At 33.3% G+C, this 57,671-nt stretch carries 49 protein-coding genes and 2 pseudogenes (2 of these 51 cut by a window edge); 21 read left to right on the forward strand and 30 right to left on the reverse strand.

Annotated elements, in window-relative coordinates; genetic code table 11:
- Nucleotides 1-1,734 carry the 5' portion of a heavy metal translocating P-type ATPase gene (locus tag KMW28_RS16110; RefSeq protein WP_169662717.1) on the reverse strand. The gene continues 705 nt to the left of window position 1, outside the view, so only the first 1,734 of its 2,439 coding nucleotides appear in the window; the start codon lies at nucleotides 1,732-1,734; its stop codon lies beyond the left edge, outside the window.
- Nucleotides 1,735-1,872: 138 nt separating this feature from the next.
- Here KMW28_RS16110 and KMW28_RS16115 point away from each other — a divergent pair, with 138 nt between their 5' ends.
- A complete protein-coding gene (locus tag KMW28_RS16115) occupies nucleotides 1,873-2,745 on the forward strand; it encodes a DMT family transporter (RefSeq protein WP_084005706.1) in 873 nt (290 codons plus the stop codon).
- 487 nt (nucleotides 2,746-3,232) lie between these two features.
- On the opposite strand, the gene ftsZ is transcribed toward KMW28_RS16115, so the two are convergent.
- From ftsZ to KMW28_RS16150, 7 genes are all read right to left on the reverse strand, one after another.
- Nucleotides 3,233-4,639 (reverse strand): cell division protein FtsZ, encoded by a 1,407-nt coding sequence (ftsZ, locus tag KMW28_RS16120; RefSeq protein WP_066204575.1) that lies wholly within the window; start codon nucleotides 4,637-4,639, stop codon nucleotides 3,233-3,235.
- Nucleotides 4,640-4,830: 191 nt separating this feature from the next.
- Nucleotides 4,831-6,183 carry a cell division protein FtsA gene (gene ftsA / locus KMW28_RS16125; RefSeq protein WP_066204573.1) on the reverse strand — a complete coding sequence of 451 codons (1,353 nt, stop codon included), beginning with the start codon at nucleotides 6,181-6,183 and terminating at the stop codon, nucleotides 4,831-4,833.
- 138 nt (nucleotides 6,184-6,321) lie between these two features.
- On the reverse strand, nucleotides 6,322-7,098 hold the full coding sequence (locus tag KMW28_RS16130; RefSeq protein ID WP_169662718.1) for a cell division protein FtsQ/DivIB: 777 nt from the start codon (nucleotides 7,096-7,098) through the stop codon (nucleotides 6,322-6,324).
- A complete protein-coding gene (murC, locus tag KMW28_RS16135; RefSeq protein WP_169662719.1) occupies nucleotides 7,095-8,474 on the reverse strand; it encodes a UDP-N-acetylmuramate--L-alanine ligase in 1,380 nt (459 codons plus the stop codon). Before murC ends, KMW28_RS16130 begins: the two co-directional genes overlap by 4 nt.
- Before the next feature lies 1 nt (nucleotide 8,475).
- The gene (gene murG, locus KMW28_RS16140; protein WP_169662720.1) at nucleotides 8,476-9,594 is read right to left on the reverse strand and encodes an undecaprenyldiphospho-muramoylpentapeptide beta-N-acetylglucosaminyltransferase; all 1,119 of its coding nucleotides are present in this window, start codon (nucleotides 9,592-9,594) and stop codon (nucleotides 8,476-8,478) included.
- A gap of 254 nt (nucleotides 9,595-9,848) precedes the next feature.
- Nucleotides 9,849-12,794 carry a T9SS type B sorting domain-containing protein gene (locus tag KMW28_RS16145; RefSeq protein ID WP_169662721.1) on the reverse strand — a complete coding sequence of 982 codons (2,946 nt, stop codon included), beginning with the start codon at nucleotides 12,792-12,794 and terminating at the stop codon, nucleotides 9,849-9,851.
- Nucleotides 12,795-12,929: 135 nt separating this feature from the next.
- The gene (locus KMW28_RS16150) at nucleotides 12,930-13,439 is read right to left on the reverse strand and encodes a DUF6702 family protein (protein WP_169662722.1); all 510 of its coding nucleotides are present in this window, start codon (nucleotides 13,437-13,439) and stop codon (nucleotides 12,930-12,932) included.
- A 205-nt stretch (nucleotides 13,440-13,644) separates the two neighbouring features.
- Between KMW28_RS16150 and KMW28_RS16155 the strand changes: the two genes are divergently transcribed.
- The 3 genes from KMW28_RS16155 (at nucleotide 13,645) to KMW28_RS16165 (ending at nucleotide 15,156) form a co-directional block, all read left to right on the forward strand.
- The gene (locus KMW28_RS16155; protein WP_066204556.1) at nucleotides 13,645-14,019 is read left to right on the forward strand and encodes a response regulator; all 375 of its coding nucleotides are present in this window, start codon (nucleotides 13,645-13,647) and stop codon (nucleotides 14,017-14,019) included.
- A gap of 71 nt (nucleotides 14,020-14,090) precedes the next feature.
- The gene (locus KMW28_RS16160) at nucleotides 14,091-14,381 is read left to right on the forward strand and encodes a hypothetical protein (protein ID WP_066204554.1); all 291 of its coding nucleotides are present in this window, start codon (nucleotides 14,091-14,093) and stop codon (nucleotides 14,379-14,381) included.
- 4 nt (nucleotides 14,382-14,385) lie between these two features.
- Nucleotides 14,386-15,156 carry an MBL fold metallo-hydrolase gene (locus KMW28_RS16165; RefSeq protein ID WP_066204551.1) on the forward strand — a complete coding sequence of 257 codons (771 nt, stop codon included), beginning with the start codon at nucleotides 14,386-14,388 and terminating at the stop codon, nucleotides 15,154-15,156.
- 47 nt (nucleotides 15,157-15,203) lie between these two features.
- On the opposite strand, the gene KMW28_RS16170 is transcribed toward KMW28_RS16165, so the two are convergent.
- From KMW28_RS16170 to KMW28_RS16190, 5 genes are all read right to left on the reverse strand, one after another.
- Nucleotides 15,204-15,860: a phosphatidylserine decarboxylase family protein gene (locus tag KMW28_RS16170; RefSeq protein WP_066204548.1), complete on the reverse strand. Its 657-nt coding sequence runs from the start codon at nucleotides 15,858-15,860 to the stop codon at nucleotides 15,204-15,206.
- A 141-nt stretch (nucleotides 15,861-16,001) separates the two neighbouring features.
- Complete coding sequence (locus tag KMW28_RS16175) at nucleotides 16,002-16,988, reverse strand: outer membrane beta-barrel protein (RefSeq protein WP_169662723.1); 987 nt, start codon at nucleotides 16,986-16,988, stop codon at nucleotides 16,002-16,004.
- 219 nt (nucleotides 16,989-17,207) lie between these two features.
- Nucleotides 17,208-17,537 (reverse strand): hypothetical protein, encoded by a 330-nt coding sequence (locus KMW28_RS16180; protein WP_066204541.1) that lies wholly within the window; start codon nucleotides 17,535-17,537, stop codon nucleotides 17,208-17,210.
- 373 nt (nucleotides 17,538-17,910) lie between these two features.
- On the reverse strand, nucleotides 17,911-18,264 hold the full coding sequence (locus tag KMW28_RS16185; protein WP_066204537.1) for a hypothetical protein: 354 nt from the start codon (nucleotides 18,262-18,264) through the stop codon (nucleotides 17,911-17,913).
- An 891-nt stretch (nucleotides 18,265-19,155) separates the two neighbouring features.
- Complete coding sequence (locus KMW28_RS16190) at nucleotides 19,156-20,040, reverse strand: DUF5675 family protein (RefSeq protein WP_169662724.1); 885 nt, start codon at nucleotides 20,038-20,040, stop codon at nucleotides 19,156-19,158.
- Between the two features lie 145 nt (nucleotides 20,041-20,185).
- Between KMW28_RS16190 and purD the strand changes: the two genes are divergently transcribed.
- The 3 genes from purD (at nucleotide 20,186) to KMW28_RS16205 (ending at nucleotide 26,002) form a co-directional block, all read left to right on the forward strand.
- The gene (gene purD, locus KMW28_RS16195; protein WP_169662725.1) at nucleotides 20,186-21,457 is read left to right on the forward strand and encodes a phosphoribosylamine--glycine ligase; all 1,272 of its coding nucleotides are present in this window, start codon (nucleotides 20,186-20,188) and stop codon (nucleotides 21,455-21,457) included.
- A 64-nt stretch (nucleotides 21,458-21,521) separates the two neighbouring features.
- Nucleotides 21,522-22,640 (forward strand): 5-(carboxyamino)imidazole ribonucleotide synthase, encoded by a 1,119-nt coding sequence (locus KMW28_RS16200; RefSeq protein WP_169662726.1) that lies wholly within the window; start codon nucleotides 21,522-21,524, stop codon nucleotides 22,638-22,640.
- A 125-nt stretch (nucleotides 22,641-22,765) separates the two neighbouring features.
- Nucleotides 22,766-26,002 carry a WG repeat-containing protein gene (locus tag KMW28_RS16205; RefSeq protein ID WP_169662727.1) on the forward strand — a complete coding sequence of 1,079 codons (3,237 nt, stop codon included), beginning with the start codon at nucleotides 22,766-22,768 and terminating at the stop codon, nucleotides 26,000-26,002.
- A gap of 118 nt (nucleotides 26,003-26,120) precedes the next feature.
- Here KMW28_RS16205 and KMW28_RS16210 read toward each other — a convergent pair whose 3' ends face one another.
- Nucleotides 26,121-26,366, reverse strand: coding sequence for a hypothetical protein (locus tag KMW28_RS16210; RefSeq protein ID WP_066204515.1), 246 nt, complete (start codon nucleotides 26,364-26,366; stop codon nucleotides 26,121-26,123).
- Between the two features lie 102 nt (nucleotides 26,367-26,468).
- A complete protein-coding gene (locus KMW28_RS16215; protein ID WP_066204512.1) occupies nucleotides 26,469-26,714 on the reverse strand; it encodes a hypothetical protein in 246 nt (81 codons plus the stop codon).
- Between the two features lie 265 nt (nucleotides 26,715-26,979).
- On the opposite strand from KMW28_RS16215, the gene typA reads away from it, so the two are divergent.
- On the forward strand, nucleotides 26,980-28,749 hold the full coding sequence (typA, locus tag KMW28_RS16220) for a translational GTPase TypA (protein ID WP_169662728.1): 1,770 nt from the start codon (nucleotides 26,980-26,982) through the stop codon (nucleotides 28,747-28,749).
- A 165-nt stretch (nucleotides 28,750-28,914) separates the two neighbouring features.
- On the opposite strand, the gene KMW28_RS16225 is transcribed toward typA, so the two are convergent.
- The gene (locus KMW28_RS16225) at nucleotides 28,915-29,529 is read right to left on the reverse strand and encodes a DUF3244 domain-containing protein (RefSeq protein WP_066204506.1); all 615 of its coding nucleotides are present in this window, start codon (nucleotides 29,527-29,529) and stop codon (nucleotides 28,915-28,917) included.
- Nucleotides 29,530-29,817: 288 nt separating this feature from the next.
- Between KMW28_RS16225 and KMW28_RS16230 the strand changes: the two genes are divergently transcribed.
- Nucleotides 29,818-31,431 (forward strand): hypothetical protein, encoded by a 1,614-nt coding sequence (locus tag KMW28_RS16230; protein ID WP_169662729.1) that lies wholly within the window; start codon nucleotides 29,818-29,820, stop codon nucleotides 31,429-31,431.
- A 44-nt stretch (nucleotides 31,432-31,475) separates the two neighbouring features.
- Here the strand turns inward: KMW28_RS16230 and KMW28_RS16235 are convergent, their stop codons facing one another.
- From KMW28_RS16235 to rplU, 13 genes and pseudogenes are all read right to left on the reverse strand, one after another.
- On the reverse strand, nucleotides 31,476-32,327 hold the full coding sequence (locus KMW28_RS16235) for a hypothetical protein (protein WP_169662730.1): 852 nt from the start codon (nucleotides 32,325-32,327) through the stop codon (nucleotides 31,476-31,478).
- Nucleotide 32,328: 1 nt separating this feature from the next.
- The gene (locus tag KMW28_RS16240) at nucleotides 32,329-32,904 is read right to left on the reverse strand and encodes an RNA polymerase sigma factor (RefSeq protein WP_169662731.1); all 576 of its coding nucleotides are present in this window, start codon (nucleotides 32,902-32,904) and stop codon (nucleotides 32,329-32,331) included.
- A gap of 201 nt (nucleotides 32,905-33,105) precedes the next feature.
- Nucleotides 33,106-34,626 (reverse strand): nicotinate-nucleotide adenylyltransferase, encoded by a 1,521-nt coding sequence (locus KMW28_RS16245; protein WP_066204494.1) that lies wholly within the window; start codon nucleotides 34,624-34,626, stop codon nucleotides 33,106-33,108.
- A 335-nt stretch (nucleotides 34,627-34,961) separates the two neighbouring features.
- Nucleotides 34,962-37,058 (reverse strand): VWA domain-containing protein, encoded by a 2,097-nt coding sequence (locus KMW28_RS16250; RefSeq protein WP_169662732.1) that lies wholly within the window; start codon nucleotides 37,056-37,058, stop codon nucleotides 34,962-34,964.
- A gap of 197 nt (nucleotides 37,059-37,255) precedes the next feature.
- Nucleotides 37,256-38,026, reverse strand: coding sequence for a hypothetical protein (locus KMW28_RS16255; RefSeq protein WP_169662733.1), 771 nt, complete (start codon nucleotides 38,024-38,026; stop codon nucleotides 37,256-37,258).
- Between the two features lies 1 nt (nucleotide 38,027).
- Nucleotides 38,028-38,225 (reverse strand): hypothetical protein, encoded by a 198-nt coding sequence (locus KMW28_RS16260; protein ID WP_066204482.1) that lies wholly within the window; start codon nucleotides 38,223-38,225, stop codon nucleotides 38,028-38,030.
- Nucleotides 38,222-38,446, reverse strand: coding sequence for a hypothetical protein (locus KMW28_RS16265; RefSeq protein ID WP_158297492.1), 225 nt, complete (start codon nucleotides 38,444-38,446; stop codon nucleotides 38,222-38,224). Before KMW28_RS16265 ends, KMW28_RS16260 begins: the two co-directional genes overlap by 4 nt.
- A gap of 10 nt (nucleotides 38,447-38,456) precedes the next feature.
- The gene (lptC, locus tag KMW28_RS16270) at nucleotides 38,457-39,002 is read right to left on the reverse strand and encodes an LPS export ABC transporter periplasmic protein LptC (RefSeq protein WP_169662734.1); all 546 of its coding nucleotides are present in this window, start codon (nucleotides 39,000-39,002) and stop codon (nucleotides 38,457-38,459) included.
- 97 nt (nucleotides 39,003-39,099) lie between these two features.
- Entirely contained in the window at nucleotides 39,100-41,880 is a 2,781-nt protein-coding gene (locus tag KMW28_RS16275) for a hypothetical protein (protein ID WP_169662735.1), read from the reverse strand.
- A 15-nt stretch (nucleotides 41,881-41,895) separates the two neighbouring features.
- A pseudogene (dnaA, locus tag KMW28_RS28700) lies at nucleotides 41,896-43,014 on the reverse strand (chromosomal replication initiator protein DnaA); the annotation flags it as partial.
- A 756-nt stretch (nucleotides 43,015-43,770) separates the two neighbouring features.
- Nucleotides 43,771-43,962: pseudogene (locus KMW28_RS28520) on the reverse strand (DnaA N-terminal domain-containing protein); the annotation flags it as partial.
- 232 nt (nucleotides 43,963-44,194) lie between these two features.
- Nucleotides 44,195-44,455 carry a 50S ribosomal protein L27 gene (gene rpmA, locus KMW28_RS16290; protein ID WP_066212902.1) on the reverse strand — a complete coding sequence of 87 codons (261 nt, stop codon included), beginning with the start codon at nucleotides 44,453-44,455 and terminating at the stop codon, nucleotides 44,195-44,197.
- A gap of 36 nt (nucleotides 44,456-44,491) precedes the next feature.
- Nucleotides 44,492-44,803 (reverse strand): 50S ribosomal protein L21, encoded by a 312-nt coding sequence (gene rplU, locus KMW28_RS16295; protein ID WP_066212899.1) that lies wholly within the window; start codon nucleotides 44,801-44,803, stop codon nucleotides 44,492-44,494.
- Nucleotides 44,804-45,215: 412 nt separating this feature from the next.
- Between rplU and KMW28_RS16300 the strand changes: the two genes are divergently transcribed.
- The 12 genes from KMW28_RS16300 (at nucleotide 45,216) to KMW28_RS16355 (ending at nucleotide 57,170) form a co-directional block, all read left to right on the forward strand.
- The gene (locus KMW28_RS16300) at nucleotides 45,216-46,055 is read left to right on the forward strand and encodes a lysophospholipid acyltransferase family protein (RefSeq protein ID WP_084005994.1); all 840 of its coding nucleotides are present in this window, start codon (nucleotides 45,216-45,218) and stop codon (nucleotides 46,053-46,055) included.
- 214 nt (nucleotides 46,056-46,269) lie between these two features.
- Nucleotides 46,270-47,460: a hypothetical protein gene (locus KMW28_RS16305; protein WP_169662736.1), complete on the forward strand. Its 1,191-nt coding sequence runs from the start codon at nucleotides 46,270-46,272 to the stop codon at nucleotides 47,458-47,460.
- Nucleotides 47,461-47,580: 120 nt separating this feature from the next.
- Complete coding sequence (locus KMW28_RS16310) at nucleotides 47,581-48,690, forward strand: hypothetical protein (RefSeq protein ID WP_169662737.1); 1,110 nt, start codon at nucleotides 47,581-47,583, stop codon at nucleotides 48,688-48,690.
- A 159-nt stretch (nucleotides 48,691-48,849) separates the two neighbouring features.
- Nucleotides 48,850-49,440 (forward strand): TetR/AcrR family transcriptional regulator, encoded by a 591-nt coding sequence (locus tag KMW28_RS16315; protein ID WP_169662738.1) that lies wholly within the window; start codon nucleotides 48,850-48,852, stop codon nucleotides 49,438-49,440.
- A 1-nt stretch (nucleotide 49,441) separates the two neighbouring features.
- Entirely contained in the window at nucleotides 49,442-50,194 is a 753-nt protein-coding gene (locus KMW28_RS16320) for an outer membrane lipoprotein-sorting protein (protein WP_169662739.1), read from the forward strand.
- An 8-nt stretch (nucleotides 50,195-50,202) separates the two neighbouring features.
- Nucleotides 50,203-51,417: an ABC transporter permease gene (locus tag KMW28_RS16325; protein WP_169662740.1), complete on the forward strand. Its 1,215-nt coding sequence runs from the start codon at nucleotides 50,203-50,205 to the stop codon at nucleotides 51,415-51,417.
- A gap of 12 nt (nucleotides 51,418-51,429) precedes the next feature.
- On the forward strand, nucleotides 51,430-52,644 hold the full coding sequence (locus tag KMW28_RS16330) for an ABC transporter permease (protein ID WP_169662741.1): 1,215 nt from the start codon (nucleotides 51,430-51,432) through the stop codon (nucleotides 52,642-52,644).
- 31 nt (nucleotides 52,645-52,675) lie between these two features.
- Nucleotides 52,676-53,347: an ABC transporter ATP-binding protein gene (locus KMW28_RS16335; RefSeq protein ID WP_169662742.1), complete on the forward strand. Its 672-nt coding sequence runs from the start codon at nucleotides 52,676-52,678 to the stop codon at nucleotides 53,345-53,347.
- 2 nt (nucleotides 53,348-53,349) lie between these two features.
- A complete protein-coding gene (locus KMW28_RS16340) occupies nucleotides 53,350-54,534 on the forward strand; it encodes a hypothetical protein (RefSeq protein ID WP_169662743.1) in 1,185 nt (394 codons plus the stop codon).
- Nucleotides 54,535-54,713: 179 nt separating this feature from the next.
- On the forward strand, nucleotides 54,714-55,760 hold the full coding sequence (locus tag KMW28_RS16345; RefSeq protein ID WP_169662744.1) for a sensor histidine kinase: 1,047 nt from the start codon (nucleotides 54,714-54,716) through the stop codon (nucleotides 55,758-55,760).
- Complete coding sequence (locus KMW28_RS16350; RefSeq protein ID WP_169662745.1) at nucleotides 55,741-56,493, forward strand: LytR/AlgR family response regulator transcription factor; 753 nt, start codon at nucleotides 55,741-55,743, stop codon at nucleotides 56,491-56,493. Before KMW28_RS16345 ends, KMW28_RS16350 begins: the two co-directional genes overlap by 20 nt.
- A 104-nt stretch (nucleotides 56,494-56,597) precedes the next feature.
- Nucleotides 56,598-57,170, forward strand: a complete 573-nt coding sequence (locus KMW28_RS16355; protein ID WP_169662746.1) for an outer membrane beta-barrel protein — start codon at nucleotides 56,598-56,600, stop codon at nucleotides 57,168-57,170.
- Nucleotides 57,171-57,586: 416 nt separating this feature from the next.
- Here KMW28_RS16355 and KMW28_RS16360 read toward each other — a convergent pair whose 3' ends face one another.
- A protein-coding gene (locus KMW28_RS16360; RefSeq protein WP_169662747.1) for a class I SAM-dependent methyltransferase crosses the window boundary here: on the reverse strand, nucleotides 57,587-57,671 show its 3' portion. 623 nt of this gene lie beyond the right edge of the window; only the last 85 of its 708 coding nucleotides appear in the window; its start codon lies beyond the right edge, outside the window; its stop codon occupies nucleotides 57,587-57,589.

The following is a 57,671-nucleotide window of genomic DNA, read 5'->3' on the forward strand; positions in this document are numbered from 1 at the left end:
AATTCCGTTTCCTTCGACCTCTTTAAAATCAGTTACTGATAATTTTTGATCGAATGATTTCATATCGTCTGCAATTCTGCTTGACACCGGGTGAGTCGACTGAGAAGTCAGGGCATAAACCATAGCTTTTTGATGACCGGAAAGTGCATCCCCTTCAAAATTAATTCCTTGCTCTTTAGCCGAAGTAATCGTGCCTGTTTTATCAAATACTAAGTGATTAACACTGGCCATTTTTTCTACTGCACGAACATCTCTCACATAAAGACCGAAACGAGCCATTATTCTCATCGCATTACCTAATGCAAAAGGAGCATTTAAGGCCAATGCACATGGACAAGCAATAATCAACACCGCTGTAAAGGTATTCACCGCATGAGTGGGTCCATCCACATTCCACCAATACACACCAGCAATAGATGCGACTAATAGAATAACTAAAGTGAACCACTTACTAATTACATTGGTCTTGGATTGTAAGAAATCCGCTGTATTTTCTTCCGTAAACGTTTGTTCGTTCCAAAGTCTCGTTAAATACGACTGTGATACTTCTTTAGTTACTTCTACTTGAATGACACCTGCAGTCTGCTTCCCTCCTGCATATAATAAATCACCCGATTTCTTTCCCACAGGTTTAGATTCACCCGTCACGAAACTGTAATCTATTTGTGCATCTCCTCTTTTTAAGATGGCATCAGCGGGTATTAATTCGCCGTTTCTGATTTCCAACGTATCGTTGATCTCCAGCTTACTTAATGGAATATTTTCTTTCTCTCCTTTAACAATTCTAGTGACTGCTATAGGAAAATATGATTTATAATCACGTTCAAAGGAGATATTATCAAATGTCTTTTGTTGGAACCACTTACCAATTAAAAGTAGGAAGATCAAGGCGCCTAAAGAATCTAAGTAACCTGCTCCTGTTTCCATCAAAATTTCAAAAGCACTTCTTAAGAATAAGGCAAAAATACCTAGTGAGATAGGGACATCAATATTTACCCCTTTGTGTTTGATAGCTTGCCAAGCGGATGTCAGATAATCCTTGGCCCCATAGAAAAATACAGGCAAACTTAGAATCAGATTAAGGTAACCGAATAGATCAATAAAATCCTTATCCTCTACGGTAATTCCTAAATACTCTGGGAAACTAAGCATCATGATATTACCAAAGCAAAAACCAACTACACCTAACTTAATGTAAAATGATTTCTCCTGACTCCTTCTTTGTTTCTCTTTTTTGTTCTTTTCAAGGTCATCTAGGTTGATTAATGGTTCATAACCTAAATTAATCAACATCTCTACTAAAGATCTTAAGGTGATTTTATCTTCTTCAAAAGTGATATAGATTTCACGCTTCAAGAAATTGACCTTAGATTCTAATACGCCTCCGTGTAATTCAGGCAGTTTTTCCAAGAGCCAAATACATGATGAACAGTGTATTTGAGGAAGATAGAAAGACAGTTTTGCGATGTTTCCATCTGTAAAATCAATCAGTTTACTGCGGATAACATCATCGTCTAGGTAAGCTAATTTTTCTTTTTGAGAGCGTCCTTTTTGTTGTACTCCAGGTTGATTATTTAATCGATAATAATCGGATAGATTGTTCTCTTGTAATAAGTCATATACCATATGACAACCATTACAACAAAACTTCTTTCCTTCATCATTTGTTATGATTTCATCGACACAGTCTTCCCCGCAGTGGTAACAAGTTTCTTTATGATTATTTGAGTGCATTCAGTTCATATTCAAGTATGAATGGCAATTTACACCCTGAAATCATAAATAGTTATTGATAAATGTCAATGAAATAGAATAATTCACATTTTTTACATTACTTTTGGTCAACCAATTTTTATATGGACAAATAATTACATGAAACTACATTTAGGCAAAGGTTCTCAACAAATGCTTTTATCTGCTTTCGTCATAACGAGTATGCAGGTAATTGTGAAAGTTATTAATCACATTCCTCCTCAAGAAATCGTATTTTTTAGAGCACTGATTGCATTCGTTATCAGTTACGTAACGCTAAAAAGACAAAACGTAAATGTATGGGGTAACAACAAAGGATGGTTACTAACTCGTGGTTTTGTAGGTACTTTAGGTATGGTATTACTTTTTGCAAGTTATCAAAACCTTCCATTAGCCACAGCAGTGGTCTTACAAAATCTAGCTCCTCTTTTTACTGCAGTATTAGCAGTGCTCTTCTTAAACAAAACGTTAAAACCTATTCAATACCTATTCTTCATTTTATCTATTGTAGGTGTTGTGGTCATTAAAGGTTTCGACCCAGATGTTGATATGTTCTACCTTGTTGTTTCTGTACTAGGTGCACTTGCAGCTGCAGGAGCTTATACAGCGATAGGTAAATTAAAAGGCAAAGAACATCCGGTGGTCATCATATTTTACTTCCCATTCATCGCCGTTCCTTTAACGGGAGTTTGGTGCTATTTTACTGAATGGACCACTCCTGCGGGTTGGGATTGGGTGGCCTTATTAGCGATTGGTATCTTATCACAAATTAGTCAGATCCTTTTAACTAAAGCATATCAATCTGATGATGATACAGCAACAGTTGCTAGTATGAACTACAGTAGTGTAATTTATGGTGTTGCCTATGGTATCTTATTATTTGGCGAATTCTTCTCATGGCAAGTACTTATGGGAATGCTATTAGTGGTTGCTGGTTCTATTTTGAATTTGATTTATACGAATAGAAAGGCGGTTACGGAGACGAAAGCGTAGATTATTAGGTAGCAGGTAGCAGGTAGCAGGTAGCAGGTAGCAAAATTGACACTCGTTTTTAATTAGGAATTAGGAGATAGGAATTAGGAGTTTCTAATCTAACGCTCGGTTTTAAGTAATAACTAATAGGGAATAAGTAGAGTTTTTTTTAAAGTGGAGTATCAAAGGCCCATTGATTTATTGCTGGAGATGATTATAAAGTAAGAGGTAAAAGGTAAGGTGATAAAATAAATGCTTTAATATACACCTCTACAATTATTACGAGGTGGTGCAACCCCTCGTAAATAAGATAAAGTATCTAAAACATTGATATTCATTTCGAATAAGGAATATCATTCACCTCTCTTACACAAGGAGGGGTGCAACCCCTCTGAATATGCCAGAGACGAAACATAATATAACCTCTCCTCTACAAGGGTATATAAAACACAAAAAAGGTCGAAGACTTAAATCTTCGACCTTTTTTAATTTATAAAACTATAGTGTTTTATTCTTCTTCTTTTGATGAATTCAATTTCACTCCTCTTCTCAAATAAGCTGGAACATCTCTAAGATCTTTCAGTTCTTCACTTGAGATATCTTTCATCGAGTCAATTTTCTTATAACTAGATAATCGACCTTCAAATGGAGTTTCTAATGCTTCTTCGTTTTCTGATTTTTTAATTTCAGGAGTAGGAGCATCGTAATCATCCTCTAAAGAATAAACTGTTTTTGTTCTTTCTTCTTGAACTTCACTTGTTTGGGGAGCCGCCGAAATTTCTTCCTCAGCTTTCACTTCAGGAGAATCTTCAACAACTTGAGGTGCTTCAACCTCTACTTTTACTGGTTCAGGCTTAGTTACATTAGGTGTATTTATTTTTCTACCTAAGCCAGACTCCCCTTTGTTAAAAAAATCACCCTTAGGTAACTCGTTATCAGTTTCGAAACCTGTCGCAATAACAGTAACGCTGATAGCATCACCTAAAGACTCATCTTTTGCAACACCGAAGATTACTTCAGCTTCTTCACCTGCTCTGTCTTGGATGTAAGTTGTTACTTGCTCCAATTCAGCCATGTCAAGATCGTCATAATCGCTTACTACTAATGATAATAAGATGTATTTAGCATTAGTAATATCAGTGTTATTCAATAATGGAGAGGCGATTGCTTGTTCAGTTGCTCTAATTGCACGGTCTTCGCCCGATTCAATTGATGAGCCCATAACAGCTGTACCTGCTTCTCTCATTACAGTATTAACGTCTTCGAAATCGACGTTGATATATGCATCAACAGTAATGATTTCTGCAATTGATTTTGCAGCTCTTGCTAAAACATTATCTGCTTGAGAGAATGCTTCACGCATAGATGAACGACCGTAAACTTCTTTCAGTTTCTCGTTCAAAATAACCAATACTGTATCACAGTGTTCTTTTAATTCTTCGATACCTGTTAAGGCACGTCTTTCTTTAGGTTTTCCTTCAAACCTGAAAGGCATTGTAACAATACCAACAGTTAGAATACCTAAACTACGAGCAATCTCAGCAATTACCGGAGCAGCACCAGTACCTGTACCACCACCCATACCGGCTGTGATAAATACCATTTTAGTACCATTCGATAAAAATTGCTTGATTTCATCCTTAGTTTCTAATGCAGACTCTCTTCCGATTTCAGGTTTTGCACCTGCACCGAGGCCGTCAGTTAACTCAAGGCCTAATTGTACTTTATTAGGAACAGGACTAGATTCTAAAGCCTGCTTATCAGTATTAGCGATAAAGAAATCCACATCGTGAATTCCAAGTTCGTACATGTGTCGGACAGCATTACCGCCTCCTCCACCAACACCAACCACTTTGATAATTTTGTTAGCAGCAGGGTTGCTAGACATATCAAACTCGTAGCTCGTTTCAGTCATAGACTCAAAAAATTTATTCTTAAAGACCTTACAAAAGGTCGTAAATTCTATTACAAATAATTACTGCTAAATTAATAGCAATAATCGAAAGATTATACTATTCTTAGAACAATCTCTAAAAAATTACAATTCCTTGATATGAAATTACATAATTTTAGTACTTAGTCCTAAGAGTATTGAAAAAATCCAATTTAATCTTTATAATCTTCATCATCATCGTAGTCATCGATCAACAAATCTTTCGCTTTTTGTAAAAAGTCAGAAAAAATGTTCTTTCCACGAGGGCTTGTTGGTTCGACTACTTTTGATTTATCTTGAGAGATTCTCTTCTTTTCTTCTTGTTGAATTGGCTGTTGATAAATGCTTCTTGGACGGTTTTTATCTCTTTCATCAATAGATTTAAAACCAGCCAAAGCCAATCCTAATGCTGTAGCAAACTTTGGATCTTTTACTCTATCAGAACCATGAGATTTACCAAGGAATTCGATAGGATATCCAATACGAGTATCCAATCCAATTTTATATTCAAATAGATGTTGAAGATTTCTTAGTTTGGCTCCTCCACCAGTTAATACTAAACCTCCAGCTAATTTGTCCATATAACCAGAATCTTTCAATTCGGCAGAAATAAGATCAATAATTTCTTCCATTCTCGCTTCGATGATGTAAGCAAGATTTTTAATTGATACCTCTTTTGGTGTCCTATTATTGATTCCAGGAATTTCTACTACATCAGAATCTTTTGTATTGGCAGCCATAGACTGTCCAAATTTCACTTTTAATAATTCTGCTTGGTTTTGCATTACTGCACAACCTTGTTTGATATCAGAAGTGATGATATCTCCTCCAAATGGAATTACCGCTGTGTGTCTGATAATACCATCATAGAATATTGCAATATCAGTTGTTCCTCCTCCAATATCGATAATTGCAACACCTGCTTCTTTTTCCTCCTCAGAAAGTACGGCCATACTTGATGCTAGAGGTTCCAACATCATTTGATCGTTTTCTAAGTTACTTCTCTCAATACATTTTGTAATATTTCGAATAGAATTGCTGTTTGCAGTAACAATATGGAAATCTGCTTCCAATTTTACTCCAGCCATTCCTACAGGATCTTTTATCTTTTCCTCGCTATCTACAGTATAATGTAAAGGAAGAACATGAATAATTTCTGTACCAGGTTCTGTAATCACACGGTACATATCATTCGTTAATCTTTCCACATCTGTTACAGATATTTCATCTTCCTGATGAGGAAGAGTAATACTACCATGTTGTCTAAAACTTTTGATATGCTTACCTGCCACACCGACATTCACAACATTTATTTCAATATTGGAATCATTCTCTGCATCTGTAATTGCCTGATCTATCGCTTCAGTAGTTTTAGCAATATTACTAACCGTTCCATCACGAACTCCTTCAGAAGCTGCATGACCAAGGCCTAATATCTCCAACTGATTATGTTCGTTCATTCTACCAACTACGGCACACACCTTAGTCGTTCCTATATCTAGCCCTACTATAATCTTTTCTTCCATATTCAAAGTGTATTTTGACAAGTAACGTTGCGGGTTTAATCTATATTTTGGAGGAGTTACTCATTAAAAAATTCGTTTTAAGGAACAAAATTTCTAAATATGTTCCTAAAAAAGCAAATATTTCAAATTGTAAATTAATCAATTACAAACAATTTGTCCCTCATATTGCAATTTTATATTCCTATAAACATTCCAACCCTTATTGGCTACAATTGAATTATAGTATAATTTTAGCTTACCCAGTTTTTTGGTATAACCTGTAGGCAAACCAAATTCTATTCTCTCTTTTCCTACTTGTGGGTAAGCTACTATATCCATATTAGGTTGTATCTCTAATTGGGTAATTTGAGCATTCCAAAATCGATCATTACTTAGTGTATTAACAAATTCCAAAAAGCTAGTTCCATAAGCTGTTTCCTTTAAAAACTTTTTATCCAATAGCTTCTCAGCACCTTTTCCAGTGATTAATACAACTCGAGCAGAATATTTTTTTGATAGCCCAATCAGTTTGCCATCTTGATTGATATATGTTGATTTTCCTGATGGAGTAATTACCCTTGCAATAGGTCTATCTTGTTCGATATCAATTACTAAATTATTTTTGATATCCTTAGACACTTGGGCTTCTCTCACAAACTGAATTTCATTCAATTTTTGTTCAATATCTTTTATAGAATTGATCTTCACCCCTGCTTTATCCAAATTCATTTTAGATATAGCATCTTTTACTTCAGTATCTTCCACAAAGCGTGGCGCATTAAAGTTAGAAACGTTAATAATAAGCTCTCCTTCAGATTGTTCTGCAGAATGTGTAAATGCAAAAACAATAGAAACAAGCATCAGTACAATAACTAATAGTAAGCTTACTACTCCTTTTTGATTTAAAAAATGCTTTAATGTATTAATTCTACTCATTTTGAAGTAAGTATGTCTGCAATTTGCGAAGTGAAACGATCGATATTCCCTGCACCAACAGTGGCTATAACTCTACCCTTAAATTCGTGAATTTCGTTGAGTAATTGATCATCTTCCACAATCTTTTTTTGATCATGTAAGATTTTACCCATTAACATTTCGGAATTTACTCCTTCCACAAATTCTTCTCTTGCAGGGTATAATGGCAATAACCATACTTCATCTGCTAATGATAAACTTTTTCCAAAGCCATCTGCAAAATCAGATGTTCTGGAATACAAATGTGGTTGAAAGATAACCGTTACTTTTTCTTCTGGATACAGGGCTTTTAATGACTTTATAAAAGTAGTAATTTCTGTAGGGTGATGTGCATAATCATCTACATATACTTTATTTTCAGTATCTACCCACTTTTCAAATCTTCTCTTTACACCTTTGTAGGTCGTAATACCTTCTTTCACCTCTTCTGGAGTTAAGCTAACTTCAAGAGCTATTGACATCGCTAACAAAGCATTTTCAACATTATGAAAACCCGGAAGAGATAAATTAATTTCTTTAATTTCTACACCATTTTGGAAAGTGGCATCAAAAATAAATTTTCCATCTTTTATCTCTAAATGATGAGCAAAAGTATTTCCAGAAGTTAAACCATAGTTAAATTGAGTAACTCCTTTTTGTCCACTTAATTTATCAATTTTAGCCTCTAAAAATAATTTCCCGTCTTCAGGTAATTTATTGATAAATTCTTGGAAAGATTCAAAAACTGAGGCTTCGTCACCATAAATATCCAAATGATCTGCTTCACAACTTGTCACTCCAATAATGTTTGGTGATAGTTGTAAAAACGAGCGATCAAATTCATCTGCTTCGACAACTACAATATGATCTTCTCGGTTACTATCACCTAAAAGCATATTGGTATTGTAGTTGGTTGATATACCACCTAAAAATGCAGAACAGTTTTTCCCGGCATGAGTAAGGATATGTGATAACATGGATGAAGTAGTCGTCTTACCATGTGTTCCTGCTATACCTACTGTAAAACTAGATTGAGTGATCATACCCAAAACTTCAGCTCTTTTTTTCAAGGTATATCCTTGCTCTATCAAATAGTTTTTAGCTTGATGGGTATTTGGTATTGCAGGTGTGTATACCACTAAAACATCTTTCTTATTGTAGGCTAATAATTCTTGAGGAAGATCCTCTATCGAATCATCATAATGAACAGTGATACCTTCAGAAACCAAACGCTTTGTTAGATCAGTTGCTGTTTTATCATAACCACTCACCTTTATGTTATTTGCATTGAACCATCTTGCCAATGCACTCATTCCTATCCCTCCTATTCCTAAAAAATATATATACGGTGGTAACATTCTAATTAAACTTTTTATAGTGTCTTTCTGCTACATTAATCACTTGAGTAGCGATATCATTAGCTGCATTAGGTTTCCCTAATTTTAAAATAGATTGACTTAATGATGCCTGTTTTTCCTTATCGTTAATTAAAGCCAAAACTTCATCTATTAGTTGCGCTCTCGCATCTACATCTTTTACTAAAATCGCCGCTCCTTCATTTACCAACGCCATAGCATTTTTAGTTTGATGATCTTCTGCGACATTAGGTGATGGAACAAGAATAGTTGGTAACCCTGCCAAACACAATTCAGAAATTGATAAGGCACCTGATCTACCTACTACCACATTTGAAATGGCATATACTTTTTCCATTTCCTTAATGAAAGCAACAACATGTAAACCTTCTTTTTCTCTTCCACCAAATTTTTGATGATATCTTTTGTGATAATATTTACCCGTTTGCCAAATGATTTGAACACCTGCTTCAAGTAATTTATCTACTCCATTTGCCATGGATTCATTTAGTGTTAAAGCACCCAATGATCCTCCAAAAACAAATAAAACTGGCTTATCAGAAGAGAAGCCCCATTGTTTATATCCTTCCTCTTTTTGGGAAGATAGATCTACAATATCTTGACGTACTGGATTACCCGTAAATTCTATCACTCTTTTGGGAAAGTAATATTCCATATTAGGGTAGGCTACACAAATTTTCTCTGCTTTACCTCCTAGAATTTTATTGGTTAATCCTGCATATCCATTTTGCTCTTGAATTACAGTAGGTATTTTTCTATTCTGTGCTATCCACATTATTGGACCACTAGCATAACCACCTACACCAATGACAACATTAGGCTTGAAAGAAGAAATCAACTCACCTGCTTTCCACAAACTTTTGATTAATTTAAAAGGAAATTTCAGGTTTTCTAATGTCAATCTTCTTTGAATACCACTAATAGGTAAACCAACAATTTCGTAACCTGCTTCAGGAACTTTATCCATCTCCATTCTACCTTCAGCACCTACAAACAGAATATCTACATCGCTATTAGAAGCCTTTAAAGCATTCGCTATCGCTATTGCAGGATAAATATGTCCTCCGGTACCTCCACCACTAATAATTACCTTTAGTTTCATGTTGATTAGTTTATAATTCAAGGAAGAACAAAATTAAAAAAAATGATTGTTTATTTATTATAATAATTTGAGTTAAGCGAAAAATATTAGGAGAATCTTTGGTATTAAAGGAGTATTTAAATGAATACCTGTTCAAATTTCAAATTCAAGGGTACTCATCAAGTAATGATAGTTTTTTGAGAACAAAAAATAAAGGTCATCCTAAGAGATATTCTCCCTTAAGATGACCTTCATTTTTATAATTTATATCAATTTTATTGAGATGAATTTCCTTTTATTATCACAAAGCTTCCCTTTATCTCTACCTTTTCATCCTCAGCTTTTAAACGATAAGTTTTCAAGGTTCCCTTATAATAATAATTACCAGGTTCTAATTCGTTACCATTATTATCTTTTCCATCCCAGTTTATCTCAATGTCAGCATCATTTTCTACGGACTTGTAAGAATAAACATTCGCTCCATACCTATTGATAACAGTAAATTCTATACCCTCAACAAATCTAGGACAACGCATTGGAATAAAAGTATCATTATAATTATCGCCATTTGGTGTAAATGCATTTGGCAATTCATAATACACACAATTATCTTGTATGATTACATTACTTAAAATACTTTCATTGCCAGAATCATCGACTGCTGCAACGGCATAAGATCCTTCCACATATTCTCTATTATCAATTAAATAAGATACTGGAGAAGTTAATGGAACTCCAATAGGATGATCAATTGTTGCAATAGGAGCACCAAATTCATTTTTAGAGAAGGAAGCTCTTCTACTATAATAAATATTGTATTTCACTATATCATCATCACAATCAGCACCAATCATATTTCTCCATACTAACTGAACAGAAAAACGATCTTTATTACAGAGTTTATCTCCATCTTTAAATGGCTCTATCAAGCAACTATCCATTCTTATCCCTTCTTCATAATTAGTTAATTGAAGAGTTGGAGGACAAGGAGGTATAGTATCTAGTAGTTCTACCGTTAGTTCTTGAGAACGGTTGATTAGTGGTTCCGCGATTTCTGGAACTTCGAAAGAGCCTATGGTCTCGATGTAATAAGTATATAATTTTTTATCGTCTAAAGGAGCATCTGGTTTTCCATTATCTCTGTAACGTAAACCTTCCGTATGTACAAATACACTATCGTATAAACTGAAATTTGTTTCATCCCCTTCAATTTTACGATATATTTTATGATAAACAGCCACTTTATTAGCTCCTACCTCAACAGTATCAGGTGTTAAATTCCAACCTACATTTGCTTCCCATATCAAATCAATATAATCAAGAGCTGGATTACTTCTTAATCGAGTACTTGATGCCAGTAAAGTAGTATCAAAAGCTACAGCATCAGAGGTATTGGTACCTTCTAAAAGCTCCACTAAATAATGGAATTGCGTTTCATCTGTATTGATAAGAATGTCCATCAAAGTGGTATCCTGCCCTGCAATTAAAGACGAATTAATTTTTTGATATTCACTATCATCTAATCTTTCGTTTCCTTCACCTCTATAAACATTATAGAAAGGCACTTTACCTGGTGTTAAGTCTTGAGGAACTGTCCAACGAAGATTCATCTTTCCATTATCCTCACTAGTTTCTTCAACATCTACTTGGACCATATATGCTCCATCAGGTATAAAAGCACAATCTTCATTGGAAGCAACACTTTCTCCTCCTTGTGGACGACCAAAAGTAGCATAAATTCTATAGCAATAATTCGCTCCTTGTTGAACAGTCCTATCCACAAAGGAAGTCGCATTAGCATCTACCTCATCCACAAATTCATATCCTGTCCATGCCGGTAAACCTGTTTCACATTCAGGGTTGAAATCAATGGAACCCTTTTTACGGTAAATTCTTATTTTATCGGCACCCTCACAATTATAAGCATCCCAATTTAAAGTCACTTTAATATCTCTATTGGTTATTTCAGTAGAATTCGGAGGAGTAGCAACAAGCCCTGTTGGAGGTGGCCCTAATACTCTAATATGCCAATTTTCTAAAGTACCTAATTGTTGATTTCTAGAATTAGGATGATCTAATGCTCTAAAAGTTACTTTATAAGGTTCTTGACGAACATCTGAACATTGAGGCGTCCAAGAGAATGCACCAGTTGCTTCAGAATCGTTTACTCCGCCATTCACAACATTGAAATCCATTTCGGAATAAGGAGAAATAGGTACAGCATCACTTTTCTGAGCGATTCTTAAAGACACTCTATGAGGCCCCCAATCTAATGTTGAATCTGTATTGTAACAAGGAGCATTGGATTGATCATAAGCAAATACTTGTTTTAATATTGGATCTCCTGCAACTACACAGGTATCAGCAGGCGCTTCAATAATGGGTCTTAAATTGACGATATCGTCAATAATCACTTGCATATCACGATTCACAGAACCAATTAAAATTCCATTTCTCCATTCCTCTACAAAAAAGGCCACATTGTACTGTCCTGCAACAAAAGGAGCATCCCAAATCAAATCACCTGTAATTTCATCAATTCTAAAATCAGCAGGTTCTTCACATTGTTCAGTCACCTTAGACCATTCTTCATTTGGATCGTCCGGAAATCTATAGTTTTGAACAGGAGTATCTCTTCCTTGCAAACAAACCGTCAAACGATAGGATAAGCTATCACCGTCTACATCAAAAGCTCCTGCATTATGGACAAATCGTTGACCAATTGCCCCTTTGATCACTGGGGGAATTAATAATACAGGAGAACTATTAAGACCTAAAACAGGATTAATCAAAAATTCTGATTGTATAAAAAATGGTGTTTCGGATGAAATATCCATATTTCGAACACCTTGATTTCTATTTCTTTCGAAATAGCTTATTTTATATGTTCCGTTAGATGGAAAATTGTGTTCAGCTTGATAAATTAAGATCTGTGTCTCTCCATCTTCAGTGTAATCACCAGGATTTAAATTATTAGCTTGAACAAAAATAGGTTCTGTTCCATCGCCAAAATCAATTAAACCTTCACCGGCAGGCACACCATTGACATCTCTATAAAGTATAACAGTGATGATATATTCTCTTTCCCCACCATTAGGTTTTCTTCTCATGGTAAGGTCACCTGCACGAATATGTGTAGCAAGTGCGTCTGTTAAACCTACTATAAATACAAGAGTTAATAAGAGTAAGGTTCTTAATAGTTTATATGTTTGCGGTCTCATAGAAAATCTTTTGAGAGTAAATGAGCTAACGTTGTAATAAAAACTAATGGATTAAATTACATACAAAGCAATCATCAGTATTTTATTTCTAGTTTATTTATTTAATATAAAATCATTTTAAGGATTAATCAACTTTTACCATTGAATTGTTTCAATAGATTTCTTTAAATCGAATAGCCAGCTTTTTTTTGTGTCGTTACATTTTAAATGTAACATATTTCTTTGATCTTCATGCACATCGTACAATAAGGTATTTTCAAGTTCCATATTTTTCACTTTTCGAATTCCTGAGACCTCCAAATACACCCATACCGCCTGAATATCTCTTTTCTGATCCGTTTCTCTCCCCACCCACGAAAAAGCAACATCTTTATCGTTGATTTTAATCTTTATGTTTTTATCAAAATATTTTTTTATCCATTGGTCACTATCTTCCACTTCATTTTCTGTAAATAAATGAAGCTGCGGCCCTCCAATATTAACAATTCCGTCTTCCAAATCATCTATAAATACTTTTGACGATATTTCTATAGATTTAGATTCCTGATTAAAATTAACTTCTGATACCGATAAATGTATTGGATGAAAAAACGAAGTGAGTCCTAAAGATAGGAATAATAAAAGGGATAAAATTTTGAAACGCATTGATGGAACTTTATTAAAAATTCAACTATTATTTGACTTATTCCGTACTTAGGCTTTGGATTCTCTGAGATTAACTGATTTATTATATTATAATTTTTATTTTTCAGTTAATGTTTGTAGAATTATAATAGAAAACCACTACGAAAAGTTGAAGTAATACAAAATTCAACATATTCTGTAATCAATCTGAAACTATTTTAAGCAAATGGGAAAAAAAATATTAGTTGCAGAAGACAGTTCTGTAATCCAAAACATTACACGCAAAGTACTACAATTTCAAAATTACGAAATAATTTCTGTAAAAAACGGACAACAAGTCCTAGATAAATTAGCCAAAGGAGATTACGATGCAATTCTTCTAGACATCAATATGCCTGTTATGGATGGCATGGAGTGTGCTCAAAAAATTAGAGGCCTTGATGATGACAAGAAGAAGAATATTCCTATTGTAGCTATTACAGGTAATGCAAAAAATTATTCAATGGATGACTTCAAGGAAGTAGGCATTAATGAATACCTACCAAAGCCATTAAATTTTGACAACTTGGTAAATGTTGTCAACAAAGTCACCAATAATTAAGATAACTTCTATTTGATATCAATAAGAAACTGAATAAATTACCAACTAGTGTAATTTATTCAGTTTTTTATATGTCCAAATCTAAAAGTACATTAAAGCCTACTAAACATTTACAGAACAAACTAGAAGACTTATTTACCGAAACAGATTATCATTTAAGGTATGAGAAAGGTAGCTTCAAGTCCGGTTACTGTTTGATAAAGAATGCCAAAGTAGCCATCATAAATAAGTATTATAGTCAGGAAGGAAAGATTCAATCCATGATGGATATTTTAAAAGAAATCAATATTGATCTTTCAAATTTAAGCGAGAAAAATGTTGAGTTATATCAACAAGTAGTGGAGAACGACTTTTCTATATAAGCGAATGAGAATAACATTTTTAGGAACTGGAACTTCCCAAGGAATACCTATTATTGGTTGTCAATGTGAAGTCTGCACATCTTTAGATTACAGAAACAAACGACTAAGGAGTAGTATACATATACAAACTGATAATAACGAGAGTATTATTATCGATTCTGGTACAGATTTCAGGCAACAAGTGCTTCGAGAGCGAATTACTCAACTAGATGGTTTATTGTTTACTCATCAGCACAAAGATCATACTGCAGGAATGGATGATATTCGAGGGTTTTATTTTTTAAATGGCATGAAACCTATCGAATTATTTGCTACTGCACCTGTTTTTGATCAATTAAAACAAGAATTCAGTTATATCTTCGCCAAAGAAAAATATCCGGGAGTACCTTCTGTTAATTTAAACACTTTAGAAAAAAACAAAACATTTAAAGTAGGTAAAACAGACATTTTACCTATCGAAGTGTATCATTACAAGCTACCGGTTCTTGGGTATAGAATCAAAAACTTTGCTTACATCACAGATGCCAACAGAATAGAAGCTGATCAAATGGATCAATTAAAAGGTTTAGATATTCTTGTTATTAATGCCCTTCAAAAGGAAAAGCATATATCTCATTTCACATTAGATGAAGCCAAGGAAGTAATTAAAGAGTTAAAGCCTAAAAAAGCATACATTACCCATATCGGACATAAAATGGGACTGCATGCCGATGTTCAAAAGGACCTACCAGAAAATGTATTTTTATCAGAAGACGGTTTAGTTCTTGAACTATAAAAAAAGCCATCATATTAAAATATGATGGCTTTTTAATAATACCTTGATTACAATGTGGCGATAACAGTTTCTCCACCTCGTGTTTTCTGATCTAATTCAACGTTTATTTTAGCATTTAATGGTAAATAAACATCGATTCGAGAGCCAAATTTGATAAATCCAAATTCCTCTCCTTGTTTCACTTCATCTCCTTCATTCACATACCATCTGATACGTCTTGCTAAGGCACCTGCGATTTGTCTATACAATACTTGAACACCATTTGAATTTTCTGACACTAAAGTCGTTCTTTCGTTATCAGTACTAGATTTTGGATGCCAAGCTACTAAGAATTTACCAGGATGATATTTAAAAAACTTAATTACACCTGAAATTGGATTCCTACTTAAATGTACATTTACAGGAGACATGAATATTGAAATTTGAATTCTTTCATCTTTGAAATACTCATCTTCCTGCGTTTGCTCAATCACAACTACTTTTCCGTCTGCTGGAGCTATTACTAAATTTTCTCCTTGGGGAATTGTTCTTCTAGGGTTTCTAAAGAATTGAAGAATTAATAAGAAGAAAATAACACTTACGGTGATAGATATCCCTTGAATTACTTTTGCTTCAGGAATGAAATAAAATAATGCTGCATTTAAGACAAAAAAAACGATCAACAAAGTGATCAGTAAGGAATGTCCTTCTTTATGTATAGTCATGTTGTGTTTAGATATACCAAATTTTCCGAAATATAATCATCATCTTTCAAATTTGAATGAAGTTATTTAGGAATAATCTATTTTTTTGACAAAAATAATGTTTTTGGCGTATATGTTAAGATTTACTTTTCTAAAATTTTATTAATGTCCAGCACCAATGATACGAATTCTCTTTCTATTTCTCTTTTCTTTACGCTGAATACGTTCCTGCTGTCTTTCTGTTTTTGTTTTCTTTCTTTTCGTTTTATCTACTTGTCCTCTATGCTTATCGCCATACTTTTGATTCTGTCTGTGTTTGTATTTATTTCCTCTAACTCTAGCTCCACCTAAAACTGCATGGGTATGTTCTTGTTGGACACCACAAGATTCTATTGGACATAAAGGAAGTTTTTGTTTTATATCGTAAGCAATTTTTACCTCAGCATTAAGTCTTGCCAAAAACATGTTGGACTTTAATTCACTCACTTCTGAAGTAGAATAGTTATTAATAACTTCTTTATAAGAACCAAATGAATAGTCCATATTTAACATTGTTGATACACTAAACTTATCTGAAACATATTGAGTGTAGCCAACACCAAACAACAAACCAAAAGAGGTGAATTCCCCATTGTTTTTTATACCTGTGACATTACCTCCAGAACCTCCATTGGACAATTCCATGTATTGATACTCTGTTAATCCTTTGTGCATTAAAGGAGATAACCTCACAAAGAAATTTTCTTTGATATGAGGTAAAAAGTAATTAGGAATGAATTTTAAAATATATAAATCTCCATAGAGAGAGTAAGTCCTCATCTCTGATCGTGCATTGGAAACTTGTTGATACTTATCTAAATCACTATCGAATTTTGAAAACCCAAAGCTACCTCCCACCATTAAACCATCGATAACCTGAAAATCGGTACTTAGAGTAAAACCATACCCCCATCCTGGATTTGGAAGATTGTATTCTTGTATAGGACTAGTAGAGGCTTGTGACTGATCAATCTTAGAATTAAAGTACATCAGTTGAGAGTTCGCACTAAAACCTACTTTCCATTTCGAATATTGTGCATAGGATTGCTGCGCACACATCAAGAGGGCAAAAAGGAATAAGAACTTAATATTTTTTAAGCTATCGAACATCTATACTTTATGAGATTGAATAATTTTAGAATAGTCTGTCATTATCTCTTGCAACTTCTGTGCAAAATTTTCAAGGCTTCAAATATAATGAACAGAAATTTAAAATATTATCAAAAGATACAATCTTAGGTACAAAAAAAACAAAAAGAGTACTCGAAAATCGAACACTCTTTCCTTCTTAAACTAAACTAACAAACAAACTTTCAACTAAATAATATCTTATGAAGCTTGCTGATATTCATCTTGATGAATGCAATACTTCATTTCTTGAAGTACGCTTGAAATTATATTTTCAGGTACCTCATGGATTAATATTTTTTTATATTCTTCACAAGTAAGTATATCATTGTTCCTTCTAGCACTTGTAAAAATCTCATAAACTCTTGATTCAGTATATAACTTCACTACCTCGTTTAGCAAAGTGATATTCACTTCAGAATTAGATCTGATATCATAAATAGGTTGTTTTCCAATCGTTTTATTTATTATAAGAACTCCTTGTTTAGTGTTATCATTTTGTATGAATTCGAAGTTAAATTTTATTTTCATAGGTAGGCTTTGTAGGATAGGTTATTAAATACTTGTAAATATTACATTTACAAATGAATGCATTAACACAAGTTTACACAAATTTTCGATTAATAAATTTCACTCGAATCAAATAAAGTGCAACATTATCTTTAAATATTCACATATTGATTTTCTACTATAAATACAACTAGAAATAACCTTATTTACAATATTAGTATATATATAGCCGTTTGAATACAATAAATTTAGATTAAATCTAAAGAAGATAGAAAATATAAATAATAAAAGAGCCCATAAAAATATGGGCTCTTTTATACTAAACTAACAAACAAACTTTCAACTAATTTTTTATTATGAGTATTTTATAATGATAGTAAATTGGGTGACAATTTTATGATGCATTTCTTAAAGATTGTTCTTCTTCAAAAATGCCTAAATCGATTAATTTGTTAATGATAAATTCAGATTCGAATTCACCAATTAATTCATCAATATAATCTTGTAACATTGCATCTACACCTTGATCCCTTAATTGTAGGAAAGTTTCGTAGATTCTAGAATCAGCGTATTGATTTTTACCTGAGTCTAGTAGCGTTTCATATTCGCTTTTTGAAAGAATCTCGCCATTCGTATCCAAATCAAATTTTAGTTGGCTGTTTCGATTTGAAACTACTAAAAATATTGGAGTAACGATATCAGAATATTTCAATTCTCCTTCTAATGTAATTTGAAAATACGTAACCATGGCAGCATATGATTTAAGAGTGGCGAATAATTAAGTTCCTACTATATTTCAATTTTTGAACTTATTCACAAATACATCTAAATATTTCTAATGTACAACTACATAGGCCTAAAATAGAGATGTATCTAGAAATAGTCATATAATAAACTTTATATACTTATATCAAAAACTGAAAATAAGCTAATTATATAAACATGATTGAACTAATTTTGTTTCGAAAAAAAAGTTCCTTTTAGGAGAAGAAACAAGGTATCTCAACCTAAAAAGAACCATGTAATATCAAAATAATCCTATAATTACCACTAATTATACTATCTGCTTATTCTAACTAATAGAGCTTCAGAAGACAAAGCATAACGATTAGATAAAATGTCTATACAATCAATTAGTGTAACATTAGGATTGCTGGATTTTAATTGTACATAGAGTTCATATATCAATGTTCTAAGACGTGATGGTGAGAGATCCTTTTTCTCTTCGACTGACGTCTTATTCTTGAAGGATCTGAAGTATTTAATTTTGACACGGTTTGATTTATTTAATTGTGTAGAGTTCATTGAAAGCATGGTGTTATTTTTAAGATAATTGTCTTTTATTGAGTTAAGGTATTACAATATATAAATTTACTACTGATAATCAAATAGTTAAGTGTATTTTTTTATAAAAAAAAGAACCTATGAATTTCACAAGTTCTTTTCACTAAAACTAAACTAACAAACAAACTTCCAACTAATCGAATATTTTTAATGTACAGAGTAGTACATGTTTATATCTTTTTTACATTGTTATAATGTTCTAAAATCAAATAAGTATTTTTTTTACACTTAAACAAATCTTTATTTATACTTATTTACAATTCATCTAAAAATACAATGTTTACCTATTGAAATACTAAATTTCTTTTTTCAGATACTCGTTATGTACAAAACCAGAAAACTCCCTTGCAACAACTTTCAACCAATCCTTATTTTTAGATATCACCCTCACTTCTTCACCCGTAAGTAACCCATCTTCAATTACTTTTGAAGCATTAATATCTCCTTCAGCTCTGATATTAAGATACCCATTCTCAACATTTACTTGTCCTTTATCATCAAATTGATCGATATAGCGTATAGAAACCCAACCTTCTACACCCACACTTTTCACCTCAGCCCATTCTCCTTTTATTCCTATTACCTCTAATAAGGTATCGTTTTGTAACCTTTTTATAATACTACTTTGAGTAGATGGTTCTGACCTTAAATTCAGGGTGGACTTCACATTAACTCTAACAAAATCTTTGTCTTTAATACTTAATTCAGCGGTTTCATCACTTATTTTTTCTTCCTGAGAGCTGACTATTTCTAAGGTAAAATCACATGTTAAACCTATTAACTCACTAATGGTGTTTCCAGAATTAAGTAGGTCCAGTACATTGTCCTGCTCAATATTTCTTTTTTTAAGTGAAATGTCTGCATATCCTCTCCCTAAGAGAACACATCCTTTGGTATCAGTAAAAAAGTTGCCTGAATGAATTAAAATATGTGATCTACCTTTTACCTCGCCTCCATCTAGTTCTTGAATATGAAAAGAACGATTAGCATATGCACCAATTGTTCTAAATGTTGCCTTATAATGACCTAACGGTATACATGATATACGGTTCTTATTCTCTTTCCAAGGCAGTTCTAAAGTATCACAGCAAAATATTTCTACCCCGTCATTATCCAGTAACTGAAAATGACCTGTAGTTTGTAAAGGATGATAATTTGTGCGAGTAATAATAGCTTTCATTTTAAATAGTTAAGGTTTGGTTACTACAACTTATTAATTCTTAATAGATAAGTCAATAATTATAAAGAATCCTCTACCCTCTTTAAGGATATTTTTTGCATATTTGCATAAATTATTCCGACATAACTTCAACAATAATCAAGAGATGAAAGTACTCATTCTTGGCTCCGGAGGCAGAGAGCACACATTAGCGTGGAAAATCGCCCAAAGTGATAAGCTTACAAAACTTTATGCAGCACCAGGAAACGCTGGTACGGCAGATATTGCTCAAAATATTAATATTTCTGTGACCGATTTCCCAAAATTGGCTCAGTTTGTACTAAACGAGGGCATCGATATGCTTATCGTAGGTCCTGAAGCACCATTAGTTGAAGGTGTGGCAGATTATTTTGCAAACGATGATGCACTTAAGCATGTAAAGGTTATTGGTCCTAAAAAGGCAGGTGCATTATTAGAAGGTAGCAAAGATTACTCTAAGAAATTTATGGTACGCCATAACATTCCTGCAGGAGCATCAAAAACATTTACTTTAGAAACTATTGAAAGCGGTTACGTATTCTTAGAAATGCAAAAACCTCCTTTCGTTCTTAAAGCGGATGGTTTGGCTGCAGGTAAAGGTGTACTTATTATCGATTCTCTAGAAGAAGCTAAGAAAAGCCTTAAAGAAATGCTTAGCGGCCAATTTGGCGAAGCAAGTAAATCTGTGCTTGTAGAGCAGTTCTTAGATGGTATCGAACTTTCTGTTTTTGTAATTACTGATGGTAAAAACTACATCACTTTACCAGAAGCTAAAGATTACAAAAGAATTGGAGAAGGTGATACTGGCTTGAATACTGGTGGTATGGGTGCTATCTCTCCCGTTCCATTTGCTGATGACGCTTTCATGAAAGAAATCGATGAAACTATTGTTAAGCCTACTATTGATGGTTTGGCAAAAGATGGAATCGACTATGTTGGTTTCATTTTCTTTGGTCTAATTAAAGTGGATGGTAAGCCATTCGTCATTGAATACAATGCTAGAATGGGTGATCCGGAAACGGAAGTAGTTATCCCAAGAGTAAAATCTGACCTTCTTGAAATTCTTGATCTTGCTGGTCAAGGTAGATTAGATGAAGCTTCAATTGAATTTGAAGACGGTTTTGCAACAACGGTTATGTGTGTTTCTGGTGGATATCCTGAAGCTTACCAAAATGGCAAAGAAATTACTGATCTAGATAAATTGGAAGATGTTACAGCTTTCCATGCTGGAACGACATTTAGTGAACTAGGCGAAGTAGTGACGAATGGAGGTAGAGTAATTGCATTAACAGGTAAAGGCCCTGATATGAAATCTGCTCTTGCTAAATCGTTCAAAGCTGCAGAAACCGTTCAGTTCGATAAAAAATATTTCCGATCAGACATTGGTTTTGATCTTTAATCATTTGATTTTAAATAGAGCCATCTAGATTGTCTGGGTGGCTCAATTAATTTATACAAACTCTATGAAAAAGGTGGGCGTTTTAGGTGGTGGTCAATTGGGACGTATGATGATCCAATCGGCAATGAACCTGAACATTCAAGTGAAAACTTTGGATCCTGATCCAAATGCACCCTGCAAAGCTACTGCTCATGAATTTGTTGTAGGTTCTTTAAACGACTACGACACGGTAATGGAATTTGCAAAAGATATTGATGTGTTAACCATCGAAATCGAAAATGTAAATACAGATGCTTTATTTGACCTAGAAAAACAAGGTTTAACTGTTTACCCTAAGCCAGATCATATTAAAATGATTCAGGACAAAAGGGTACAAAAGCAATTTTATATCGATAACGATATTCCAACCTCACCTTTTGTGCTAATTGATTCTATTGATGAATTAAACAACCATAAGAATATGCTTCCGGCAGTCATGAAAGTGGGTAAAGGTGGTTACGATGGTCGTGGCGTTCAGGTGATGAAAACCGAAGAAGACTTTTCAAAAGGATTTGAGGCTCCATCACTTCTAGAAAAAATGGTTGATATCGATAAAGAAATTGCCATTATCGCTGCAAGAAATGAAAATGGGGAAATCAGTACTTTTCCAGCCGTAGAGGTAGTGTATCACGAAAGTAACTTAGTTGACTATTTGTTATCTCCAGCTACTATTTCTGATGAGGTAGAACAAAAAGCCAAAGAGATTGCAACATCTTTAGTTACAAAAATGAACTTTATTGGTTTATTGGCTATTGAATTTTTTGTGGACAAAGAAGGGAATGTTATTGTTAACGAAATAGCACCTAGAACTCACAATAGTGGTCATCAAACTATTGAAGGAAACCTAACTTCTCAATTTGACCAGCATATTCGTGCTATCTTAAATTTACCTTTAGGAGATACATCAAGAAGATCAGCTTCTGCTATGGTAAATGTTTTAGGTGAAAAAGGATATACAGGAGTAGCAAAGTACGAAGGCCTTAATGAAGTGCTTCAACTTTCTGGAGTGTATATTCACCTTTACGAAAAGCACATGACTAAACCAGAAAGAAAAATGGGACACATTACTATTGTTGCCCCAACAAAAGAAGAACTTTTTGAGAAAGTCGATGCTGTTAAAAAGAACTTTAAAGTGATTGCTTAGGCAATACTTTTCCATCATAGAAAAGGGTCTTTGGTAAAACCTTGAACTAAAGTTCGAGTTTTACTAAAGACCCTTTTTTTTGGCATGATTTTCTACCTTTTGATAAGGTCATTAAATCAATAATCATGTCTTATAGAATATCATTTTTTCTTCTTTTTTTACCGTTAATCAGCATAGGACAGCAGCACTTACCATTTGTAAAAGATGGAAAGTGGGGTATCATAGACCAAAATAACAACATCGTAGTAGAAGCAAACTATCAATGTGCCACTCCTCTACATAACTTCACTTATTTTAGGGTTGGTAAAAACAATCTTTTGGGGCTATTATCAGAAAATGGAAAAGAAATTTTTCCAATTGTTTATCAAAGAATAGAATATTTAGAAGATGACCTTTTTGTTACTTGGAATGAAAAAGGAGCCTTTTTAGTCAATAAAAACCATCAAACATTATCAGTAAAACCTTATCAAAGTATTTCTCCTTTGTTTCCATTTCTTAGGATTCATCATCATAATAAAGAAGGGATTTTATCTGCTGATGGAAAAGAAATTTTTCCTCCTAAATATCAAAATATAGAAAAACAACAACATATCTTCATCACTCACGATAATCACCAATTTGGATTTCTAAATAGTAAAGGTGAGGAACAAGTTGCTCCAAAATATAAAAGTCTAGACTTTTTAGATGAAAACCATTTAGTAGGTAGCATAAAAGGTGGCCCTTTAAAAGCGGTCTATGTTCTTGATAAAGATGGTAGTATTCAGGAAGAAAAATCATTTAATAAAAAAAGTGATTTACTGAATTATCAAAAACAACTTTATTTAAAATCGGAAGCTCAAAAAGTTAAAGCTGCTAATCTGAGTGTTCCTGTTTGGGTGGATATTCTTGGTGATAAATATTTAGTCGCTCCAACTGGAAAAGTCATATTAAATGCTGCTTCGTTTTTTTATGTTCTAGAAGATCAAAAATCAGAATTAACAATTGCTAGAAGAGAAGAAAGTGAAGGGAAGAACGCCTTTTATCTAATTGATCAGAAGAAAGGAAGACCATTGTATAAAAATACATTTAAGAATATAGTTCTTGACGATTACAATTATTCCGATTGGGCTCGTATAACGATTGATACCTTATGGGATGGTCTTGTGAATATAGAAGGAACTGTAAAACGACAAATCAATGACAATGGTAATGATTATGGTATTAAAAACATGGGCAACTTCTATAATCAAAGAGCATGGTTCCAAACAAAAAGTGGGAAATACGGAGTAATTAACGAACATGCTGAAGTGATTATTCCTCCTATCTATAGTGTGATTTCTGATTTTAAAGATGGACAAGCTATCGTTAGAAAAAATCAATCGTATGGTATTATAGATACAGAAGGAAAAATAGTGATTCCAATAGAGTACAATGGTTTTTCTAAGCTATATGATAATTGGTACACAATTAAAAAAGGAAATGGTAGTTTAGGAAAATGGGGAATTATTGATAAAAATGGCCGCTTTATTCTTCAATGTAAATACGAAAAAATATATTTAGACGATAAAGGTGCCAACATCAAGCAGAATGGTAAATGGGGACGTTTTTTAAAAACAGGAAAATGGGCTTTCCAACCTAAAATACCAGTAGATGAAATGCATCCATACCATAACTCAATTGCTCGTTTGCAGCGTAAACCGAAATATGATCCTATCGATAGAAAAACACTCATTGGTTATCAGTATGAAGGTTATGCAGATGAAAATGGGAATATCATCCTCCCCCCTGTTTATCAGGAAATACTAGGGTTTGATAAAATATGGGAGAAAAAAGAAGGAATTGCCATGTTAAGGAAAGATCAGAAAATTGGTTATGTTAATTATCATGGTGAAGTCGTTTTACCTACTGAATACATAAAAGCTGAGAACTTTGTTAACGCATGGTCAATTCATAAAGGTGGTGGTATTGTTGTAAAACCTGGAAATGTATATAATGCGGTTGACTACAATGGAAATGAATTACTAACTGAAGAATATGATTATTTATCGGATGATTTCATAAAAATTTGGGAAGATAGCAGTGGGGTAACTATTGCAGGTTTTGGTCGTAAAAAAGGATTAATTGATTTTGAAGGAAACAGAAAAAGTCCATTCGTATATCAAAAAATATTCCCATTAGATAGCACTCATTTTATAGCCCAAAAAGATAATTTATGGGGAATTATTTCATCTGAAGGTGATACTTTATCAGAGTTTACTCATCAAAATTCAGCACCCTTAAGTGGAACAAACAAAGTAAAATACATTGATCGACAAAATCAGGTATATAAAATAAAAGCAGACGGTAGTTGGGAATCATCTACTCTCCCTCCTTCAGAAAAGACTGATGATATAAACGAACTAGCCGAATTTACATATCATATTATCGGTGAAGATTATGCTATTGTTTCTAAGAAGGGAAAATCAAAATTGAGAGGGATAGTTGATACAAACGGCAAAGCCTTATCAAAATTTGAATTCAAGAAAATTGGTCCATTTAAAGAAGGATTAGCGTTCGCCCAAAAAGATGGTAAAACCGCAAAAGATAGGAAGTATGGCTATATTAATAAGAAAGGGAAATGGGTAATAAATGCTCAATACAATAAAGCCAAAAGCTTTTCTTCTGGTTTTGCGGCGGTGAACATCAAAAATAAATGGGGATTTATTGATCTAAATGGAAAATTAGTTCTTCCGACAAAATATTCTCAAGCAGAAGATTTCAAAGGTGATATCACAGAGGTAAACCATCATACCCTTATTAATAAGGAGGGGAAAGAAATAGGTCAATTAATTGATGAGGAACATCTTCAGAAAACAAAAAATGGTAAAGGTATCGTTAAAGGTATTGGTTATAAAAAGCATATCTTCTTTAATGGATTGGCTTTGTACTCCAAAAAGTTTGATGACGTAACCGTATTTAATAAAGCCGGTATTGCTTTTGTCAAAACTGGAGAAAAATGGGAGCTAACAAGGAAAATCAACAAAACTACGGTAAAGAAAATGTTCACAAAACGAGATATGGAGTTATATATCTCAGAGTATGGAAATAAAAGAAGAGTCGTTTCTATGACTGGGGATGTGTCTCAAGATATGGGTTTTGAGAAAAAGATAGAAGGAACATGGAGAATGATAGGTATTGATGGAGCTCCTTTAAATAACATCAACTTTAGTAAAGTGATTTATTTAGAAGAAGATGATTCCTTTATCATTCAAACAAATATGTTGGAGAAAATCGTCAGCTTTGATGGAGAATTACTTACCGAAGAAGCTGTTATGGGCAGCATGGTTCCATCTTTCGGTGGTGTGATACTTTTCGATAAAGGAAATAGTAATTATCTAAAATAAGAATTAGGATTTAAGACATAAACTAGAATTTGATGATCATTCATCAAGATTCAATAAAAGAAAAAGCTGCTTTATAACTTAATAAAGCAGCTTTTCTGTTGTTGTTCTTTTCACTTTGTTAAACAGCCCACTCCATTAAAGATTGAGCTTGTTCAATACCTTTGTTAGTTAAAGATGCTTTGGTTTTATAACCTTCAGATTTTACATCTTTAATTAATCCTTTGTGATGCATTCTGTTTACAAGTGCTTCAATTTCATCTGTTGTTGCACAAATGCCTAAATTTTTGGCTACATCTTGAAACGAGCCTCCTGTATTCAAACAGAGGCCTACTAGAAATTTCGAAATTTTCTTTTCTGTGGACATGGTAGTATTAGTTAGGTTATTGACTTATGTAAGTTTACTAAATTGTATTCGATAAAAGCTTGTAGGACGACTAGGTACTAAGACCTAGTCTTTTTGTTGAATCTAAACGGCAGAATTCATTAAAATTGAAGCCTGTTTAGAACCTTTTGCTGTTAACTTTGCAAATGTTTCTTTAGAAGAATATTTTACTTTTGATATTAAACCTCTTGATTCTAATTGACTTGCTAAATTATTAAGTTCTGTTGTATTCGCACTAATTCCAAGGTTTTTTGCGATAGTTTGAAAGGAATTGCCAGTATTCAAACACAATCCTATCAAGAATTTTGAGAATTTTACTTCGTTTGACATAATTACTCGTTATTTATAGTAGGTTATTAATTATTTAATTCTAGGGGGTGTTGCTTTAGTTAACCAACTGATTTATTAATCGTTATTACAAATATCAATCTCCGCAACCGATTTCGCAAATTTTTTCTTGTTAATTGTTTGTAAAATTTAAACGTATGAAAAACAATTAATTATAGTTTATAGACAATAGTTATTAATATCTCATGATGAAAGTTATTAAACTAAAATTCTTATACTATCTTTGTCCGTTCACTTAATAAAAATCATGAGTAGTATCAGAAATATTGCTATCATCGCTCACGTCGATCATGGCAAAACAACATTGGTAGATAAAATGTTGCACGCGGCACAATTGTTCCGCGAGAATCAAGAAACTGGAGAATTAATTCTTGATAACAACGACCTAGAACGTGAGAGAGGTATCACTATCCTTTCTAAGAACGTTGCTATTGAATACAAAGGAGTAAAAATCAATATTATTGACACTCCTGGTCACGCCGATTTCGGTGGTGAGGTAGAACGTGTATTAAAAATGGCGGATAGTGTATTACTTTTAGTTGATGCATTTGAAGGTCCCATGCCTCAAACAAGATTTGTACTTAGCAAGGCACTTTCTTTAGGTCTTAAACCAATTGTTGTAATCAACAAGGTAGATAAGCCTAACTGTAGACCAGACGAAGTACATGATCAAGTATTTGATTTATTCTTCAATCTTGATGCTACTGAAGAACAATTAGAATTCCCTACTTTCTATGGTTCTTCTAAACAAGGATGGATGGGGACAGATTGGGAAAACCCAACAGACTCTATCGTTCCTCTTTTAGACGGTATCGTAGATTTAGTACCAGAGGCACCGTCTCCAGAAGGTGACCCTCAATTACAAATTACTTCACTTGACTTCTCAAGCTTCGTTGGACGTATCGCTATCGGTCGTTTAACAAGAGGTACTTTAAAAGAAAGAACTTTTGTAGGTTTAGCTAAAGCGGATGGATCTACTAAAAAAGTACACATTAAAGAACTTCAAACTTTCAAAGGTTTAGGTAGAGAAAAAGTAGCCGAAGTACATGCAGGTGATCTTTGTGCAATTGTTGGTATTGACGATTTCGAAATCGGTGATACAGTGACAACTGTAGAAAACCCAGATCCACTTCCACGTATGGCGATCGAAGAACCAACAATGAGTATGTTGTTTATGATTAACAACTCTCCATTCTTCGGTAAAGAAGGTAAGTTTGTAACATCTCGTCACTTACGTGATCGTTTATACAAAGAAACTGAAAAGAACCTTGCTTTAAGAGTAGAAGCAACAGATTCTGAAGATAGATTTATCGTTTACGGTCGTGGTATTCTTCACTTGGCTGTATTGATTGAAACAATGCGTCGTGAAGGTTACGAACTACAAGTAGGTCAACCTCAGGTTTTATACAAAGAAATTGATGGCGTTAAAAACGAACCAATCGAAACATTAGTCATTGATGTCCCTGAAGAGGTTTCTGGTAAAGCTATCGAGTTGGCTACTCAAAGAAAAGGTGAATTATTGATTATGGAGCCAAAAGGCGACATGCAACACCTTGAGTTCCAAATTCCATCAAGAGGTATTATCGGTCTTAGAAATAATATCCTTACTGCAACTGCAGGAGAGGCAATTATGACACACCGTTTTAAAGAGTATGCTCCTTTTAAAGGAGAAATGACTACGAAATCAAATGGTGCAATTATTTCTGACCAAACTGGTACACCTACTGCTTACTCATTAGATAAATTACAAGATCGTGGTATTTTCTTCGTAGATCCTACTGAAGACATTTACGAAGGTCAGGTAATTGGTGAGTTCAACAGACCGATGGATCTAAGAGTAAACGTAATTAAAGGTAAGAAATTAACCAACATGCGTGCTGCTGGATCAGACGATAACAGTAAGATTGCTCCTAAGCGTTTATTCTCTTTAGAAGAGTGTATGGAATACATCAGAGAGGATGAGTTAGTAGAGGTAACTCCAGAAAACATCCGTATGAGAAAAATCAAGTTGAAATAATTTTCAGCTTTAGCAATACAAAAGCCTTTGATAGTTTTCTATCAAAGGCTTTTTTTATCTTCATTCAATACTAAAAATTGGACACAAAAAAAGGTAACTTAGATGCCTAAACTACCTTTCCAACTTAGTATGAAATGAAATGAATTATTACTTTTATATTTTTAACTACAGAATCGTAAATGAATCTGAGTATTTTTTATCTCCATAAATTAGAGTTGCAGTGTACGTTCCTTCTGGGAAATTTGAAAGATCTAAACGTTTTAGCTTCATCGCTCCAGCAATAAATCTTTTCTCGTACATTATCTTATCTCTGTTATTGTATAACGTGAGTTTTACTTTTCCGTTGAGGTTATTTCCAATTATTAACAATAACTTATCAAAATTTACTGAAATTTTTAAACCTGTATTTAATGACGTCATTGAGTAATTCATGAAAATGGCATTTTTATCTGGCGTAATAAAAAACTCTCTGTCGACTTTATTGTCTTCAAATGACATGGTAAAAATATACTTTCCTACTTTTAACCAATTGAAATCAAGTACTGTACTGTACTTATCCTCATCTTTTATTTTACGTTCTAGAATGACTTGTTTATCCATGTCTTCAATATGAATATACACCTCTGCTCCTTCTATGTTTTCAATTGATAAGACAACAGATTTCGCATCTTTAGAAGCTATAAAATTGTAGGAAATCCCTTTTTTAGCATAAGATGAAAAAGAGATAAAATTAAAAATTAGTGAGAGAACAATAAATGCTCGTAGTAAATTAGTTTTCATAGTTTTAATAATTGTCGCACAAGTAATGAATGAGAATGTTTGTAATACAAAAGTAGTGGCAGTTGAATGAAATAAAAATGCAATTTGGCAGGTTTTATATTTTTTTCATAAGCACAAAACATAAACAACTGGTTTACTATGCTTTAAGATTGCAAATAGAATTCTGAAATACATTTTTTTAATATAAAATTGATACTGTTTACCTAATATTAATATTGAGTTTGTTTGATATAATTATATAATATATCTATTTTTCAACTCGATTTTAACTAAGAAGACAAATCATAAATGATTTTACGAACCTATTATATTCTATTCCTTTTCTTTATTTTGACTGCTTCTATCACTAAAGGACAATTCCTTGATAAACAACATTATAAGCATCAAACAACCTTACAAGTATTAGAAAATATCGCTAGAGGAAAAGGTGATAATAGAAGCTTACCCATTTTAAAAATTTCTGAAGAACCTCAATATATTGCTAAGTATTTCCCAGGCAGTAGCAATCATTTTATTTACATAGATGAAAAGGTTTATGACTTATGTGTAGAGTTTGAAGAAGATTCATTAAGTGCACTCGCTTGTATTGTTGGACATGAATTAGGTCATTTTTTTGAAAACCATGCCAGTAACTTTGGGTTTTCAGACGATTCTGATTTACACTCCAACGAAGAATTAGAAGATAAAGCCGATCGTTTTGGTCTATTTTATGGAGCAATCGCTGGATATAAAACCCATTTACTTTTCCCTAAAATATTAACCAAGATCTACGAAAACTATCATTTAAGCGAACACCTTAAAGGATATCCTCCTTTAGAGGAAAGAAAAAAAATTGTTCTGAAGGCCATTACTGAAGTAGAAGGTTTGGTGAATATCTATCAGTTTGGGCAAAACCTTTATTCCTTTAAACAATATGAAGCAGCCCATAGCTGTCTAAACTATATCCTAAATCACTTTCCAAGTAAACTGATACACAACAACCTTGGAGTATGTAAATTAAACATCTATCTCAATAAAATTACAGATCAATCATTATACCCCTACATCTACCCTTTCGAGTTTGATGTTAGAGTAAAAAAGAAAGTCAAAACAAACCTTATTCATCGAGACATGCAATTTGATACTATCGATGAAGCTATAGAAGATTTCAAAACTGCGATTGATCTCGATCCTCATTATGAAACGGCATACATTAATCTAGCCTGTGCTTATTCAATAAGAGGAAACCAAGATGCTGCCAGTGGTACAATCATAGATTTACAACAACACCTTCAAGAAATCAATAAGAGTATATCAGAAAATGCTTATTTAATTCAAGGTATCAGTAGAGCATTAAATGAAAACTATAAATCTGCCGAAAGCATATTTAAACACCTTCATTCGGATAGTGACATCAATAACTATAATAAAAAAGTTTTGATGGCTGAAATGAATAAAGAAGCATCCTACTACGATAACTTTGTCGATTGGGTAAACTCTTTCTTTGAAGAAACTCCTGAGGTCTCTAATAAAAAAATAGTGTTTGATGCTTCAGAAGAAAAAATTGATAATACCCTACCAGAAGAGTTACAATTGGATAAGACCTACAACGAAATTGATCTAGGAAATTGGGCCGTTTTATACTATAAAGATGATGGCAAAGTAGGTAAATATATTTTTAGAAATAAAACCACCGAAGTATTAATGATTCAAGCCTTTGACTCTTATCAAGAGAGTACATCAAAAGGTATATCTATATATGATTCTATAGATAAAGTAAAAGATCTTGAACATTATGGAGCTCCTACTTTTCTTTGGAATGACAAGCCTTACATGATTCTTAATTATCAAGATGCAGGATTGGGTTTCACATTCGAAAAGAATAGAGTGGTAAATTGGTTTAGGTGGACGATAAATCACTAAAAAAGAGAGATGGTTTCATTCTAATTATGAAACCACCTCTTTTTTTATTTCAATTTTTTAAGCGACTCTGTAAAGTCTACATAGTATTTTTCTTGATCTATTGTAAGTAAAAATGGAGGATCTGATGTAGCATCAAATAACAATTCTACTTGAGATTTGGGTGCTTTTCCTACATAAATTGATAACACGTCATCATCAAATTTATATTGTCCTTTTAGCATTTCACTTTTATAGATTTTCACTTGTACTTTTTCTAAATCGGACTGAGCAAAACCCATCCCTTTATTCTTTTGTTCAATATCAATGCTATACTTTGCTATTGATGTGATTTGTGAACTAGGAAAAGAATTTGAATTTAAGTAGTAAATTCCAGCAAAAAGTACAATCAATACAGAGGCAGCAATAGCGGCTACTCTAGTATAAATAAATTGCTTTTTTTGATTCTCTTCCTGAGGGTGTTCTACTTTAAATACTACTTCTTTGGCTTCCGTTTTTTCATCTTCTGTATTCGATGATTCAAACGTCTTCAACCTCTCCTTTAATACTTTTCTTTTAACCTGCTCAATTAATAACTGCTGTGCTTCGATTTCTAATTTAAACTCTTCATCATTTTCTAATTTATTCTCTACATAGAGTTTTAATTCTTCAGATAATGAATTATTTAAATAGTCATCAATTAAAGTGGTTTTATCAGGAATAAATCGATTTTCAAAATCATTTAATTCCTTTTTTATTGAACCGTTTTCAATATGATTGATCAATAATTGATGCGCTTGAAAATCTTTTTTGAACTGTGCATCCTCTTTTAATTTTAAATCAAAAGATTCCACTTCTTCAGACGATAACTGATTTTCAATATAGGCATCAAATAATGTCGTAAGTTCTTGATTTTCCATACTACATTTCTTTAGATTTAAGCACTTTTACTGCTTCATTCCTTGCCTTTTCCATACATTTATTCAGTTGAGAAGTGGCCGATCTCGCATTAGCAAAACCCATTTGTTCTGCAATTTCTGCCATGGACATCTTCACTTTAGAATACTTGGATAAAATTAGGTCTTGGCATTTTTCTCCTAATTGACTGATGATTCCTGACAAATCATCAAACAGTTCATATTGTTCTTCATCAAAGTTTACCGATTCATCTAATAAAGAATTATCGTGATCTAATTCATCATTCTTTCCTTTATTATTCCTTAGGTAAACCCTCCATTGATTATAAGCCAGTGTATATATGTAGTTTTTAAGGTTGGAGTCTTCTCTCAATTTTCCTCTTTCGATATTCTTATGAAGATCAATAACTACATTCTGAAATATTTCTTTACCGGCTTCTTCATCACCTCCATTTTTTTTAATCAAATTAACTACCATAGATTGGTAATTAATATACAAATAAGACCATGCGGATTCTTTATGTCCACTAAGGTCAGTTAATAAAGACGATAAAGAGGATGTGTATTCTTGATGTACCATGATAACGTTTGGATTATAATCAATAATACAAAATTAACCTCAAACCTCAATATTGCACCCTAAGGAAAAATCGAAGTTTTCTTTAATTATTTGATAAATAATATAAACCTGAGTTCGTTTACTCATTACATTATATCATTAATAAAAAAAAGTCACCTTCAAAAATTAGAAAGTGACTTCATTTTTATAATTAAAAGACCTCTAAACGAGTTCCTTAGAACTTCTCTTCATGGCTTCACGCTGTCTCTGACGAGTGAACTCTTTTCTAGATTTTTCAATCTCAATTTTCTTTTCAACAGAACAAGGGTAATCAAACAAACAAAATTGTTTTATTTGATCGACAACCACCTGTGGAACCATATTTTCCCAAGCTTTATCACCTTGTTTGATCAATTGTAAAACTTTATCTGAAATAATATTGAGGTTCTCAGTATTACAATCTGATAAGTCCTCGATTTTATTCGCATCTTTCATCGCTTTAAATAAAGATCGAATATCTTTTTCAAGAACAATGTCGCTACTTGTCAACACTTTTGTTTCTTGGTGTTCATGATCTCTAGATAAAGAAGGATAAACATATAATTTGATATTCCTACCAAATAGATATCCAAATGCTTCCAATATTCCTCCTTTAAGGTGTTCGTAATATTTAGGAGTGAAAATGTACTCCAAGTTGTACATACCAACAGCAACACCAATTTTTCTACCTCTTGTAAATCGAGATAAATAGTTGGTTAATCTGTAGTACTCCTGATATTTGGAGATCATTACCGTGTAACCTAGAGAACATAACATATCGATACGGTCTAGGAAGTCACTCTCTGCTTTTTTCCTATCATCAGAAATCCTTAGATTGGCTAATGTAAGCTCGGCAACTGTTACAATATTATTTTCATCTACATCAGGATCGTTCTTAAAGTGCTCATAAGAACGTTCCATCATATCGATATTGACTTTAGTAATCGGTCTAAATCGACCTCTCAATACTAAGATGTTTTTCTTATATAGGAAATCTTGAGGTAAAGCTACTTGACCATCAGGACCAAACATTGTTGTTTTAGCTAATCCGTTTTTAACAAGTAATAAACTTAATAAACGGTTATCCACATCCATAAAGTCTGGACCAGTAACTCTTACAAAATTGACAATAATCTTATGAATACTCAGTTCATCCATTAGAGAACTTAAGAAATCATCCACATTGTCTGTCATGTAAAAACATGCATAGATAAGGTTTACACCTAGAATACCAATGGTCTCTTGTTGCATCAAAGGATCATTGTCCTTTAATTCAACATGTAGAACGACTTCATTTGCTCCACCATTTGGTTTGGTTTGGAACCTTATTCCAAGCCATCCGTGTCCTTGGTTGGTTCTATTAAAGTTTAACTGTTCTACGGTATCAGCAAAAGAGAAGAAGCATGTATCATCTGCTCTATTTGGAAGACGTTCTCCTAATAAGCTAAACTCCTTATGAAGCATTCGCTCTACTCTGCTTTGGCAAACATATCTTCCTCCTGGCTCAGGGCCATAGATTGCATCGGAGAAAGCCATATCATAAGCCGACATTGTTTTAGCGATTGTACCTGAAGCGGCACCTGCTTTAAAGAAATTTGCAGCTACATCTTGTCCTGCTCCAATTTCTGCAATTGAACCATAAATATTAGGATCTAGGTTTATTTTTAAAGCCTTTTCCTTGGTGGTCAATTTGTTGAATCCCATATTAATTAGGTACTCTGTTTATGCGTGTAAATATATTCAGTGCTGGATGTGAGACACTCTATGAGAATAACTCTCGAACACTGTGTAATGTTATAGAAGTTATACAAATACAGTACCTCATTGTCACATTGCAAAGGTAAATTTTATTTAGAGAAAATATCTATTAAAATAGATACATCTTTTATATTAATGTAATTTTTACACTAATTATTATGAAAACGAATTTTTAATATTGAATTCATAATAATAAAGTATAAAATAACCATAGTATTTAAAAGAGTTGCACATCTATTATTTGTTTAGCAATTGAAATAGCAACGTATTAAGTTAAATAATTAAAATGCTCCATAAATTTTTCTGATAATCCATTCTGAGAAAAGAAGTACAAAGATAAATGTCAACATCCAAAATGTAGATCCCAACTCTTTATAAGTTTCTTCTGCATGAATTTTTTGAGGTGCTTTATTTCCTTTTAATACATCAGAAAAGGCATCAATAGTGGCCTCTTCATAAAAAACGCCACCTGTTTTATCAGATATATTCCTTAGTAAATCAAAATTTGCAGTAGGATTCAATGCTTCCAGCTCCATTGTTTTCACAGTAAAATTACCTTTTGCAACTTCTGTTTTACCTTCAATTTCTGTGGAGGCTTTAAATGAGTAAACACCTTCGGATAAATCAGATAAATGATATTTAAAGTAAGGAGATGAGTTTAAGAAAGTATAAGTTGATTTTTCTCCTTTATCATTCTGGATAACCAAATCAATAGTCTGTCCATAAATCGATTCATAGATATCGTTATATACTTCAGTTTCAATCACTACATCTTCAATATCAGAATATTCGGATTGAGTTGTATTGACTCTAAATCTTCTCTTATCTGTTTTAGTAGATAGATATTGAATGACTTTACTAATCAATTCATCTACCGCTTCATCATCTTGATTTAGCAGTCCTTCATGCAATCTCCATTGCCACAACCCAGTACCAACGGTTACAGCCGTCTTCACATCATTGTTTTCACCTATCATCATAAAAGGTTTAGAAGTAGTTACACTCCCAATTTTATGATACATCAAAACGTTTCCAGATTTTACTGTATATTCTCCAAAAGGAACCTCTACAGGAGGCATACGTTCCAATGTTTTCTTTTGTTCTTTTTTATAAGTGAAGGTTTTAAAATCATCATTAAAAGCTACAGTTACTTTATCTTTTTGACCTCTATAGCCTTTAATCATCAATAAATCGTTTTGAGCATTAAATAAATTGATGTCCGTTTTATCGCCAACAATATACCAAATAGGCAACCCCTCCTTCAAGAACTTTTTGATAAGCAACCCTGCTTTCTGTTTGACATTAGGGAATTCGTGAAGGATGACCAAATCATATTTAGCCGTTTTATCGTAGCCTATTCCATTTTTGAATTTTAAGCCAGGAATATAAATATGTAGCTCGTAATTTTTATTTTTTTCCACACCCGCACGAATTGCCTTGATATCCGGATGAGGGGCGTTGGCAATTAATAAAATCTTTTCCTTCCCTTCGATCACCTCAACATAAGTTGATTTCACGTTGTTCTCTTTCGAGAACTCTCCATCTAAATTTCTAACTGATACCGTAAATTTCTGATATCCTTTTTTCTTTGCTTCAACTAAGAATTCTATTTGTTCGAATCCTTTTTCGTTAGCAATCTTATATCTTTTTCTCTCTAAGATTTTACCATTATTACTTAGTGATACTTCAACAATTTTTCCAACAAAGCCTTCATTAACTACCTCAGCGATCACAGGAAATTTATTCCCCATATAAGCTATTTTATTTGCATAGACATCTTTGATTTGCAAATCAATCTGAGGAATAGTATCACCAATACCTACCGTATAAACTGGCACTACAGAAGGCACATATAAAGGAGAAAAACCTTGATTAAAAATACCATCAGTAACAAGGGTAATACCTGCTAGATTCTCATGTTCATTTAATTCTTCCAACTTTTGAATCGAATTACTCAAATTGGTCGATTTATGATTAAAGGTAAGCTGTTCAAGATTCTTCTTTTCGATCAACTCACCATCCAAGTTATAGAACTTTGTGGTGTAACCATTAGCTTCCAATTCCTCTGCTGTCCCTTTTATCTTACCCATTAATTTTTGGACATTTTCTAAAGGAAGTGTGGCAATCATAGACTCAGAATCGTCTATAATGTAAGATATGATTGGCTTTTCGAAATAACGCTGCAGACTCTTAATCATAGGGTCCAACAACAAGAAAAATATCATTAATAGGGCAGTAAACCTCAATACAATCAAAATTCTATTGATGTTTAATGTCCAAACTTGTTTCTGAGTATAGTAAAAATAAGTGGCGGCAGCACATAGTGCTATTCCTAAAAACATCCACCACCAAGAGTATTCTATATAAAGTCCATTCATGGATTTAGATTTCCGACTTCTATTTTAAAATTTGTCGATTGCTACATTCATCTATTGATGAAAAAATTCTAATAACCTGATTTGATTGATCGAGATTACTTACTTAAAAGTTAAAATCTATTCTTAGAGTATGCAATAAAAAAGGGACTTATTTACTAAATCCCCTCTATATATCTTGATATTTTATTTTTTAGATCTTATTGATAATTCTCTGAAGCGTTAAAACCAAACAAAACACCTTCGTTTACTTTGTTGATCATTAGTTTTGCCCCACCAACAAATGAAGGAGGAAGTGAATACACATAACTAAGCACATAGTATTGCACTAAGGTTTTATTTTCTTCTATTTCATAATAAAAAGTGATTTGCCTTGTAAGGTAAGTCGTCTTTTGCATCATTACACGATCAAAATTAAAACCTACTTTCACTACAGTTTCCGTAGGCTTAATTGTTTTATTATCCCACGTAATTTCCCCCAATGTAGAAATCATGCTTTTCACATGAGGTTGATCTACTTCATCATCAGCAGAAAACACATCTACTATAAACTCGTACGTTGGGTTAAATTTGCTTCCTTCTGCCTCAAATAATTTATCTATTTTAGATACAGAATAACCCTCAATACTTTTTTTCTGAAAACCTTCTGATAACAATTGTTCCTTAGTAAAAACAGGTCGTGAAAGCATTGCCGTACCTCTTGACATCAAAAGATAAAACTCTCCTTTTTTATCCTCCTTATTATGCAAAGCATCGTAGATCCATTGATCATTATTGAAATCTTTCTCTTTTGGAAATATAGGTTTTGTTGAAGGATCGTAACAGACATTATAAATCTGAACTTTATGATCAGATACTTTTTCTTGATCGATAATGTATTTCGAACTTTCCTCTTGATCTAAAGAAAATTGGGCTTGTACAAAAAAAGGAAAAAGTAAGATTAGGGTTAAAAAAGGCTTTTTGATGTTCATGTTAGTCAATGCTTTTCATAATAAATAATATTGTTCTTACTACGTAAGTTACAATAAATGCCACTAACATACCTTGATAAAAGTAAGACATTTTAGGCTCTTCTTGAATTACGTACATCACCCCTAAAAAAACAGGGATATAGCCAATAACAAAAAATGTAAAGAACTTTAATTCTCTAAAAACAATTGACCAATTCATTTCTTTTTACGTTTTCTATTTGAAGATTTTTTAGAAGTAGATGACTTAGAAGGTGTTTCTTCTGATTTGTCTGTAGCTTTTTTCGAAAATTGGATTCCTAAAAAACAAGCACCTGATAACATAAACAACCAATAACTGGCCAAGATACCATGGTGAAAAGTTTCATTTACCCCAATAATGAAAAAGGCAGCACCAAGTGCTACCAATATCGTTTTTTTCATGTTTTAAAGATTACTCTACGTACACTGAACCAGTCACTTGAAGAATTTCGTAATTCTCCGGATCGTTTTGGTTTGCACGCATACCTTTACCCGTTACAATTTCATATTCGGTAGTAATTTTCACATTATCATCTGTAAAAATATCACCTGTTTCCTTATTGAAGTGTAACGTATCTGTTTCTAATTTTTGTCCTTTTTTATAATCTTCCAATACCACATTAGAATAAACTGTATACATGGTACTGTCAGCTGTATAGATAGCACTATCGGCAATTAAGTGAGATGATTCTTCACTAGATTCTTGATCATAAGTAACAATATCAATCCCCTCTGGATACCTCTCGTTACCGTTTTTGTAACGCATCTGTACTTTTGCTTTCAATTTATTTTTCGGCACTGCATCCTCGGTATGCATTGTTTCAATATTAAAAGCAGTATAATCTGGAGTATCCACTCCTAAAGCTATTTGTCTTGCTTCTTTCTTAGTTCTTGTTTTTTTACCACAAGAGAATAATGCTGCTGAAGCAATTAATAATATAAATATTTTCTTAATCATTGTTTGTCTTGTTGTTATGTGAAAACACTTGACACTACAAAAATATACATTAGATTGATCTTTGTAGTGAGATTAACAGTATTTTAGTTTTTATCACCTAATTTCTTCGATCTATAGTACGTATTTCTGTTTTGTTATCAACTGAAGAAACCAATATGAATTGTTGTAACTCAGGTTTATAGATAATCTCTACCTCCTTATCATTTGATATTGGAGAAGAGATAAACGGTTGACCATTAGAATAGAATAGGTAGGCCTTTTGTTCTTTCGGGAAAGTAATGACAACGATTTCGGCATCTACACCAAAATCAAAATATTGACCAATCACTAAAGAGTTTTCTTTAAACTGTTTGGTAAAAAGTTGCTGTCCCCCGCTGTTCATCACCTGTAAATGTCCATATCTTTGGTTCAAAATCAGATAATTTCTATTTCTAGCTTCATCAATCAACAATTGGAACCTTCTATTCGATGCTCTATCACCAAGCATTTCATTTTTCAATACCTCTCCTTCTGCGTTCAACTCTACAATCTGACCAATTTTAGAAATAAAGGCAATTTTGGTATCTCCTAGTGTAGCATCTTCCTCAACGAATAACTTAGGCGATACTTTCTTTTTGAACAATTTAGGGAAACCTTTCATGTAATTTCCTTTATGGTCAAACAGAATTAATTTACCTTCACTAGAAAGTGTAATGACGTATTTTTTAGCATTGGACTCGAAGACAAATGGAGGCATACATAATCTATGTAACGTATTCACAGGTTGCCATTTTCCTTTTAATTGACCATCCAAATCAATACCATATATATTACCTAATGTGTCTACAGCTAATACGACACCTTCTGTATTTTGATAGAATTCTTTACTACCATCGGCATGCCATGGCAACCATTTTAAATATTCTATCTGAGAAACATCTGGAAGTTGTACTGGAAAATCATTAAAATATTGTGCCTCTCTATTGAGGTGTAATACTTTATTGTTCTGACTAACAAAAAGTGATGCTTTATGTTCAGTATCCCAAATCAATTCTGGTTTAGAAGATAGTAAAGAATCAAATTCTTGATAAAAAACCGTATCTCCTGTAAAGTTATAGGCCTCTAAAATGTTTTCTTTATCAATCAAAGCAAACCCTTCCGGGTTACCCATTTCATTATTAAATAAGAATGGTGGATATTTTAAATCAACACCAGTTTCTCTAGAGAATAATAATTCTGTACTTTTTGTTTTTCCTTCTTTTAGGTCACCACTAAACAATGCTGTCCACTCAAACTCTTTGTTGTTATATGACCACACCTGAAAGTTCAAGCTCAATAATAATTGTCTATAACGGGTAAGATATTTCTGGTAGGGTTTCGAAAAGCTATTCATCATAGAAGACCAAGAAGCAGTGGTGTTCATCACAAAAGAGGCTTTCGATTGCAAGCTATTCAGCTTTGTCACCAATTCCTGAAATCTTTTTTGCTTCGACCATCTTCTTTTAATCAACCAATCATTAAGCCACTTCGAAAGTATAGGAAGATCAGTAGCAACTACTAAAAATTTATCTACTCTTACTAAATAGGTGGCCTCGCTGTTAGCGTCAAACTTTTGGCCGAACACCATACCTGTAAGGTTATTTACTTTTAATCGAAGAATAGAAAAACCATTTCGGCCAATGATCTCTGCTTTTTGTTGATTGGATTTTTCATAAGCCCTTTTCAAATCAATTAAATCTTTATCGATACCGATTTGATCATTCACTTGAAAAAAATAAATATTACTCCAATCCCTTCCTGTTACTGAAGGTACAATTGCTTTTACAAAATCCCCTTTTAAATGATGCGTAATCAGCGTAGGATCTATGCCATTAGTATCAAATAGTTTATTTTTTTGCTGAAGAAAAGTTGGATTGTTTTTGATAGAATAAGCTTGAGATGATTTAATAAATCCGTCTACATCGTTCACATTCCATCTTTCATAAAAGGCTATATCGTCCGTCATTAATCTATGCGCCAAATCTTTTGATGAACTCAGTGTCTGATCGACATAAGACAAGAAACTATTTGGATCTAGTGTATTATGGGCTTTAATAGAAACTTCATTTTTCTTTTCAGTACATTCGAATAATTTTAAACCAAAAGTATAATCCATCAAGCTTGGAAAAGGATGAGTCACCCCTAAATTATTCATACTCTCAAACCAATCCACAACTGCATTAGAACGAATCCAAACATTCACCCCGTCTGCTAAAGATGTATTGTATTCCTTAAAATTTTGATTTAGGGTTTGAAAATAATATTCGTCATAAAAACGCTCACCATCATTTCTAATAGCTTCTTCTATCCATAAAGCATCAGTAGAGGCTACAATAAAATTCCTGATTTTGGCGACAGATAATAATGATCCATTCAATTCGAATTCTTGTACTTCAACACCTTTGTATTTTCTGTTAAAGCGTTTATTAGGTAAACTCTTTAATTGCTGAAAATAGTCGATATAAAAACGTTCTTCTGTTGGGATATAAAATGACCAAGAAGTGGGTTGACTACCCGTCGAATTTAGGGAAAAATAGACATTCCCTTTCACTCCTAAAGTAGGGTTTTGAACGGCAGAATCGAGAAGAATTAAAAACTTTGAGAGTACTTTATCAGATTGTTTTCCGCCTCCGAGGCCCTTTACAGCATTAAAAAAAGAAGATGAATCTTTTACAGATAGAAGTTCTGAAGGGTGTTCCACTTCTACCAAAGCAATAGCTTCACTTGCTACCACATGCCAAATGTCTGTTTCGTAGGAGGATTTCCTGGTATTATCAATAAAATAGAACCCAATAAATATAAATACTAGGGCTATTAATTGAGTGAATAAAAGCTTTTGATTGTCGTTTAATTTAGGCAAGGGAAAATGTGTTTATTATCCTTTACTTTTAATGTTCATCTGATCTAATAACTCTTCTAAAATACGGTTATATAAAGCATCAGATGCAGTACGTTTCGTTACTGCTTTACTTGCATGCACAACAGTACTATGATCTCTACCACCAAACTGATTACCAATAGATTTTAATGGTTCTTTAGTGTATTCTTTAGAGAAATACATGGCTATTTGTCTTGCTTGAGCAATATCTTTCTTTCTTGTTTTCGATTTTAGTTCGTCAACTGAAATACCAAAATACTCTGCTACAATTTGTTGGATAAACTCAATGGTAATTTCTTTCTCTGTATTTCTGACGATATTCAACAAAGCATTTTTAGCCATGTCCAAATCTACCTGCTTTTGCATCAAGGATGCATTGGCTACTAGAGAAACTAACGTTCCTTCTAACTCTCTGATATTAGAGTCGATATTGTAAGCTAAATATTCAACAACATCATCAGGAACCATCACTCCCTCAGACATCAATTTTTGTTTTACAATCGCTACACGAGTTTCAAAATCTGGCTTTTGAATATCTGCAGTTAATCCCCACTTAAATCTTGACAATAAACGATCTGTTAAGCCTTCCAAGCTTCTTGGAGGACGATCGGAAGTCATGATTATCTGTTTACCATTTTGATGCAAACGGTTAAATATGTGGAAGAAATTTTCCTGAGTTTTTTCCTTTTTAGCAAGGAACTGTATATCATCTACAATAAGTACATCTACTTGTAAGTAGTAGTTGGTAAACTGCTGTACATTATTGTTCTTTAATGCTTCAATAAATTGAGTAGTGAACTGTTCAGACGACACATACAAAACGAATTTTGATGGGTCACTGTACTTCACTTCATTACCTACTGCTTGTGCTAAGTGTGTTTTACCAAGACCAACACCTCCATAAACTACTAATGGATTAAATGCGGTAGCTCCTGGCTTTTTAGCAATAGCGATACCCGCAGATCTTGCCAAACGGTTACAATCTCCTTCAATAAAGGTCTCGAAAGTATAAGTAGGATTTAAATAAGATTCTCTATATGTACTTTCTTGTGCATTAGGGACTCTAAAGTGATCTACAAAACCATCCATGTTTCCACCCTGAGGAGGAGTTTGAGGACGATGTTGGTGTTGTTGCTGCTGCTCTTCCATCATTCTGTTTTGCTGAGAATTACGGTATTGAGGCATAGCATTATTACCACTTTTTCTATACTGAGGAGGATTTTGATAGCTATTTGATTGCGTTCCCCCTAAAGATTCCCTCTTATTTGGTTGTTGAGGATTTTGACTTTGTGGATTATTCTGAGGTGATGGATTTTGCGCCTGTTCACCCCAAAGGTTGTTTCCAATATTGTTTGGAGGAGGCGTTCCATATGAAGAGTTACCTTGATTAGAATTATAGAAATTATTTCCATCAGGGTAACCTTGCATATCGTTATTAGATGCAGGGTTTTGAGAAGGTGTATTAAATCCTTCATTCTGCATATAATTTGATCTATTTTTTTCTAGATTCTCCTTCGCATATGGGTTTGGATTTGCAGGTCTTTGTTGCTGTTGCTGCTGTTGTGGATTAAATCCACCACCTTGCATTCCCCCTTGAGAAGGATTCTGATTGGTATTTTCTTGATATGGAGAATTGAAATTCCCTTGATTAGGAGTTCTTCCTTGTTGTTGTTGTGGCGAATTAAATTGTTGAGGATTGTACCCTGAATTTTGATTCATATTTCCATATGATGAAGATTGATCAAAATTCTGTTGCTGTTGTGGAGCCTGTTGGCCTCTTTGTAATGTAAATGGAGCATTTTTAGGTCTACGAGTCATCATCATAGAGTACTCCAATTTACCTTGTGGTCCTAAAACAGCACTAATTGCTTTTTTAAGAACGTGTACATAATATTCTTCAAGCCATTCATAGAAAAAAGGACTTGGAACAGCAATGGTTAAGACATTATTCTCCAATTTAACGGGTTTAATAGGTATAAACCACGTATGAAAACTCTGTGCAGAGATTTCATCTTTAATAATATCTAGGCAACTTCGCCAAACTGCAACACCATCATTTCCCATGTGTAAAATCCTCCTCTTGTTAGGCTCAAAATATTAATGAAACAATATGCTAAAATAATGCTTTTACTCTAATAGTTCTAAAGTTATAAACAATAATTAGATAAAAATTAAAGTATTGACACTAAATAATGAACACAATAATTCCTTGATTGATGACAATTTAAATATTGGATATAAAAAAGCCCAAATCTTTTTAAAAGATTTGGGCTTATATTTCTTGTCATCTAATAGACTATTCCGCTGAAGGAACAACTGAGATGAAAGATCTTCCCAATCTTGACTTTTTGAACTCTACAGTTCCGTCAACTAGTGAGAACAATGTGTGATCTTTACCCATACCTACGTTTTGACCTGGGTGGTGCTTAGTACCACGTTGTCTAACTAGGATGTTACCAGCTTTTGCAAACTGACCTCCGAAAATTTTCACACCAAGTCGTTTACTTTCCGACTCTCTACCGTTTCTTGAGCTACCCGCTCCTTTCTTGTGTGCCATGTTTTTTTATCGTTAGGAATTTCGGTTCCAAATAAATTAGTTAGAGATACCTTCGATAAGGACTTTTGTGAAATGTTGTCTATGACCGTTTTTCACTCTGTATCCTTTTCTTCTCTTTTTCTTGAAGACGATTACTTTTTCGCCTTTCACGTGACCAAGTACTTTACCTGTCACTTTAGCACCTTCTACAGTTGGTGCTCCTACTGATACATTATCAGCGTTATCAACAAGAAGAACCTTTTCAAATTCTACCGCAGCACCCTCTTCTTGATCAAGTTTGTGCGTGTAGATGTATTTATTTTCTTCAACTTTGAATTGCTGACCTGCTATTTCTACAATTGCGTACATTATGTCTTCGATTATAATTTCCCTCGAAATGCCTGCAAATGTAACTCTATTTTTTCGGATAGACAAACATTTTATGATTAAAACATTGAAGATTAATCCTTAAAGAATTTAAATACTCCTTATTTGGGCGAAAATCAATGATTGCATACATTAAATAATTCTAAAGAATAAAAATATTCGCTTAAAAGTGAATGAATACTTCTGTAATACACACGTAGTTACTAATCTTAGAAAATTACAATAAAAAGTCTTTCGTAAAAGAGTCTTTCTTCCATTTTTTATTTCGTATTTTTGTGTTATCCTAATTTTATTAAATAAATCAGAACTCACTAACACAATTTATAGTATATATAATAAAGGGCCTTTTATTTAAAAAATAAGAGGACTTACATAGCACAACATATTAGTACTTATGAAAGAGATTAATAAGGAGAAAAAACAGGACATTAAAGATATATTTAAAGATACTAGCTCGGTTGAAACAAAGAATAAAAAGAAGTTCCAACTTATCCGAAGAGATAATTTCGGTAATGTTATATTTTTAAAGAGAATGCTCATTGGCACTTTAGCGGCCTTAACCTATCCCCGATTAAAGTTGCATAACAACTTACAAGTTGAGGGAATGGAGAAGTTAAAAGACCTTCCAAAAAATAATGTTCTATTTGTTTCCAACCACCAAACATATTACACTGACGTTATTTCTTTTTATCACATTTTCGCAAGTGCTAAATGGGGATTTAAAAAAGGAGTTGCTCCTTTACCTATATATATGTTAAACCCAAGGGTGAATACTTATTATGTAGCAGCTGAAGAAACGATGAAACAAAGTGGTATAATACCTAAAATATTTTCATTGGCGGGAGCTGTTACGGTAAAGCGTTCTTGGAGAGCACAGGGTAAAGATGTAAAAAGAGGTGCCGATATTAATGCTCCTTTAAAAATTAAAAAAGCATTGGATCAAGGTTGGTTAGTTACTTTCCCTCAAGGTACAACAAGTCCTTATGCTCCAGTGAGAAAAGGAACGGGTAACATAATTAAAAGTTACAACCCAATTGTTGTTCCTATTGTTATTGATGGTTTTAGAAGAGCTTTCGATAAAAAAGGATTGTTATTTAAGAAAAGAGGTACCAAACTTAAAGTACAAATTAAAGACCCAATCCAATTCTCTGCGGACGCAAGTGTTGATGAGATTGTCACTAAGATTACAAATGAAATTGGTCAAAATCCAGATGATAAGCCTAATTTTAGCTAACTATCTGAAAAACGACAATTTATAATTTAAATTAAAACGGATTATTTTGGAATTATTCAAGTAATCCGTTTTTTTGTTATATGATTTGTAACAGATTAATATTTTGACTCTTTGCCATTTTCAAATATTTTTTTGCACTCAATCTATTTTTATGAAATAACAATAACTTTCTGACGTTACTTATATAGCTGATTCAGCGATACCTATCATAATCATGAAAAAAATTACCTTATTACTATTAAGTATATTTTTTGTACTTATTACGTATACTGACTCTCTTGCAACATTTACCCCTCCATTTTGGGATGGAGTTTTGTTAGCTAACAAATCTGATGATCAGATCTCTGCCTTTGTAGATAAAACTGAACAAATTAATGAATTAGTCATTATTGCTAATATTAATGGAAAAACCATTAAGCATCCAGTCAAAGATTTTGGAAGGATGTTAAAGGTAAATGTTCAGCCCAATTCTAAAGTCACTGGCTTCATTATGGTGAAGAAACTAGGATTCGTTGTTGCTTCTGTAAAAGTACACGACATCATTTCTTCTAATCAGCATTACCTTTTAGCAAGAAGTGCTGTGATGAAAAATATGGACCAACAAATCGGTTATCAGTTTACTTCCAAAACGTATACTTCTGCTCCTTCGAAGGCTGCTATTACTTCAAACAAACAAAAACACGATGATGTTTTAGATGCCGGACAGGTAGGTGCTGGATTTGTTTTAAAAGAAAACAGAAAAAACAAAAGACATAGAGGGGAAGCTACTCTAGAAGAACTACCAACAACTGAGGAATACAAAGAAGAAAAGGTTGAAGTAGTAGCCACAAGAGGGCCTGCCAAAATCAGAAAAGCTTCGAGTTTAGCTCATTTTGAAAAAGTAATCTATAACTCCCTATTCCCTAAATATATTAAAGGAAAGAAAAAAGAACCCACACGTCAAGGTGTTTCTGTTAAAAAAGATGCTCTAAGTTTTGACTCTGATTACCATGTAGTGAAAGATCATGATAGCTGGCTATACTTAGAACACAAAAGAAAGAGTTCAGAAATGGCTTTTGATGGAGAATATTTATTTGAAATAAATACAGATTATTTTGATATACAATATAAAAATGAAGAAGAAGTGTTGTCTTTCTTAGATAAACACTACATCTCCATGAAACCTCATAACAAGAAATTATTAGGTTTTTATTATAGAGGTCATGAAATCATCGCTTTAAAATCTTATCAACCGTATTATGTTCAAATGACTAATCAGAATTTAATGAAAGTAAAAACAGGTGGCAAAACATATACTTTCTACTCTGATAAAAAATACCTTGTAGTGAAAGAAAACGGTAAGATTCTACATAAACTGAGTAAAGACATTCTTAAAATTGATTCCCAATTTTATTACAACAATTAATTAATATTGTGTAATTACTGTCTTTTTTATATAAAATATATTAAATTTAATGACTACCTTTGTTAGTCGTAACTTGATATTACTCCACAATTACTCAATATTTAATAATTTCATTGTATAATGAATTCCAAAAAATCTACTTTTTTCTTAGGTCTATTTTTATTAGTACTGTTTGGATTCGCACCAACCTCTGACTGGGACGGAGTGCTGTTAATTACCAAAAAAGATAATAAATTTTATGCATTTGTAGACCAAGTATCTTCTACAGAAGAGCTACAAATCATATCTTATTTAGACGACAAAAGAACATCTACACCTATCAATTCTAAAGGTGATGTTGCTGAACTTCCAATGACAGAGAATAGCAAAGGATATGTTGCTGTAAAAAAAGGCAATCAGATTGTCTCATCTGTTTTGATCAACCAAATTCGTTACTCTGACAATGACTATTTTGAAGAAAGAGTAGCAAAAGCAGGTGGTAGTTTAGCTGCTGCAACCGTTGCGTCTTCAACTCAAACAAAAGAAGAAGAACCGGTCGTTAAAGATAACCAACCTATTACTCCTCCTGCAGAAGTAGAAGAAAAAGATTCTGTTGAAGTGGTAACAGTAGTTAAAGAAACAGAAGAAGAAGAGGAAATCGAAATAGATATTCCTGAAGAAGAAGCAGCCTCTAGTACATTTGAAATGTCAGTTTATGAAGAGTTTTTAGTGTACAACCACTATAAACACAGCATGAAAAATGTCGACGAAATCAAATCAAGAGACGATCTTACTCCTGAAATTATCGAAGAAGCTAAATATTTAGAAGGCGAATTCGAGGTATTAAATGATTATTACTCTTGGCTTCACCTTAAAGACAAAGAAAAAGGAGATGAATGGGCTTTCGATGGCGAATACCTTTTCAAAATTATCCCGAAATACTTTGTCCTAAAAGATACTGAGAAATACGAACTTAAAGTATTTAGAGACGAACACGATGTTAGAGTAAAACCTCACAACAAAAAATGGGTGGGCATCTACTTTAGAGATCACTTATTATCTGAATTCAAATCAGAAGATGGTTACACTTTCAAAAAGGTAGATAACAATAACTTCAACATCAATATCATGAAACATGAGTATAAAGTAAATTGCTCACCGGATCATGTAACTATAAGAAAAGATGGTAAAGTTATAGAACACTTCAACACAGAATCTCTTAAAGAGGAACCTGTACCAGTGTTTGACTAACCAACCAACCAAAAAATCCACTTCAATTATGAAGTGGATTTTTTTTATAATCTATTTTCTAAAACCAATAACTAATAATGTTTTTCCAATTCTTTTTTGATTTAAAAAAATAATGTATACATTTACATACCGACCAGTTGGTTTGTTATCAAAAAGAAAATGGAGAAAGACACTAAATCACATATTATCGAGGTAGGTATTCGGCTTTTTCAAGAAAAAGGCATGAATAGAGTTTCTTTAAATCAGGTGATCAAGGAAACTGAATTATCTAAAGGAGCATTTTACCATCACTTTAAAAACAAGGAAGAATTGATTGTTGCTTGTGTGATGGCTTTTTGGGATAATCTATCGAAGGAATTTTTAAGTATTCCATATCAAGAATTATCCTTTAGAGAATTGCTTGATTTATTGCTACAACAATATCATATGATATTGAATTCCATGGAAACCAACGGAGAGAATGCATTTGAATTCTATATGAATATTCTCTTCTACATCAAAAACGATAATAAGCTATTAGATATGAGTAAGGGGTATTTTACTCAATACAATCAAATCCTTTCCCACTGCTTATTAGAAGATCAGAAAAAAGGAATTATCAGAGAGGACGTGGATATTCAAACTACTGCACAACATGTATCTATAGCTTCAGAAGGTTTTGCTTTAATGGCCTTTTCAAAGATCTACGATGATCCTATTCCTGTAATCGAAAAAATTTACCATCAGATATATAATTCAATTAAAAAGTAAAATGAAAAAATACATTGCACTAAGCTTCGCTTTATTAGCGTGTATCTCTACGACATTTGCACAAGATGCGAAAGAGATAATAACAAAAATGTTAGACCAACAAAGAGGAAAAAGTAGCTACGTAAATATGACAATGAAAGTGGTCAGGCCTACTTGGACTAGATCGATGGAAATGAAATCATGGTCTAAAGACACAGATAAGTACTTTTTAATTTTGATTACCTCACCAGCAAAAGACAAAGGTTCTGCTTCTTTAAAAAGGCAAAAAGAAATGTGGAGTTGGACACCTAGTATTGAAAGAACTATCAAAATATCTCCTTCAATGATGAGTCAGTCTTGGATGGGTTCTGATTTTACTAACGACGATTTAATGAAAGGTTCTTCGGTGGTAAACGATTACACTCAGAAGCTTTTAGGAAAGGAAACGGTCAATGGTGTCGAATGCTATAAAATAGAACTGATTCCTCATGAAGATGCAGCAGTAGTGTGGGGAAAAGTAGTGACTTGGGTATCTACAGATGGACATTACAACCAAATGAAAGTTGAGAATTATGATGAAGATATGTACTTGGTTAATACTATGAATAATTCTGAATTAAAAGAAATTGGTGGACGTTATATGCCTACTCGTATGGAGATGATTCCTGCAGATGAGGAAGGCAAAAAGACCATTATGATCTATCATGATGCAAAATTTAATCAGAAGATATCAGAAAGCTTCTTTACACAACAGAATATGAAAAAAGTTAGATAATCTCTCCTATGCTTATAACTAAGATTGCATGGCGAAATCTATGGCGAAATAAAAGAAGAACAATTACCAGTATCTCTTCTATCTTCTTCGCTGTGATTTTAGCCATCCTGATGAGATCTCTTCAAGAGGGTTCTTATCAGCAAATGATTGATACTGCGGCCCGATTTTACATGGGCTATGGACAAATCCATATGAAAGGATACTGGGAAGATAAATCAATTAATAACCTAATTGAAGACAAAGCCGACATCAGAAAAACTGTTCTTGAAAACCCTAATGTCACTGAGGTTTTTGGTAGATTAGAGACCTATGCAATGGCAGCGACAGATTCTATGACCAAAGGTGTAATGGTGGTTGGAACTGAACCTAAAGGGGAAAATCAGCTTTGTAATTTATCGTCAAAAGTAATTGAAGGTGAGTACTTATCTGATGATTCTAAGGCGATACTAATTGGAGAAGGATTGGCCAAATACTTACAGCTTCATGTAAATGACACTATCGCTTTATTAGGACAAGGATACCATGGAGCAAGTGCTGCCGAGTTGTTTCATATTGGAGGAATTATCAAACATCCCAATCCTCAAATGAATAATCAGGTAATTTATATGACACTACCTACAGTTCAGCATTTTGTATCGGCCGATAATATGATCAATACCTACATACTAAATATTAATAATGACATTGATCAAACGGTAGTGGATATCAGAAATACAATATCAAAAGAGGATTACGAAGTGATGAGCTGGTCGGAACTCTCTCCAGAAATGGTTAACCTGATAGAAACAGATAGAGCCGGTGGAAAATTAATGATTGGTATACTTTACGTCGTTATTGCCTTTGGGATCTTTAGTACCATACTCATGATGACTATTGAGAGAGTGAGAGAATTTGGTATTCTTACTGCAGTAGGAATGGAAAGATTCAAGATATATAAAATGCTAGTCACCGAAGCATTAATGATTGGGGGTATTGGTATTGCCGTCTCCTATCTGATAGGTTATCCAATTTTATTGTACATGGAAAGTCACCCAATTTATCTTTCTGGAGCACAAGCTAAAGCAATGGAAGATATGGGTATGGAAGCAGTCCTTCAATTTACAGCAAACATTGATATCATTTTACCTCAAGCAATAAATATGTTTGTCATCATGATATTGTGTACGCTTTATCCTATTTACCATGTATCTAAGCTTAAAACTGTAGAAGCTATCCACTCTTAAGGTTTAATGATTATGATGATAACAAAAATATCCTGGAGAAACGTTTGGAGAAACAAACTCCGAAGCGGTATACTGATTGCATCCATTGCGATAGGCCTTTTAGGGGGAATCTTTACGATGGCTGCAATCAATGGAATGATGGAATCCAAAGTAGAAGAAACTTTGGTAACAGAGCTGGCAAATGCTCAAATTCATAAAAAGGGATTTGAGGTCACCAATAACTTTTCAGATTCAATTCCTCAGTTTAAAGCTATCTTAAACAAACTAGATAGTGATAGCATCCTTAAAATCAACTCTCCAAGAGTGGTGATTAACGGTATGGGAAGTTCTGCAAACGATAGTCAAGGTCTTAAAATTATTGGCATTGATCCTGATAAAGAACGTAAGGTAACGGACATCGAAAAGTTCTTTAAAGAAGGTGATTATTTCGAAGGTAAAAGAAAAAATCAGATTGTAATTGGTGCTTCTTTGGCGAAAAAACTAAAGGTGAAAATCAGATCGAAGATTGTGATTGCTTATATGGGTCCTAACAAGGAAATGATCAATACAGCTTATAGAGTGGTGGGTATTTTCTCTACCTCTTCCCCAGAATTTGATAAATCTGTCGCATTCGTGAGAAACAAAGACATATGGAGAAATACAGGTGAGGAATTTATTCATGAGATCGCTTTTGCCTCAGAAGATGGAGGTACTTTCCCTGAAAAAATTACCAAAAGAATTCAATCCACGATCAACGAGGATGGGTTAAACGTTCAAACTTGGAAACAAATTGCTCCTGAGTTGGCGACCATTGCAGAGTCTGGAAACACCCAGAGTTATATTATCCTTGGTATTATCCTTTTTGCTTTAGGTTTTGGTATTCTTAATTCGATGACCATGGCCATTTTCGAAAGGTCGAGAGAACTAGGTGTATTAATGGCCGTAGGTTTAAACCGTTCAAAAGTCTTCCTCATGATTGTACTGGAAACGATTTACCTATCTATGATTGGTGCAGCTATCGGAGGTGTTTTAGTCACTGTATTAATCAATTACTTTGGGGAACACGGATTAAAATATGCCGAAAGTAGTATGGGTGGTTTCAGTAACATCCTCTACCCTAACCTACCACTAGAATCATTTATTCCTTTATTCTTTATGGTATTGCTTACCGCAATTGTTTCTGCATTACCTCCTGCATTTAGAGCAATAAGGCTGAACCCTGCCGAAGCAGTTCGCTACAAAGGTTAAATGAAACCCATCACCATTAAATTTTAGAAAAATGATTGAAATTAAAGATATAGTTAAAACATATAACGAAAATACAGTTCCGGTTCACGCATTAAATCATGTCAACCTAAGAATTGAAGAAGGTGAATTTACAGCTGTAGTTGGACCTTCAGGATGTGGGAAAACCACTTTCTTAAATATTCTTGGAGGATTGGATACACCCACTTCTGGTAATATATTAATTGATGGCACCAACTTACACGATCGTTCTTCTGCAGATATGATTACCTATAGGAGAGATCATATTGGTTTTGTCTTCCAAGATTATTCCTTGATGCCGGTGCTAACCGCAAAAGAAAATGTAGAGTTCATTATGGAACTTCAGGGACGACCTAAAGAAGAAAGAGCAGCTCGTTCTAAAGAATTATTAGAGGCTGTAGGCATAGGAGATAAAGGTGATCAATTCCCAACGAAATTATCCGGTGGGCAACAGCAAAGAGTAGCGGTGGCTAGAGCATTAGCATCAAAGCCTAATCTAATTCTCGCCGATGAACCTACAGCCAATTTGGATTCTAAATCCACGGCCGATCTACTAGACATCATGCGCTCTTTAAATGAGAAAGAGAATATCACTTTTGTTATTGCCACTCATGATCAACGTGTAATGGACCGAGCAAAAAGAGTGATCACCTTTGAGGATGGTAAGATTATCGACATGAAATAAAAATGCGACAACATCAATATTATTATATCTTCCTCTTCTTTCTGTTCATTTCGTTTACTTCAATTGCTCAAGAGGAGGAGGAAGAGAAAACATCAAAGTTTAAAGAAAACTTTGTGGCCGATGGATATTTAAAATACATGCAGACCATTGCTGTTCAAAAAGACTATACAGAAGAATGGTTTATTGATAACCTTATCCACAATCGTCTTAATTTTAAATATTATGCAGGTGATAAATGGACTTTTGGATTAAGTGGGAGAAACCGTCTTATCTACGGTGCTTCACCTAAGATGATCCCTGAATATGCAAAACAGTTTGGTAATCAAGATCAATATGCTTTCAATATGTCTTATGATTGGATTACAGGGAAATCTTTTGTCTTAAACTCTGAAATTGATAGAGCTTATGCGGATTATTCCACCGGAAATTGGCAGTTTAGAGTAGGTCGACAGAGAATAAACTGGGGTGTTTCTATGGTATGGAACCCTAACGACCTTTTCAACACCTACTCATTCTTTGATTTTGATTATGAAGAACGTCCAGGTGCCGATGCTATCTTGATTAGAAATTATATAGGTGCAACAAGTTCTATTGAGGTGGTATTCTCTCCGTCCAATCAATTTGATTATTACAACATCGCTGGTTTATATAAATTCAATGTTTGGCAGTACGACTTTCAAGTGTTGGGTGGTTATGTGAGAGAAAACTATCATGCTGGTGCTGGTTGGGAAGGTCAAATTGGAGGAGCAGGATTTAAAGGAGAAGCTACCTATTTTATTCCTGACTATGCAGGTGAAGACGCTTCTGTGGTTGCCGATATATCTCTTGATTACACCTTCAAGAATTCTTTATATCTACATACAGAAACCATTTACAATAGTAATGGGGCGACTGGTAAAATTGGAGCCTTGGATCCTAACCTGGAATTAACACCTAAAACCTTAAGTTTATCAAAGTTCGCTTTCTTTAATGAGGCACAATATCAAATCACTCCTTTAACACGGTTAGGGGTCAACAGTATTATTAATAGTAATGATTTGTCGTACTATATCGGTGGTAATGTGACCACCTCTTTTAGTGATAACTTCGAGTTATTGGTATTTGGTATGTTTTTCTTCGGAGATGAGGATTCCTTATATGGACAAGGCGGATCTCAGATCAATTGGCGTTTAAAATGGAGTTTCTAGAAAAGAAGTACTTTTTGATGTCAACAATTCACTCATCAATAGTTACAGTTTAAGAGAAAATACTACGATTCAGTAGAAATATATTCATTATATACTTCAGGAGGCCTACTTTTGCATAGTTGATTCATTAAGAGAACAATGCAAATGCAGGCCTTCTGCTTATCATCCATAAAAGATATATGAAAAATTCTCAACTAAATAAATTTGCTATCCGATTCAGTATTGTATTCACAATACAATTGATCTACAAAGGTTTTGACCAAAGTTTCGATGGCTTTTTTCCTTTAACTGAAAGAGCGGCGGCATTTACTGTTGTCTTAACGACTATCTTTTTGTTGGGTTGGTATGTAGCAGAATGGCTCAATAAACCTTTGAAAGGTTTACAAACGATTTATCAATTACTAATCAATATTTTGATTGGATTTGCGATTGGTGTTTTTGCCAACACTATTTATCGTTTAGGTGATACTTATATCTATGATAATGGACATTTATGGGCTGATATTTCTTTCATCAACCCAGAGTTTTCTTTTGGAATAACAATGTTTTATTCCATCATTTATATCACAAATTTATATATGATAAGAAACCTCAAATTAAAGGAACAGGAGATTATTAATAAAGAGTTGGAAAAAGAAAATGCAATTTCTCAGTTCCAGGCATTAAAGGCACAAATTGAACCTCATTTTCTCTTTAATAGTTTAAGTGTTCTTTCTAATTTGGTACATTCTGATGCTGATTTGGCTTCTCAGTTCATTATCAAATTATCCAATACATTGAGGTACATTATCTCTCAAAATCAGAGGACATTAATCGATTTGAAAACCGAGCTGGACATTGTTGAAGATTACTTCTTCTTATTAAAAACAAGATTCAACGATGCCATACAATTGGATAATCAAATAGATACAGAGATATTAAAAAGTACAATGGTTCCGCCGACAAGTGTACAATCTTTAATAGAGAATGCTGTTAAACATAATAAGCTTTCTAAAAAACATCCGTTAGTTATTAAAATGGAAATTAAAGATGCTGATATAGTTGTGAGTAATACATTGAACAAAAAAGAACATGTCGAAAACTCTACTGGTTTGGGCTTGAATAACATCAAACAACGTTATCAACTAGTGGCTCAAAAAACTGTAAAAGTAGAGGAAACAAAGGAATTCTTCACCGTCTATTTACCAATAATAAATCAATCTGAATATGAACATTCTAATCATTGAGGACGAAACACTCACTGCAGATCGATTAGCGGGGTTAATCAAAGAGTTTGATCCTGAACTGAATATTATTGGTCAGGTTGACTCCGTCGAAAGCAGTATCGAATGGTTCGAAAATAACAAGGCTCCCGATTTAATCTTCCAAGATATTGAGTTATCTGATGGCAACTGTTTCGAAATATATGATCAGGTAAAAGTGGATGTACCCATCATTTTTACAACTGCTTACAGTGAATATGCATTAAAATCGTTTCAATTAAATAGTATAGATTATGTTTTAAAACCCTATGATAAAAAAGACATTAAAAGGGTTTTAGAAAAGTTCTTGAAGTATAAAAATCTATTCTTCACCACAGAACAAGAAGGGCTTAAAAAAGTAGCATCTCCCAGCTCCCAAAATTATAAATCGAGGTTTATGATTTCTATCGGAGACCAGTTTAAGAGTATAAAAACGGAGGAAGTTTCTTATATAAAATATGAAGAGGGTCTTTCTTTCCTTCATCTATTTGATTCAACATCAAGGTTTCCGGTGGATAAAAGTATATCTACTTTGGAAGATGAATTGGATCCAACTTCTTTCTTTAGAGTGAATAGAAAATATATTATTCATATCAATAGTATATCAAAGATAAATACATGGTTTAATTCTAGGCTTCAAATTGATATTGGAACCGACGATGAAATTATTGTCAGTAGAGACCGTGTAAAAGCCTTTAAGGAGTGGCTTGATCAATAAAATAACTCCTTAATCACATCAATTTATCCGCATAGAAATTCGCCTCTGAAAAGTGGCCTGTGACTTCTTATGCAAAATTTTCAATCAAAAAAGTAACAAACACAATGAAAAAGCTTTTTATTATCCTAGCATTTGTAGCCTTTCAGTTTACTGCTCAAGCACAAGATCAATTATTAAATTTTGGTGTAAAAGGAAGTATTGGCATGTCTAATTTTTCTTTTGGAACATCTGGTATTGATACCGACACGAGACAATCTTGGGAAGGTGGCCTAATGTTAAGAGCTAATATTCCTGTGCTACCAATTTATGCGCAAGTTGAAGCACTTTACACTAATGTTGGAAATACATTTACGGTAGGAAATCAAGCACCACAAGAATTGGTAACTAACAGAGTGGAAATTCCTATGATTTTAGGTGCTAAGATTGGTTTAGGTGATGTTAGTGCTCGTGTATTTGGTGGTATTATCGCTCAAAAAACAGTACGTGATAACCTATCTGAATTTAGTAATGAAGTCGAATTAAACGATTTCGGATGGGGATGGCAAGCAGGTGTTGGTGCCGATTTCAAAAAGTTTACTTTGGATCTGAAATATCAGAAAGGAGCCAACATAGCAGCTCATGGTCCAAGTATTGAGAGTAATCAATATTTAGTAAGCTTTGGTTATTTCATCTGGTAATTAGAATTCAAAAAACCACATATAGTTCTAGGATAATTTGAGATAGTATATCTCATTTTATCCTATATAAAAGTAAAAAGCATTGATCTGTTTATTGATCAATGCTTTCTGTATTTTAGATGAAAAGAGGGAACTAATTTTTTCCAAAAAACGGAATAAAACAATATGCTTTTATTGCAACACCTACCGTACATAGGGCTATTGATAAAACAACAGACATTCCTACTTGGTGTAGTGTAACTCCCATAGTAGTAAAAAATACTCCGAAGAGTAGCATTAATAACTTATTAGCTTGCATTAGGTGTAACTTAAAATTCGGGATTGTTAAATATTATTCACAAAATTACCAATCGGTACCGAATAACCTAACTTTTCTACACATTATTTTGTTTTAAAAATCACTCTAAAGAATCTTTTTATTTTATCCCTCCAAATGCACCAAAACACATGTTTTTATGCAGGATTTCAACCTTAGAAAAACCTATTTTTTTCATCAATTCC

This window comes from Flammeovirga yaeyamensis, assembly GCF_018736045.1.
In the GTDB taxonomy this organism is placed as follows: domain Bacteria; phylum Bacteroidota; class Bacteroidia; order Cytophagales; family Flammeovirgaceae; genus Flammeovirga; species Flammeovirga yaeyamensis.

Coding starts and splice junctions, on each gene's coding strand:
- KMW28_RS16115 (WP_084005706.1), top strand. CDS start 1,873: ATGAAACTACATTTAGGCAAAGGTTCTCAACAAATGCTTTTATCTGCT.
- ftsZ (WP_066204575.1), bottom strand. CDS start 4,639: ATGACTGAAACGAGCTACGAGTTTGATATGTCTAGCAACCCTGCTGCT.
- ftsA (WP_066204573.1), bottom strand. CDS start 6,183: ATGGAAGAAAAGATTATAGTAGGGCTAGATATAGGAACGACTAAGGTG.
- KMW28_RS16130 (WP_169662718.1), bottom strand. CDS start 7,098: ATGAGTAGAATTAATACATTAAAGCATTTTTTAAATCAAAAAGGAGTA.
- murC (WP_169662719.1), bottom strand. CDS start 8,474: ATGTTACCACCGTATATATATTTTTTAGGAATAGGAGGGATAGGAATG.
- murG (WP_169662720.1), bottom strand. CDS start 9,594: ATGAAACTAAAGGTAATTATTAGTGGTGGAGGTACCGGAGGACATATT.
- KMW28_RS16145 (WP_169662721.1), bottom strand. CDS start 12,794: ATGAGACCGCAAACATATAAACTATTAAGAACCTTACTCTTATTAACT.
- KMW28_RS16150 (WP_169662722.1), bottom strand. CDS start 13,439: ATGCGTTTCAAAATTTTATCCCTTTTATTATTCCTATCTTTAGGACTC.
- KMW28_RS16155 (WP_066204556.1), top strand. CDS start 13,645: ATGGGAAAAAAAATATTAGTTGCAGAAGACAGTTCTGTAATCCAAAAC.
- KMW28_RS16160 (WP_066204554.1), top strand. CDS start 14,091: ATGTCCAAATCTAAAAGTACATTAAAGCCTACTAAACATTTACAGAAC.
- KMW28_RS16165 (WP_066204551.1), top strand. CDS start 14,386: ATGAGAATAACATTTTTAGGAACTGGAACTTCCCAAGGAATACCTATT.
- KMW28_RS16170 (WP_066204548.1), bottom strand. CDS start 15,860: ATGACTATACATAAAGAAGGACATTCCTTACTGATCACTTTGTTGATC.
- KMW28_RS16175 (WP_169662723.1), bottom strand. CDS start 16,988: ATGTTCGATAGCTTAAAAAATATTAAGTTCTTATTCCTTTTTGCCCTC.
- KMW28_RS16180 (WP_066204541.1), bottom strand. CDS start 17,537: ATGAAAATAAAATTTAACTTCGAATTCATACAAAATGATAACACTAAA.
- KMW28_RS16185 (WP_066204537.1), bottom strand. CDS start 18,264: ATGGTTACGTATTTTCAAATTACATTAGAAGGAGAATTGAAATATTCT.
- KMW28_RS16190 (WP_169662724.1), bottom strand. CDS start 20,040: ATGAAAGCTATTATTACTCGCACAAATTATCATCCTTTACAAACTACA.
- purD (WP_169662725.1), top strand. CDS start 20,186: ATGAAAGTACTCATTCTTGGCTCCGGAGGCAGAGAGCACACATTAGCG.
- KMW28_RS16200 (WP_169662726.1), top strand. CDS start 21,522: ATGAAAAAGGTGGGCGTTTTAGGTGGTGGTCAATTGGGACGTATGATG.
- KMW28_RS16205 (WP_169662727.1), top strand. CDS start 22,766: ATGTCTTATAGAATATCATTTTTTCTTCTTTTTTTACCGTTAATCAGC.
- KMW28_RS16210 (WP_066204515.1), bottom strand. CDS start 26,366: ATGTCCACAGAAAAGAAAATTTCGAAATTTCTAGTAGGCCTCTGTTTG.
- KMW28_RS16215 (WP_066204512.1), bottom strand. CDS start 26,714: ATGTCAAACGAAGTAAAATTCTCAAAATTCTTGATAGGATTGTGTTTG.
- typA (WP_169662728.1), top strand. CDS start 26,980: ATGAGTAGTATCAGAAATATTGCTATCATCGCTCACGTCGATCATGGC.
- KMW28_RS16225 (WP_066204506.1), bottom strand. CDS start 29,529: ATGAAAACTAATTTACTACGAGCATTTATTGTTCTCTCACTAATTTTT.
- KMW28_RS16230 (WP_169662729.1), top strand. CDS start 29,818: ATGATTTTACGAACCTATTATATTCTATTCCTTTTCTTTATTTTGACT.
- KMW28_RS16235 (WP_169662730.1), bottom strand. CDS start 32,327: ATGGAAAATCAAGAACTTACGACATTATTTGATGCCTATATTGAAAAT.
- KMW28_RS16240 (WP_169662731.1), bottom strand. CDS start 32,904: ATGGTACATCAAGAATACACATCCTCTTTATCGTCTTTATTAACTGAC.
- KMW28_RS16245 (WP_066204494.1), bottom strand. CDS start 34,626: ATGGGATTCAACAAATTGACCACCAAGGAAAAGGCTTTAAAAATAAAC.
- KMW28_RS16250 (WP_169662732.1), bottom strand. CDS start 37,058: ATGAATGGACTTTATATAGAATACTCTTGGTGGTGGATGTTTTTAGGA.
- KMW28_RS16255 (WP_169662733.1), bottom strand. CDS start 38,026: ATGAACATCAAAAAGCCTTTTTTAACCCTAATCTTACTTTTTCCTTTT.
- KMW28_RS16260 (WP_066204482.1), bottom strand. CDS start 38,225: ATGAATTGGTCAATTGTTTTTAGAGAATTAAAGTTCTTTACATTTTTT.
- KMW28_RS16265 (WP_158297492.1), bottom strand. CDS start 38,446: ATGAAAAAAACGATATTGGTAGCACTTGGTGCTGCCTTTTTCATTATT.
- lptC (WP_169662734.1), bottom strand. CDS start 39,002: ATGATTAAGAAAATATTTATATTATTAATTGCTTCAGCAGCATTATTC.
- rpmA (WP_066212902.1), bottom strand. CDS start 44,455: ATGGCACACAAGAAAGGAGCGGGTAGCTCAAGAAACGGTAGAGAGTCG.
- rplU (WP_066212899.1), bottom strand. CDS start 44,803: ATGTACGCAATTGTAGAAATAGCAGGTCAGCAATTCAAAGTTGAAGAA.
- KMW28_RS16300 (WP_084005994.1), top strand. CDS start 45,216: ATGAAAGAGATTAATAAGGAGAAAAAACAGGACATTAAAGATATATTT.
- KMW28_RS16305 (WP_169662736.1), top strand. CDS start 46,270: ATGAAAAAAATTACCTTATTACTATTAAGTATATTTTTTGTACTTATT.
- KMW28_RS16310 (WP_169662737.1), top strand. CDS start 47,581: ATGAATTCCAAAAAATCTACTTTTTTCTTAGGTCTATTTTTATTAGTA.
- KMW28_RS16315 (WP_169662738.1), top strand. CDS start 48,850: ATGGAGAAAGACACTAAATCACATATTATCGAGGTAGGTATTCGGCTT.
- KMW28_RS16320 (WP_169662739.1), top strand. CDS start 49,442: ATGAAAAAATACATTGCACTAAGCTTCGCTTTATTAGCGTGTATCTCT.
- KMW28_RS16325 (WP_169662740.1), top strand. CDS start 50,203: ATGCTTATAACTAAGATTGCATGGCGAAATCTATGGCGAAATAAAAGA.
- KMW28_RS16330 (WP_169662741.1), top strand. CDS start 51,430: ATGATGATAACAAAAATATCCTGGAGAAACGTTTGGAGAAACAAACTC.
- KMW28_RS16335 (WP_169662742.1), top strand. CDS start 52,676: ATGATTGAAATTAAAGATATAGTTAAAACATATAACGAAAATACAGTT.
- KMW28_RS16340 (WP_169662743.1), top strand. CDS start 53,350: ATGCGACAACATCAATATTATTATATCTTCCTCTTCTTTCTGTTCATT.
- KMW28_RS16345 (WP_169662744.1), top strand. CDS start 54,714: ATGAAAAATTCTCAACTAAATAAATTTGCTATCCGATTCAGTATTGTA.
- KMW28_RS16350 (WP_169662745.1), top strand. CDS start 55,741: ATGAACATTCTAATCATTGAGGACGAAACACTCACTGCAGATCGATTA.
- KMW28_RS16355 (WP_169662746.1), top strand. CDS start 56,598: ATGAAAAAGCTTTTTATTATCCTAGCATTTGTAGCCTTTCAGTTTACT.